The 54786-nt window shown below is 66.0% G+C and carries 54 protein-coding genes and 3 tRNA genes (2 of these 57 running past the window's edge); 36 read left to right on the top strand and 21 right to left on the bottom strand.

What is annotated here, in order from left to right:
• Positions 1–60 carry the 3' portion of an MFS transporter gene (locus tag ACQR1Y_RS02420; RefSeq protein WP_434875548.1) on the top strand. 1116 nt of this gene lie to the left of the window's left edge, so only the last 60 of its 1176 coding nucleotides appear in the window; its start codon lies beyond the left edge, outside the window; the stop codon is at positions 58–60.
• Between the two features lie 158 nt (positions 61–218).
• A complete protein-coding gene (locus ACQR1Y_RS02415) occupies positions 219–581 on the top strand; it encodes a hypothetical protein (protein ID WP_434858621.1) in 363 nt (120 codons plus the stop codon).
• A 27-nt stretch (positions 582–608) separates the two neighbouring features.
• On the opposite strand, the gene ACQR1Y_RS02410 is transcribed toward ACQR1Y_RS02415, so the two are convergent.
• Positions 609–1757, bottom strand: a complete 1149-nt coding sequence (locus ACQR1Y_RS02410) for an alpha/beta hydrolase (protein ID WP_434875549.1) — start codon at positions 1755–1757, stop codon at positions 609–611.
• A 427-nt stretch (positions 1758–2184) separates the two neighbouring features.
• Between ACQR1Y_RS02410 and ACQR1Y_RS02405 the strand changes: the two genes are divergently transcribed.
• On the top strand, positions 2185–3558 hold the full coding sequence (locus ACQR1Y_RS02405) for an APC family permease (RefSeq protein WP_434875550.1): 1374 nt from the start codon (positions 2185–2187) through the stop codon (positions 3556–3558).
• A 1-nt stretch (position 3559) separates the two neighbouring features.
• Positions 3560–4798 (top strand): hypothetical protein, encoded by a 1239-nt coding sequence (locus ACQR1Y_RS02400; RefSeq protein WP_434875551.1) that lies wholly within the window; start codon positions 3560–3562, stop codon positions 4796–4798.
• Positions 4799–4816: 18 nt separating this feature from the next.
• Here ACQR1Y_RS02400 and ACQR1Y_RS02395 read toward each other — a convergent pair whose 3' ends face one another.
• Together ACQR1Y_RS02395 and yidD are read right to left on the bottom strand one after the other, a co-directional pair.
• Positions 4817–5026, bottom strand: coding sequence for a hypothetical protein (locus tag ACQR1Y_RS02395; protein WP_434858625.1), 210 nt, complete (start codon positions 5024–5026; stop codon positions 4817–4819).
• A gap of 159 nt (positions 5027–5185) precedes the next feature.
• A complete protein-coding gene (yidD, locus tag ACQR1Y_RS02390) occupies positions 5186–5536 on the bottom strand; it encodes a membrane protein insertion efficiency factor YidD (RefSeq protein WP_434875552.1) in 351 nt (116 codons plus the stop codon).
• Between the two features lie 262 nt (positions 5537–5798).
• Here yidD and ACQR1Y_RS02385 point away from each other — a divergent pair, with 262 nt between their 5' ends.
• Positions 5799–6701: a hypothetical protein gene (locus tag ACQR1Y_RS02385; protein ID WP_434858627.1), complete on the top strand. Its 903-nt coding sequence runs from the start codon at positions 5799–5801 to the stop codon at positions 6699–6701.
• 120 nt (positions 6702–6821) lie between these two features.
• Here the strand turns inward: ACQR1Y_RS02385 and ACQR1Y_RS02380 are convergent, their stop codons facing one another.
• Positions 6822–7322 carry an iron-sulfur cluster assembly scaffold protein gene (locus ACQR1Y_RS02380; RefSeq protein WP_434858628.1) on the bottom strand — a complete coding sequence of 167 codons (501 nt, stop codon included), beginning with the start codon at positions 7320–7322 and terminating at the stop codon, positions 6822–6824.
• A gap of 227 nt (positions 7323–7549) precedes the next feature.
• Between ACQR1Y_RS02380 and folE the strand changes: the two genes are divergently transcribed.
• The 4 genes from folE (at position 7550) to ACQR1Y_RS02360 (ending at position 11375) form a co-directional block, all read left to right on the top strand.
• The gene (folE, locus tag ACQR1Y_RS02375; RefSeq protein ID WP_434875553.1) at positions 7550–8272 is read left to right on the top strand and encodes a GTP cyclohydrolase I FolE; all 723 of its coding nucleotides are present in this window, start codon (positions 7550–7552) and stop codon (positions 8270–8272) included.
• Positions 8273–8302: 30 nt separating this feature from the next.
• Positions 8303–8731 carry a phosphoribosyl-AMP cyclohydrolase gene (hisI, locus tag ACQR1Y_RS02370; protein WP_434858630.1) on the top strand — a complete coding sequence of 143 codons (429 nt, stop codon included), beginning with the start codon at positions 8303–8305 and terminating at the stop codon, positions 8729–8731.
• A gap of 149 nt (positions 8732–8880) precedes the next feature.
• Positions 8881–9900 carry a lytic transglycosylase domain-containing protein gene (locus tag ACQR1Y_RS02365; RefSeq protein ID WP_434875554.1) on the top strand — a complete coding sequence of 340 codons (1020 nt, stop codon included), beginning with the start codon at positions 8881–8883 and terminating at the stop codon, positions 9898–9900.
• Positions 9901–10199: 299 nt separating this feature from the next.
• Complete coding sequence (locus ACQR1Y_RS02360) at positions 10200–11375, top strand: DUF2336 domain-containing protein (RefSeq protein WP_434875555.1); 1176 nt, start codon at positions 10200–10202, stop codon at positions 11373–11375.
• Between the two features lie 243 nt (positions 11376–11618).
• Here ACQR1Y_RS02360 and ACQR1Y_RS02355 read toward each other — a convergent pair whose 3' ends face one another.
• The 5 genes from ACQR1Y_RS02355 to ACQR1Y_RS02335 all read right to left on the bottom strand — a co-directional run bounded on the left by ACQR1Y_RS02355 (position 11619) and on the right by ACQR1Y_RS02335 (position 16977).
• On the bottom strand, positions 11619–12203 hold the full coding sequence (locus tag ACQR1Y_RS02355) for an Hpt domain-containing protein (RefSeq protein ID WP_434858633.1): 585 nt from the start codon (positions 12201–12203) through the stop codon (positions 11619–11621).
• A 119-nt stretch (positions 12204–12322) separates the two neighbouring features.
• Entirely contained in the window at positions 12323–12868 is a 546-nt protein-coding gene (locus ACQR1Y_RS02350; protein ID WP_006612921.1) for a response regulator, read from the bottom strand.
• Positions 12869–13165: 297 nt separating this feature from the next.
• Positions 13166–13945, bottom strand: coding sequence for an NAD kinase (locus ACQR1Y_RS02345; protein ID WP_434858634.1), 780 nt, complete (start codon positions 13943–13945; stop codon positions 13166–13168).
• A 182-nt stretch (positions 13946–14127) separates the two neighbouring features.
• The gene (locus ACQR1Y_RS02340; RefSeq protein ID WP_434875556.1) at positions 14128–16275 is read right to left on the bottom strand and encodes a CHASE2 domain-containing protein; all 2148 of its coding nucleotides are present in this window, start codon (positions 16273–16275) and stop codon (positions 14128–14130) included.
• A gap of 18 nt (positions 16276–16293) precedes the next feature.
• Positions 16294–16977, bottom strand: a complete 684-nt coding sequence (locus tag ACQR1Y_RS02335) for a hypothetical protein (RefSeq protein WP_434858636.1) — start codon at positions 16975–16977, stop codon at positions 16294–16296.
• Between the two features lie 236 nt (positions 16978–17213).
• On the opposite strand from ACQR1Y_RS02335, the gene ACQR1Y_RS02330 reads away from it, so the two are divergent.
• Positions 17214–18800 carry a S10 family peptidase gene (locus ACQR1Y_RS02330; RefSeq protein ID WP_434875557.1) on the top strand — a complete coding sequence of 529 codons (1587 nt, stop codon included), beginning with the start codon at positions 17214–17216 and terminating at the stop codon, positions 18798–18800.
• 132 nt (positions 18801–18932) lie between these two features.
• On the opposite strand, the gene ACQR1Y_RS02325 is transcribed toward ACQR1Y_RS02330, so the two are convergent.
• Together ACQR1Y_RS02325 and ACQR1Y_RS02320 are read right to left on the bottom strand one after the other, a co-directional pair.
• Entirely contained in the window at positions 18933–20321 is a 1389-nt protein-coding gene (locus tag ACQR1Y_RS02325; protein WP_434875558.1) for a serine hydrolase domain-containing protein, read from the bottom strand.
• A gap of 246 nt (positions 20322–20567) precedes the next feature.
• Positions 20568–21113, bottom strand: a complete 546-nt coding sequence (locus tag ACQR1Y_RS02320) for a tetratricopeptide repeat protein (RefSeq protein ID WP_434858639.1) — start codon at positions 21111–21113, stop codon at positions 20568–20570.
• A gap of 290 nt (positions 21114–21403) precedes the next feature.
• On the opposite strand from ACQR1Y_RS02320, the gene ACQR1Y_RS02315 reads away from it, so the two are divergent.
• The 4 genes from ACQR1Y_RS02315 (at position 21404) to ACQR1Y_RS02300 (ending at position 23958) form a co-directional block, all read left to right on the top strand.
• Positions 21404–21838, top strand: a complete 435-nt coding sequence (locus ACQR1Y_RS02315) for a hypothetical protein (RefSeq protein ID WP_434858640.1) — start codon at positions 21404–21406, stop codon at positions 21836–21838.
• A gap of 216 nt (positions 21839–22054) precedes the next feature.
• Positions 22055–22501 (top strand): hypothetical protein, encoded by a 447-nt coding sequence (locus ACQR1Y_RS02310; protein WP_434875559.1) that lies wholly within the window; start codon positions 22055–22057, stop codon positions 22499–22501.
• Between the two features lie 298 nt (positions 22502–22799).
• Positions 22800–23513, top strand: coding sequence for an outer membrane protein (locus ACQR1Y_RS02305; protein ID WP_434858642.1), 714 nt, complete (start codon positions 22800–22802; stop codon positions 23511–23513).
• Positions 23514–23718: 205 nt separating this feature from the next.
• Positions 23719–23958, top strand: a complete 240-nt coding sequence (locus ACQR1Y_RS02300) for a hypothetical protein (RefSeq protein ID WP_434858643.1) — start codon at positions 23719–23721, stop codon at positions 23956–23958.
• A gap of 247 nt (positions 23959–24205) precedes the next feature.
• Here ACQR1Y_RS02300 and ACQR1Y_RS02295 read toward each other — a convergent pair whose 3' ends face one another.
• Positions 24206–24454 carry a hypothetical protein gene (locus ACQR1Y_RS02295; protein WP_434858644.1) on the bottom strand — a complete coding sequence of 83 codons (249 nt, stop codon included), beginning with the start codon at positions 24452–24454 and terminating at the stop codon, positions 24206–24208.
• Between the two features lie 181 nt (positions 24455–24635).
• Between ACQR1Y_RS02295 and ACQR1Y_RS02290 the strand changes: the two genes are divergently transcribed.
• Positions 24636–24743: a glucose transporter gene (locus tag ACQR1Y_RS02290; protein WP_434858645.1), complete on the top strand. Its 108-nt coding sequence runs from the start codon at positions 24636–24638 to the stop codon at positions 24741–24743.
• A gap of 58 nt (positions 24744–24801) precedes the next feature.
• On the opposite strand, the gene ACQR1Y_RS02285 is transcribed toward ACQR1Y_RS02290, so the two are convergent.
• The gene (locus ACQR1Y_RS02285) at positions 24802–25338 is read right to left on the bottom strand and encodes a hypothetical protein (protein ID WP_434875560.1); all 537 of its coding nucleotides are present in this window, start codon (positions 25336–25338) and stop codon (positions 24802–24804) included.
• Between the two features lie 342 nt (positions 25339–25680).
• Between ACQR1Y_RS02285 and ACQR1Y_RS02280 the strand changes: the two genes are divergently transcribed.
• From ACQR1Y_RS02280 to ACQR1Y_RS02270, 3 genes are all read left to right on the top strand, one after another.
• On the top strand, positions 25681–26280 hold the full coding sequence (locus tag ACQR1Y_RS02280) for a TetR/AcrR family transcriptional regulator (RefSeq protein ID WP_434875561.1): 600 nt from the start codon (positions 25681–25683) through the stop codon (positions 26278–26280).
• A 208-nt stretch (positions 26281–26488) separates the two neighbouring features.
• Positions 26489–27151 carry a DUF3313 domain-containing protein gene (locus tag ACQR1Y_RS02275; protein ID WP_434875562.1) on the top strand — a complete coding sequence of 221 codons (663 nt, stop codon included), beginning with the start codon at positions 26489–26491 and terminating at the stop codon, positions 27149–27151.
• 179 nt (positions 27152–27330) lie between these two features.
• The gene (locus tag ACQR1Y_RS02270) at positions 27331–27957 is read left to right on the top strand and encodes a DUF2147 domain-containing protein (protein ID WP_434875563.1); all 627 of its coding nucleotides are present in this window, start codon (positions 27331–27333) and stop codon (positions 27955–27957) included.
• A gap of 15 nt (positions 27958–27972) precedes the next feature.
• On the opposite strand, the gene ACQR1Y_RS02265 is transcribed toward ACQR1Y_RS02270, so the two are convergent.
• Together ACQR1Y_RS02265 and ACQR1Y_RS02260 are read right to left on the bottom strand one after the other, a co-directional pair.
• Positions 27973–28047, bottom strand: a tRNA-Thr gene (locus ACQR1Y_RS02265).
• A gap of 176 nt (positions 28048–28223) precedes the next feature.
• A complete protein-coding gene (locus ACQR1Y_RS02260) occupies positions 28224–28703 on the bottom strand; it encodes a hypothetical protein (protein WP_434875564.1) in 480 nt (159 codons plus the stop codon).
• Positions 28704–28982: 279 nt separating this feature from the next.
• Between ACQR1Y_RS02260 and ACQR1Y_RS02255 the strand changes: the two genes are divergently transcribed.
• Positions 28983–29438, top strand: a complete 456-nt coding sequence (locus ACQR1Y_RS02255) for a hypothetical protein (RefSeq protein ID WP_434875565.1) — start codon at positions 28983–28985, stop codon at positions 29436–29438.
• A gap of 55 nt (positions 29439–29493) precedes the next feature.
• The gene (locus ACQR1Y_RS02250; protein WP_434875566.1) at positions 29494–30024 is read left to right on the top strand and encodes a hypothetical protein; all 531 of its coding nucleotides are present in this window, start codon (positions 29494–29496) and stop codon (positions 30022–30024) included.
• Positions 30025–30077: 53 nt separating this feature from the next.
• On the opposite strand, the gene rlmB is transcribed toward ACQR1Y_RS02250, so the two are convergent.
• Positions 30078–30908, bottom strand: coding sequence for a 23S rRNA (guanosine(2251)-2'-O)-methyltransferase RlmB (gene rlmB, locus ACQR1Y_RS02245; protein WP_434875567.1), 831 nt, complete (start codon positions 30906–30908; stop codon positions 30078–30080).
• A gap of 213 nt (positions 30909–31121) precedes the next feature.
• Here rlmB and ACQR1Y_RS02240 point away from each other — a divergent pair.
• Together ACQR1Y_RS02240 and ACQR1Y_RS02235 are read left to right on the top strand one after the other, a co-directional pair.
• Positions 31122–31207, top strand: a tRNA-Tyr gene (locus tag ACQR1Y_RS02240).
• Between the two features lie 209 nt (positions 31208–31416).
• A complete protein-coding gene (locus ACQR1Y_RS02235; RefSeq protein WP_434875568.1) occupies positions 31417–33318 on the top strand; it encodes an acyltransferase family protein in 1902 nt (633 codons plus the stop codon).
• A gap of 12 nt (positions 33319–33330) precedes the next feature.
• Here the strand turns inward: ACQR1Y_RS02235 and ACQR1Y_RS02230 are convergent, their stop codons facing one another.
• On the bottom strand, positions 33331–35208 hold the full coding sequence (locus ACQR1Y_RS02230; RefSeq protein WP_434875569.1) for an acyltransferase family protein: 1878 nt from the start codon (positions 35206–35208) through the stop codon (positions 33331–33333).
• 243 nt (positions 35209–35451) lie between these two features.
• Here ACQR1Y_RS02230 and ACQR1Y_RS02225 point away from each other — a divergent pair, with 243 nt between their 5' ends.
• The 4 genes from ACQR1Y_RS02225 to ACQR1Y_RS02210 all read left to right on the top strand — a co-directional run bounded on the left by ACQR1Y_RS02225 (position 35452) and on the right by ACQR1Y_RS02210 (position 38914).
• Positions 35452–36399 carry a hypothetical protein gene (locus ACQR1Y_RS02225; RefSeq protein ID WP_434875570.1) on the top strand — a complete coding sequence of 316 codons (948 nt, stop codon included), beginning with the start codon at positions 35452–35454 and terminating at the stop codon, positions 36397–36399.
• A 145-nt stretch (positions 36400–36544) separates the two neighbouring features.
• Positions 36545–37147, top strand: a complete 603-nt coding sequence (locus ACQR1Y_RS02220) for a TMEM175 family protein (protein ID WP_434875571.1) — start codon at positions 36545–36547, stop codon at positions 37145–37147.
• Between the two features lie 407 nt (positions 37148–37554).
• Positions 37555–37628 (top strand) — tRNA-Gly (locus tag ACQR1Y_RS02215).
• 299 nt (positions 37629–37927) lie between these two features.
• Positions 37928–38914, top strand: coding sequence for a DUF4238 domain-containing protein (locus ACQR1Y_RS02210; RefSeq protein ID WP_434875572.1), 987 nt, complete (start codon positions 37928–37930; stop codon positions 38912–38914).
• 124 nt (positions 38915–39038) lie between these two features.
• Here the strand turns inward: ACQR1Y_RS02210 and ACQR1Y_RS02205 are convergent, their stop codons facing one another.
• Both ACQR1Y_RS02205 and ACQR1Y_RS02200 read right to left on the bottom strand, forming a co-directional pair.
• Positions 39039–39362: a hypothetical protein gene (locus tag ACQR1Y_RS02205; RefSeq protein WP_434875573.1), complete on the bottom strand. Its 324-nt coding sequence runs from the start codon at positions 39360–39362 to the stop codon at positions 39039–39041.
• A gap of 80 nt (positions 39363–39442) precedes the next feature.
• Positions 39443–40399 carry a LysR family transcriptional regulator gene (locus ACQR1Y_RS02200; RefSeq protein ID WP_434875574.1) on the bottom strand — a complete coding sequence of 319 codons (957 nt, stop codon included), beginning with the start codon at positions 40397–40399 and terminating at the stop codon, positions 39443–39445.
• A 108-nt stretch (positions 40400–40507) separates the two neighbouring features.
• Here ACQR1Y_RS02200 and ACQR1Y_RS02195 point away from each other — a divergent pair, with 108 nt between their 5' ends.
• The 10 genes from ACQR1Y_RS02195 (at position 40508) to ACQR1Y_RS02150 (ending at position 53004) form a co-directional block, all read left to right on the top strand.
• Positions 40508–41389, top strand: coding sequence for an NAD(P)-dependent oxidoreductase (locus tag ACQR1Y_RS02195; RefSeq protein WP_434875575.1), 882 nt, complete (start codon positions 40508–40510; stop codon positions 41387–41389).
• A gap of 8 nt (positions 41390–41397) precedes the next feature.
• Positions 41398–42927 (top strand): aldehyde dehydrogenase family protein, encoded by a 1530-nt coding sequence (locus tag ACQR1Y_RS02190; RefSeq protein ID WP_434875576.1) that lies wholly within the window; start codon positions 41398–41400, stop codon positions 42925–42927.
• A 74-nt stretch (positions 42928–43001) separates the two neighbouring features.
• Entirely contained in the window at positions 43002–43958 is a 957-nt protein-coding gene (locus ACQR1Y_RS02185; RefSeq protein WP_434875577.1) for an N-carbamoyl-D-amino-acid hydrolase, read from the top strand.
• A gap of 298 nt (positions 43959–44256) precedes the next feature.
• Complete coding sequence (locus ACQR1Y_RS02180) at positions 44257–45861, top strand: ABC transporter substrate-binding protein (RefSeq protein WP_434875578.1); 1605 nt, start codon at positions 44257–44259, stop codon at positions 45859–45861.
• Between the two features lie 14 nt (positions 45862–45875).
• A complete protein-coding gene (locus ACQR1Y_RS02175) occupies positions 45876–46817 on the top strand; it encodes an ABC transporter permease (protein ID WP_434875579.1) in 942 nt (313 codons plus the stop codon).
• Positions 46814–47731: an ABC transporter permease gene (locus tag ACQR1Y_RS02170; RefSeq protein WP_434875580.1), complete on the top strand. Its 918-nt coding sequence runs from the start codon at positions 46814–46816 to the stop codon at positions 47729–47731. The genes ACQR1Y_RS02175 and ACQR1Y_RS02170 overlap by 4 nt, the downstream gene beginning before the upstream one ends.
• Positions 47732–47991: 260 nt before the next feature.
• Positions 47992–48981, top strand: coding sequence for an ABC transporter ATP-binding protein (locus tag ACQR1Y_RS02165; RefSeq protein WP_434875581.1), 990 nt, complete (start codon positions 47992–47994; stop codon positions 48979–48981).
• Positions 48978–49952 carry an ABC transporter ATP-binding protein gene (locus tag ACQR1Y_RS02160; protein WP_434875582.1) on the top strand — a complete coding sequence of 325 codons (975 nt, stop codon included), beginning with the start codon at positions 48978–48980 and terminating at the stop codon, positions 49950–49952. The genes ACQR1Y_RS02165 and ACQR1Y_RS02160 overlap by 4 nt, the downstream gene beginning before the upstream one ends.
• A gap of 703 nt (positions 49953–50655) precedes the next feature.
• The gene (locus ACQR1Y_RS02155) at positions 50656–51027 is read left to right on the top strand and encodes a tRNA-binding protein (RefSeq protein ID WP_434875583.1); all 372 of its coding nucleotides are present in this window, start codon (positions 50656–50658) and stop codon (positions 51025–51027) included.
• Positions 51028–51042: 15 nt separating this feature from the next.
• Complete coding sequence (locus ACQR1Y_RS02150; protein WP_434875584.1) at positions 51043–53004, top strand: alpha amylase C-terminal domain-containing protein; 1962 nt, start codon at positions 51043–51045, stop codon at positions 53002–53004.
• A gap of 395 nt (positions 53005–53399) precedes the next feature.
• Here ACQR1Y_RS02150 and ACQR1Y_RS02145 read toward each other — a convergent pair whose 3' ends face one another.
• Positions 53400–54329: a sugar kinase gene (locus ACQR1Y_RS02145; RefSeq protein WP_434875585.1), complete on the bottom strand. Its 930-nt coding sequence runs from the start codon at positions 54327–54329 to the stop codon at positions 53400–53402.
• Positions 54316–54786, bottom strand: partial view of an SPFH domain-containing protein gene (locus ACQR1Y_RS02140; protein ID WP_434875586.1) — the 3' end only. The gene runs 567 nt beyond the window's last position; the window shows 471 of its 1038 coding nt (coding positions 568–1038); its start codon lies off the right edge, out of view; the stop codon is at positions 54316–54318. Before ACQR1Y_RS02140 ends, ACQR1Y_RS02145 begins: the two co-directional genes overlap by 14 nt.

Here is a 54786-nt window from a genome sequence, read left to right as displayed (position 1 = left end):
CTTGCCCTGCTGGTCATCCTGGCAACCCGCCCCCGCGAACGAATCGCAGTCCCCGCCTGAATAGCGCGTTCAAGCTTGGCAAAACCGGCCTGACCGGATTAAAGGCCGGTATTGTGGGGGGCTGCCGGACATGGATTCCGCCACAGCCGGCGAGTAGCATCGACGGCCCGTCCGCGCGTGCCCATGAGCAGATTGGGTCGGATGAAAGAGATATTGGCATGAAGAAAATGATGTTGAGCCTGGCCGCAGTGCTGCTTTGCACCTCTGCGCTGGCCCAGAGCAATCCGCCGATGGTCGGCGACCGCCCGCTGGTGCAGGTCAAGCCGAAGGGGACGAAGACGGCAGCGGCCGCGCCCGCCAAGCCGCAGTCCGCGGCCGCCAAGCTCCAGGCCTGCCTGGAGATCGACGACGGCACCAAGGAGCGGCTGGACTGCTACGATGCGGTCATTCCGCCGGCCGCCAAGCCGAAGGCGATGAAGGCGAAGGCTGTGGCCGACTGCAAGTTCACCAAGGAACAGGACGAGCGGCTGGCCTGCTTCAATGGCTTCGTCGAGAACATGCCGAAGCTGCCCAAGAGCTGACAGATGGCTGACTGCGAGCGGACGGCGTCAGCGGCTCGATGAGCCGGACACCCCGGCCGCAATCCGGATCGGCGGCTGCGCGGCCGCCATCTTGACCAGCACGTCCTTGATCGGATGGCGGGTCCAGGCCTGGGTCACGTAGTCCCGATGCGTGATGCCCTCATCGGTCTCGACGAACACGACGCTGCCCGGCCGCAGCGGCCGGTCCATGTCCTCCGACACCTCGATGCCGCGGTTGCGCAGCATCGTCATCAGCTCCTGATCATGCCGCGCGGTGTAGCGCGTGTAGGAGCTGATGAAGAAGCCCGAGCGGTTGCGCTCGATCCAGTTGGCGAACTTGTCGAGCTGGCCATAGACCGCATCGAGCAGCACGACGCCGCGCACGCGGTCGCTGATGCCGCCGACCTCAAGGCTCCAGGCGGTCGGCAGGAAGCCGCCGCTGTAGCCGACGATCACGATCGGCATGCCGGCGAACGTCTTGGCGGTGGCGGGATCGCCGGTCAGGCGAGCAAGGTTTAGCGCGGCCTCATCCATGAAGCGCTTGAACCCACCGGGCTGCCAGAACTTGCCGGCGCTCGAATCGGCCGCGTCCACCGCCATCTGCGGCGCGAGCAGCACCGCATTGACCCCCGACGCCGTGATCTGCTGCGGTACCAGCTGGCGGTCGCGCACGTCCCGCTCCAGCGTCGCGCCATTGCCGTGGAAGAACACCACGATCACGCCGGGCTTGCGCGCATCGAACTGCTCGGGAACGTGCACCAGCACGCGGCTGTCATTGTAGGTCTGGTCCTGCCAATAGACTCGGCCCGAGAAGCTGCGGTGGCCGCGGCGCTCGCCATTGCTGACGTTCAGGAACGGCGCGTCCGATGCCGGATTGTTGCCGAAATAGGGGAAGGCGGACGACTTCATGCTGACGAGCGTCGTCAGATTGTCCCGTGTCCGCTGCGCCGGGACCTGCGGCTCGAGCGACGCGACCTGATAGGGCGGCGGCTTGGGCGCGAAATCGTCCGGAGTGTGAAGCCGGAAGCTCTCTTGCGCCGAGGGAAAGCGCTCGCTGAACTCGGGCGCGGGAAAGCGTTCGTCGAAGGTCAGCCCATGAGCCGCGGAGGCATTGGCGGCCAGGGTTTCGGGCGCCGGTGCCTTGCCGCACTGCGCAAGGAGGACGCAGATCGCCATGGCGGCCGTGGTCCGCGCCAAGCCGAGCGCAGCCGCGGGCGCGCGTCGACCGCGCCAAACCGAGCGGCGCGTCGCTGGACGTCCTACGACTATCTGATCTCCCCTGATCATCCGTCCCCAAAAGACGAGCTGGAGCCGCAGCGCAGCCCTCCAACCATCGGATCTCGGTTCAACTTGCGCCACCCGCATTGAGGGCGCGTTAAGCATCGTGTCCGGTCGACTCCGGTCCAGCGGGACACACCATGCGATCGTGTCGCCAGTGTGGGACTCCTTGCGGCCCGAGGCAATCCCGCGGGCTCTCCCGAGCGGAATCGGTTTCAAAATACCGTTTCAGAAGGACATATTTAACGCGCGTTAACTATGTTTGAATGCTTCTGCGGGAACCTGGGCTGAGCAGAGGAGGGGGCGCCAAGCGTCCCTCGGCGTGATGGCTGCATCCGAGGCGGACGATCCCAGCCGGGCGGGCCGGTCAGGCGGCGCGGTGGCATCCGTGTCGCTGCCGGTCGCAACCGCGATCGTGATCGCCGACATGATCGGCGTCGGCGTGTTCACCAGCCTCGGTTTCCAGGTGAAGGACATCCCGTCCGGCTTCTCCATCCTGATGCTGTGGGCGGTCGGCGGCCTGGTCTCGGTTTGCGGGGCCCTTTCCTATGCCGAACTCGGCGCGATGTTTCCGCGCTCGAGCGGCGAATACAATTTTCTGACCCGGGCGTTCCATCCGGCGATCGGCTTCATGGCCGGCTGGGTTTCGGCAACCGTCGGCTTCGCGGCCCCGGTGGCGCTCGCGGCCATGGCGTTCGGCGAATATGGCCGCGCCGTTCTTCCCGATGCCCCGCCGATGCCGCTTGCGGCGGGCGCCGTCTGGCTGGTGACACTGGTGCAACTCGGCGGCATCCGGCAGTCGAGTCGCTTCCAGCTGTTGTCGACCGTGCTGAAGCTCGGACTGATCGTTGCCTTCCTGATCGCCGGCTACACCATCGCTGCTCCGCAGCCGGTACGGTTCATGCCCGCATCGGCCGATCTCGGCTACATGACAAGCGCGGCGTTCGCGACCGGCCTGGTGTTCGTCATGTATGCCTTCTCCGGCTGGAACGCGGCGACCTACATCATCGGCGAGCTGCGTGCGCCGGAGAAGACGCTGCCGCGCGCGCTGCTGTTGGGCACGGTGATGGTGCTGGTGCTCTACATCGCGCTCAATGCGGTGTTCCTGCGCGCTGCCCCGATGGACACGCTCGCGGGCCAGCTGCAGGTCGCAAGCATCGCGGGCGGTCACATCTTCGGCGAGACCGGCGGGCGGTTCGTGGCTGCGATGATCTGCATCGGGCTGGTGCCATCGATCGCGGCGATGATGTGGATCGGTCCGCGCGTGCTGATGACGATGGGCGAGGACATTCCGGCGCTCTCTGTGTTCGCGCGGCGGCTGCCGAATGGTGCGCCGGCCTATGCGGTGCTGTTCCAGCTCACCGTCGCCACCTTGATGCTGTTCACCGAGAGCTTCGAGGCCGTTCTGGACCTCGTGCAGTTCTCGCTCCTGTCGTGCTCGTTCCTGACCGTCCTCGGACTGTTCAAGCTGCGGATCGCGCAGCCGGACCTCGCGCGGCCCTACCGGGCCTGGGGCTATCCGGTCACGCCGTTGATCTTCCTCAGTGTGACGGCCTTCATGATGTACTACCTGATCACGACGCGGCCCCTGCAATCCGGGCTCGGCGCGGGCGCGATGGCGTCGGGATTGCTGATCTATTGGTTCGCTCACGCGCGGTCGCGCCGGATCGCCGCCACAGCCGTATCGGGTTCGGATTGACATGCTGCTGATCTCCAGAATCTGCTTCGCCCTCGCATGCCTGGTCCTTGCGACGAGCTCCGAGGCCTGGGCGCAGACCGTCACGCCGGACGATACGGCGCGCGTACTGGCCGGCTTGGCGCCGGCGCCGGCATCACCGCTTGCGCCTTTGGTGCAGGAGCCGGCGTGGCGACGTCATGCGGCGTTCTTCGACAACGCGTTCAACCAGCTCGAGCAGCGGCAATTGTCCAGGATCCGTGTCTGGGGAGATGCCAATCTGGCGGCGCCGCGGACGACGATGTTCTACTTCTTCTCGGGCCCCGACTTCCTGTACGCCGACGCCTTCTATCCGAAGGCGACGACCTATGTGCTGGCGGCGCTCGAGCCGACCGGCCCGATCCCTGATTTGACCAGACTGCCGCGCGGCGGCGTCGGCCCGGCGCTGTCGGATGTCGAGCGTTCGCTGCAGTCGATCCTCAGCTTCTCGTTCTTCATTACGAAGGACATGAAGTCGGATCTGCGCGAAGGCGAGTTCGAGGGAACCCTGCCGGTGCTGTACGTCTTCCTGGCGCGCACTGGCAAGACGATCCGGAGCGCCGGCCTGATCTGGCTCGACGAGAGCGGCGGTGTGCACGGGGCCAACGAGGCCCCGACGCGCAACGCCACCAAGGGAGCAAAGATCATTTTTGCCGGTACTGATGGCGTCGAGAAGACACTCTATTACTTCTCGACCGATCTTTCCGACTCCGGTGTCAGGGCGAGTGGCTTTCTGAAGTTCTGCGAGCCGCTCGCGCCCGGCAACAGCCTGTTGAAGAGCGCCTCCTATCTGCTGCATCAGGGCGGCTTCGGACAGGTGCGCAGCTGGCTGTTGAAGAACAGCGCGACCATCATCCAGGATGACTCGGGCATTCCGCTCGCGAGCTACGAAGCGAAGGCGTGGCGCTTCTTCCCGTTTGGGCGCTACCTTGGTCCGATCGACAAGTTTCCAGACATGTACCAGCGCAGCTATGCCAGATTGTTCGAGCGCGCGCAGCCGCTCGACTTCGGCATCGGCTATCGCTGGCGCACGCGCGAGTCCAATGTTCTTCTGTCCGTGAGATCGCCGTCAGCCGACGCAACCGTTTCAGCCGAGGCCAGTGCGCCCGCTGAGACGGACTATCAGCCTCCGCGCGTGAGGCGTACGCCGCGGCCGCCGGAGCCGGTCTATAACTATCCACCGCCGCCGCGTCGCGACGATTTCATCTTCTGGCCGCGGTGGTAGGGATCGAACCGTCGGCTCCTACCAATGCACGCTCTGGCTCGGCACGATGTAGGACGTCGTGGTCGGTGGCAGGGTTGTGCTGTCGGCAAGGTAGCGCCACGCACCGACGATGACGATCAGGAGCGCGATGATGCAGAGCAGGTCGATCTGCCGTACGTCGTGGCCGGGATGATCGGGGCCGATGGTCTTGCGTGATTGGCTCGTTCTCGGGCTGATTGTCCAGCGCATCGTTGTTTCCTCCCGAAGGAAGCGTCACATCAATGCAGGTCTTGGCGGCGAGGTTCCTTGTGAACGGCGCCGCTCATTGCATGAGACTAATCCTAATCAGAACCGGCGTCACGGCGATTTGCTGCAGATCAACGGATGCGGAGCCTGTTGCGCCGCACCCTAGGGCGCGCTGTTGACGCTCCGCCAGCGCGCGTAGCGCCAGGGCAGGTACCAGCGCGCCCGTGCCGGCGCGGCCCTGGGCACGTTGTCGATGCCGGATGTGCCCCAGGGCTGGCAGCGCAGCAGCCGCGCCAGCGTCATCCAGCCCCCGGCCCAAAGCCCAAATCGTTCGATGGCTTCGTCGGCGTAGACGGAGCAGGTCGGCAGATGCCGACAATTGTAGCCGACCAGCGGCGACAATGTGTGGCGATACAACCAGATCAGGGCGTGAGCGGCGCGCCGTGGCAGCCGCTGAATCTGCGACATCATCGGCATGGTGCGACAGGCGGGATCAGAACATGAGTGCTTCATGGGCGCAGTGCCGGACGGATGTGCGAGTTGTGAACGGTTTCGCGGCAAGGAACCCGGCTCGCGTTGCATGTGTGGTGACGTGATGCAACAATGACCGGATTTCAGCGGCGCCGCAGCACGCCGCAGCTGGACGGTAGGTGATTGCCCGGATACGTTTCCCGACAAGGATGTGACAGACTAATAACGGATTTGAGGCCAGCTTGTCAGGTCTTGCCGCGAGAAAACCGGGGAACTGCGTACCGAGCTTTACGAGGGGGACGGATTGCGCGTGAGATTGCTGCGGTCGCGTGAAATGCGCTGGATGCTTCTCGGTGTTGCAGCGCTTGGTATGGTGGTCGGAGGCGCGATCACCATCATGTCAAATACGGCGCGCGCCGGCGGCGCGCTCGAAGAGCGCAAGCTTCCCATGCGGTTCGGTTGGGTCGCCTGTGAGCCCAATTGCGGCTGGGTCAGCGCGGTCGGGATCGTGACCGCCGACACGCCGAAGGATTTCGAGGATTTCGCCAGGGATCGTGACCTCAACGGGGCCACGGTCGTGCTCGACTCCAGCGGCGGTTCCGTCAACGACGCCATCACGCTGGGCCGCCGGTTCCGTGGCCTGAAGATGCGCACGACAGTCGGGATGACGGTTCGCCCGAGCCGGGCCAGCGAGCGGCCGCGCGTTCTGCCGGAGGCCTATTGCGAGTCGATGTGCGTGTTCCTGCTGCTGGCGGGCACGACACGCTATGTTCCCGATACGGCGCATGTCCGCGTTCACCAGATCTGGATGGGCGATCGGGCTGACGACGCCAAGGCGGCGAGCTACACGGCGCAGGATCTGATGATCGTCGAGCGCGACATCGGCCGGCTCGCCAAATACACTTTCGACATGGGCGGAGCGGGGGACCTGCTGGCGCTGGCGCTGAATGTCCCGCCCTGGGAAGACCTACATGAGCTGTCGCGCGCCGAGCTGCGTCTGACCAACGTCATGACGACGGAGCTGGTGGCGGACGTGCTGCCATCGAGAGGCGCGGTGCCCGTCGCTCTCGCGCCGAAAGGGCAAGAGAAGGGCCAGGATCGCTTCACGGCGGCGTCCGCCGAGCAGGACAAGGTGCAACCGTCCCGATCGACCCGGACCGCGGAAGCGCTGCCGCCGAACACGGTCGCGGCCACGCCGCAGCAGTAGCTCAAGCTTCCGGCCCGTGCATGACACGGGCCGCTGGCGCGGTGACCGCAAAAGGGGCCGAAAACCGGGGGCAGACCCAAGGCCCTCGATCAGCCCTGATTGGATCAGCCCTTGGTTGAATTAGCCCTGAGCCGCGGCCGGTTGCTTCGGTGCCGGCGCAGCGGTGCCCCCGTCGGCAGCCTCAGCGCTCTTGGCGTTGGCCTCGATCTGGTTGATCGCATCGACCACGGCATCGAAGGTCAGCAGGGTCGATGCGTGGCGGGCCTTGTAATCCCGGACAGGCTCGAGCAGCGCGACATCGGCCCATTTTCCGTCCGGCGGCGCGCCGTTTTCCTTCAGCATCTTGCGGACGGTCTCGCGCAATGCGCGCAATTCGTCGGCGTTCGAGCCGACGACATGCCGGGCCATGATCGAGGACGAGGCTTGGCCGAGCGCACAGGCCTTCACGTCATGGGCGAAATCGGTCACCACGGGGCCGTCCATCTTCAGATCGACCTTCACAGTCGAGCCGCACAGCTTGGAATGGGCGGTGGCGGTGGCGTCCGGATGGTCCAGCCGTCCGAGCCGCGGAATGTTGCCGGCCAGCTCGATGATTCGCTTGTTGTAGATGTCGTTCAGCATGTGCGTGACGTCCCGGAATTACCGGCGGGTCGGCCTTGGCGGCCGGGTTTCATCGCCCTATATTGCGACTATATGGAAACGATTGGCAGGAATTCCAGCCACTTCCGCAGGCACCGGCGCCAAAAGCGCCAAACGTGCGGATCACACCTCTGCAGGTGACGCCGTCCAAGGTGACGCTCTGCCGGTGACACTCCGGTCGGTCCGCCGACCGGTCGAACGGAGACGAGATGGACACTTTGATCAAGACGCTGCGCGCGACCAAGCCCGACGCCAAGCCTTCCGATGCCAAGCCGTCCGATCCCAAACTGGCTGCTGAGCGCCCGGCAGGGCTCGATCCGGCCGAGTTTCTCGCCGCCGCCGTGGGGCCTGACCGTCCGCGGCCGTCGCGCGCCGAGGCCGAGGCGGCGGTCTATACGCTGCTGAATTACATCGGCGAGGACCCGACCCGCGAGGGGCTGATCGATACGCCGCGCCGCGTCGTCGAGGCCTATGACGAGCTGTTCCAGGGCTATCACCAGTGCCCGGCCGAGGTGCTCGACCGCACCTTCGGCGAGACCGCCGGCTATGACGACTTCGTGCTGATTCGCGACATCGAGTTCACGTCGCAATGCGAGCATCACATGATGCCCTTCTATGGCCGCGCGCATATCGCCTATACGCCGGTCGAGCGGGTCGTCGGCCTGTCCAAGCTCGCGCGCCTGACCGACATCTTCGCCCGCCGGCTGCAGACCCAGGAGCATCTCACCGCCCAGATCGCGGCGGCGATCGACGAGGTGCTGAAGCCGCGCGGCGTCGCCGTGATGATCGAGGCGGAGCATACCTGCATGTCGGTGCGCGGCGTCGCCAAGCACGGCGCGGTCACCTTCACCAGCCGCTTCACCGGCATGTTCCGCGACAATCCGACGGAGCAGTCGCGCTTCCTCTCCATGGTGCGCTCGCCGCAACGGTGAGCCCCGCCCGGATATCGAGCAGAGAGAGTCGTGTCTTCATCATCAGTTGAACGCGAGGAGGGCTCCGCCTTCCTGCCCAAATTTGACGCGGCCGGCCTGGTCACCTGCGTGACCACCGATGCCGCAAGCGGCGACGTTCTCATGGTCGCCCACATGAATGAAGAGGCGTTGCGCAAGACCGTTGCGACCGGCGAGGCCTGGTACTTCAGCCGCTCGCGCAACGCGCTGTGGCGCAAGGGCGAGAGTTCGGGGCAGACCCAGCGCGTCGTCGAGATGCGCACCGATTGCGACCAGGACGCGGTGTGGCTGCGGGTCGAGCAGCGAGGGGCCGCCTGCCATACCGGCCGGCATTCCTGCTTCTACCGCAAGGTCGAGCGCTCCGATGATCAAGGCGGCGCCAAGCTCGTCTTCGTGGATGCCGACCGGCTGTTCGATCCCGCCACGGTCTATCGCAAGTAGGTCAGAGACCTGCATCCCTGACATCCGCTGTCGTTCAATGGCCGTGTTGGCGGCGCGGAGTTAACGCGCCGTTAACCATACAGGTCGCATTTTGCCCGGCGTTTCCGGCGCGTTCGTTTGCCAGCGATTCTGCAAAAGGGCGGGTCATCATGTCGGTCGACGCATCCAATTCCTCGTCCCCAGGGCTGCTCGACGGCGTCCGGGCCAAGGTCGCCGGCGCGATCAAGCAGGCGGCCGACACGGTCGGCGCGAGCTTCGAATATCTGCTGTCGACCGCCAAGATGGAGTCGGACTTCAATCCGACGGCCGGCGCGTCGACGTCGTCGGCGCGCGGACTTTATCAATTCATCGACCAGACCTGGCTCGGCACGGTGAAGGAGGCCGGCCCCGATCTCGGCTACGGCCAGTATGCCGACGCGATCAGCCGCAACTCGTCCGGCGAATATACCGTCAGCGATCCCGGCATGCGGCAGGCGATCATGAAGCTGCGTGACGATCCGCAGGCGTCCTCGGCGATGGCCGCCGCGCTGACGCAGTCGAACAGTTTTCAGCTCACCGCCAAGCTCGGCCGGCGGCCGAGCGATGCCGAGCTCTATATGGCCCACTTCATGGGTGTCGGCGGCGCGGCCAAGCTGATCTCAGCCGCCCAGGACACGCCGAACGCCTCGGCCGCTCAGATCTTTCCAAATGCCGCGGCGGCCAACCGGTCGATCTTCTACGACCGCGACGGCCAGGCCCGCAGCGTCTCCCAGGTCTATTCGGTGCTGAACACCCGCTATGCCGGGGCCGCCAACTCTTCCACAACCCGAGGCGCGCTTGCGCTCTATGGCGGGGCGTCCTCGCCGGCCAACGTTGCCGGCGGCGGCGCGCTGCCGACCACCGACACGGCGACGTTCCTGTCGATGTTCCCCGATGCCCGCGGCTCCGCGCAAACCGCATCGGCGAGCGTCGCAGCCGTAAGCCGGCCGTCCGATCCGATGTTCCGCTCGCTGTTCCAGGTCGACGGCGGGGCCGCTCCGGCGGTGTCTCCTGACGTCCGCCACCTGTGGGGACGCGCCGCCGTCGCCAGCGCGACCTCGGCCGAGAGCAGCGGCAGCAACGGCAATAACAGTAGCGGTCAGCGCCGGCTCGACCTGTTCAGCGATCCCAACGGGACGTTCTCAGGCTGACGTTTTGCTCGCGCGGCGGGCTTCGGCCCGCTTGGCGCGTATCCTTTGCAAAGAAAAATCTTGCACACCTGGAGATCAGGAGGCGATGCGCCTGCCTGCGCGCGTCGCATCTTCTCAGTTAAACTACGGCAAAAACCCGCGATTTTAGGTGCTGGAGTAGTGTTTTTCCCGGGCGTCTTAACAAAACATCAATAAAACCAGCCACTTATGGTGAACGCTTTGTTAAGCGTCGTGGTTTATTTTCGGTGCTGTTGAGGCCCTCGTGGCCTTGTTTGCAAGTTGCGTAAGCCGGAAAGACCATGATCGTTCGGCAGTTTCTCAGTTGGGTCAGAACCGCGCCCGCCGGTGAGCGGGCAGAGGCCACCAGGGCTCTCGCGCGGGCGTGGTTGTTGTCGGATCTCTCGGATGAGGATCGCGGCGCCGCCGAAGGTGCGCTGCTCATGCTCCTCGATGATCCCTCGCCGCTGGTGCGGCAGGCCATGGCGGAGGTGTTCGCCCGCACGGACGAGGCGCCGGCCGCCATCGTCCAGGCGCTGGCCACCGACCAGCCCTCGGTCGCCGCCATCATCCTCGAACATTCGCCGCTGCTGATCGATGCCGACCTCGTCGACATCGTCGCGACCGGTAATTGCGAGACGCAATGCGCCATCGCCCGGCGCATCGGCCTGCCTGCGCCGGTCTGTGCGGCGATTGCCGAGGTCGGCAGCGCGGCGGCGGCACTCGAATTGATCGAGAACGCCTATGCCGAGCTCCCGCCATTTTCATGGGACCGCATCGTCGAGCGTCACGGCCATCTGGCCGCGATCCGCGAGGCCATGCTCGTGCTCGACGATCTGCCGGCGGCGACGCGCGCCGCGCTGGTCGACAAGCTCTCCGAAACACTCGCCCAGTTCGTCGTCGCCAGGAATTGGCTCAGCGCGGAGCGGGCAGGGCGCATCACCAGCGAGGCGCGTGACCGCTCGACCATCACCATCGCGTCGCGCTCGCGCGGCGAGGAGCTGCGCGGTCTGGTGCAGCACCTGCGTGTCACCTCGCAGCTGACGGCCGGCCTGATCTTGCGCGCGCTGCTCTCGGGCAATGTCGAGTTGTTCGAAACCGCACTGTCGGAGCTGTCCGATATGCCGCGGGCGCGGGTTGCGGCCCTTCTCAACGACCGCGGCCGCGCCAGCCTGCAAGGTTTGCTGCGCAAGGCGGGCATTCCGGACACGACCTTCGATGCGTTCCGCATCGCGCTCGAGGTCTGCCGCGAGAACGGCTTCGCCGACACGCTCAGCGGGGCGGCGATTCTCCGCCGCAAGATGGTGGAGCGCGTGCTCACCCATTGCGCCACCGACCGCGATGCCGCCGAGCCGCTGCTGATCCTGCTGCGCCGCTTCGCCACCGAATCTGCGCGCGACGAAGCCCGCGAGTTTTGCGATGAGGTGATGGCCGAGGATTTCGTCGCCGGGCTGGAGTTCGGACTGATGGCGGCGTAGTCCGCGCTTCCTCCAGCCGTCATTCCGGGGCGCGCGCAGCGCGAGCCCGGAATCCATAATCCCGAGTCGGGATGTGGCGAAGACAAGCGCCACAGCCATCGCGCCTCACATAGCGGCCTGTGGCTATGGATTCCGGGCTCGCGCTACGCGCGCCCCGGAATGACGAGGAGAGAGGGTTGCCCGAAGTCTTGCGTCGAATCCCGCAGGAAAGCGGTGCGCGGCGGCTCAGCGTCGCCTGTCCGATTAGGGCTGATCGCTCGGCACCAGGCTCGGCGCCAGGATCGCTTCGAGATGTTCGGGGCGATTGCGGTTGACCTGGATCAGATAGTCGTCGGCGACACGGCGCAGGCGGCGGCTTAGTTCGGCGGCCACCGTCGGGCTGTGATATTTGGTGTGATCGTGCACGATCGCCTGGATGGCGTTGACGTGATGCTCGAACAGCTCGGTCGGAACCTTCTCCAGATCCGGCGCATGCTCGATGATCCGGCACAGGCTGTCGGCCACTTCGGCCGCGGCGGGGTAGCCGAAGGTCGCGGCGTCGCCCTTGATGTCGTGGGCGGCGCGAAACATTTCCTCGCAGGCGTCGTCGTCGAAATGGGTCTTGAGCATCGCGGCGTAGCCCTTCGACAGGCGCTCCGCTTCGGTATCCATCCAGGATTTGAACTCGCCGGACAGTCCGGCCAGCGCGGCCTCGGCGCGCGCGATCGGATCGTCGAGATCCTTCTCGTCGGCCCGGCGCAGCACCTTCTTCAGCGGATTGGGCTGGGTGATGACGTGATGCGAGGCGTAGCTCTTGACCTGGATCGCCGGGGCCTTGTCCTTCGCCATCTCGATATCCTCAGGTGCTGCCGATCAACGCGAGCTGTTGATGTGAAGACTAGCCGAGCAACCGCATGTGCGATGCAGCGATTCCCGGACGGCGTTAACAGGGGCTCACTGCCGAGCCCCTAAACTGCGGAGCGCGCTTTATCCAGAAGTGACGGCTGCTGGAAGATCTCGGCCTCGCCGCCGACGCGGCGCTCCGGGCCGATGTAGGCGGTATTGGTGTTGCGGCGCCGGTCCGGGCCGAAATAGGTCTTGGTCTTGATGAAGGGCCGGGGATTGGCGACCACGTTGAGAATGCGCTGATACAGGCCCTTGGCCGAGATCGGCTTGGCGAGAAACTCGGTCACGCCGGCGTCGCGCGCCACGGTGACGCGACGCTTCTCGGAGTGGCCGGTCAGCATGATGATCGGCGCGTAGGGATTGCCCTTGGCCTCCGGCTGCCGGATCATCTGCGCGAGCTCGAGCCCGTCGAAGATCGGCATCGCCCAGTCGGTGATGACGATGTCGGGCGAGAAATGGGTGTACATTTCCAGCGCGGTCGCGCCGTCCTCGGCCTCGTTGACCTCGCGCGCGCCGAACGAATGCAGCAGCGTGCGCAGGATGCGGCGCATGTGCGGATTGTCGTCACAGACGAGAAAGCGAAGCTTGTTGAAGTCGATGCGGTACATCTGGCCGGCCTGAGGGCATCACCAATGAAGGTGGTCAACGCGCATTAACCATACGGAGCGCCGGGTTAACAAAGCGTTGCGGGCGGGCGTGTTTCGAGCAGAGGTGCCGCTGTCTCCGCACGTCATTCCGGGGCGCGCCGCGCAGCGGTGCGAGCCCGGAATCCATAACCCCGAGCGCAAGTGTGGCGAAGACGAGAGCGACCACTTTCTCGCGCCTCACACCATCCTGTGGCTATGGATTCCGGGCTCGCTCGCCGCCTTCGGCGGCGCGCGCCCCGGAATGACGAGGCAGGCGTTCTAATACCCGAACTGCTCGCTCAGGATCCGCTCTTCGAGGCTATGTCCCGCGTCGAACAGCATGCGCATCGAGATCGTCTTGTCCGACAGCACCTCGACGCGCTGGACGTTGCGGACCTCGTCGTGGTCGGCCACCGCGGCCACCGGGCGCTTGTCGCCTTCGAGCACCTCGATGATGACATAGGCGGTGTTCGGGAGGAGGGCGCCGCGCCAGCGCCGCGGCCGGAAGGCGCTGATCGGCGTCAGCGCCAGCAGCGCGGCGTTGATCGGCAGGATCGGGCCCTGCACCGAGAGATTATAGGCGGTGGAGCCTGCGGGCGTCGCCACCAGCACGCCGTCGGCGATCAGCTCCGGCATGCGCTCGCGCTCGTCGATCAGGATGCGCAGCCGCGCCGTCTGTGCGGTCTGGCGGAACAGATAGACCTCGTTGATCGCGTGGTGAATGTGAACGGTACCTTGTACATCGGTCGCCCGCATCAGCAGCGGGTGGATCACCGATTCCTGCGCAGCCGCGAGCCGTCCGTGCAGGTCGATGGTCGAGAACTCGTTCATCAGGAAGCCGACGGTGCCGCGATGCATGCCGTAGATCGGCTTGCCCGAGCGCATGTGGTCGTGCAGCGTCTGCAGCATCAACCCGTCGCCGCCGAGCGCGACCACGACGTCGGCCAGATCGGGATCCGAATTTCCATACAGCGAGGAAAGCTGCGTCAGCGCGGCCTGGGCCTCGGGACTTGGACTCGCGACGAAGGCGATCCGCTCATATCGCTTGGGCGTGGTCATGCGTCGCAAGGCTCGCTGGTCGTTGGCCGGTTGAAGGCGCCGTGTCGTCTACCCGACCTTGGCCGTGCTTGTCCATCGCGGCCGGTATTGCGGGGCAATGCGGCCGCGATGCGGGCTGATCTCGCCCGGAACTGGGCGCTCACCGCGGCAGCCTTGCGGGCTGTGACACCGTCATCCCGGCGTCATTTTTCCTGGAGCGTGCGCACGGGGTCCCAAGCCGCCGGGGTGCCCTCGCGCGCCGCGCTCACGCGTTCGGCGAACAGCGCGCTCGGCGCATCCACCGCCGCGGCGGATGCGAAGCATTCGGCCGCCTGCGACAGCTCGCCCGCGCGCCAGTGCGCGACACCGGCCGCATAGCCGTCGAGCACGGCGCGATCGTCCGGCGTCAGCTCGGCGGCGCGGCCATGGAGCTCGTAGATGGTCAGCGACTGCTCGCGGCCCTTGACGCGGATGGTGTCGAGCTCGCGCCAGGCGAACTCGGAGCCGGCGAGCGCGACGGTGCTCTCCGAGGCGATGATCGTGGTGCCGTAGAACTTGTTGGCGCCTTCGAGCCGCGACGCCACGTTCACGGCGTCGCTCATCACGGAATAGTTGAAGCGGCGCTGCGAGCCGAAATTGCCGACCAGCGCGGCGCCGCTGTTGATCCCGATGCGCTGCGCCACCTTGATGCCCTGGAAGGCGGTGGACGAGCTGTTCAGCTCCGCGAGCCTCGCCTTGCAGTCGAGGGCCGCGCGCGCGGCGCTGCGGGCATGGTCGGGATCGTCGAGCGGCGCGCCGAACACTGCGACGACGGAGTCGCCGATATATTTGTCGACATAGCCGTCATGGGCCTCGATCACGTCCGTGATCGCCGAGAGATACTCATTGGTCAGCGCCATCAGTTGCTCCGGCGACATCTGCTCGGCGATGCGCGAGAAGCCTGCGATATCGGAGAAGAACACCGTGACCTCGCGGGTCTCGCCGCCGAGCTGTGGCAGACGCCGCGAGGCGAGCATGCGATCGATCTCGCGCGGTGCGAGGTAGTAGGCGAAGCTCTTCTGCAGCAGGCGCCGGTCCTTGTCGGTGACCATGAAGCGATAGCCAGTGGTCGCCGCCAGCGCGAGCACGCCGGCGGCGAGCGGCTCTGCGAGAGGCAAGGCATAGGCATGGTTGAAGAGAGCCGTGGCGAGCGCCGTGTAGAGAACGGCCAGCACCGCCAGCAGCGCCGCGGCCGTGGCCGGTCTCAGCAGCCGCGCGAATGCCGCGGCGAGCAGGGCCATGGCGGCGGCGATCGTGAAGATCGCTGGTCCGCTCATTTCGATCGCGGCGTCCTGCCGGACGAGGTTGTTGACCGCCGTCGCATGAATATAGACGCCGGCGATCGTGCTGCGGGCAAATGTCTCGGCCACCCGGCGCTCGCCGAGCACGCAGCGCGGCCGCCGCGCGCCCTCGGCACGGGTGGCGAAGCGTTTCGAGGTCACCCGCCGGTCCTCGATGCCGACCGTACCGATCAGGACGACCTTGCCGGCGAACTCGCGGCGGAAGTAGTCCTTGTCGCCCTTGAGCGCGCAGGCGCGCAGGTCGGCAAAGGAGTAGGTCGGGATGTCCTGCGCGCCGCCGGCGAAGTTCAAGGTCATCGTCCCCGGCACGCTGCCGGGTACGCGATAGTCGCCCAGCATCACCGCGTCCGGCGCAATCACCGGCGGCGTGCCGCGGGCGCGGGCCGCCAGTTCGAGCGCCATGCTGGGCACGGCCTTGCCCTCCGCCGACAGCGTCAGCGGATGGCGGCGGACGACATCGTCGCTGTCGGTATAGGTGTTGAGCGGCCGCAGGTTCTGCTGCTGGCGCACCGCGATGCGCTGGCCGGGGGCGGGCAGGATCGGCGGCTCGCCGAAGATCTCCCCCAGCACCATCTTGCCGCCCACGGCCGCCGCGGCGAGCGCGCGCAGGAAATCACGGTCGAAGCCGCGGGTCTTCTCGCCGAGCGTGGAGTCGCCGAGGGGAATCTCGGACTGCTCGATCGAGGTCTGGAACACCATGTCGAGGCCGACCACCTTGGCGCCGCCATCGAGCACGGTCGACAGCACCCGGCCGATCTCGCCGGTCCAGGTGAGCAGCGGCGCTCCCTTGAACGGCGGCGCCTGATAGCTCTCCTCGTCGATGGCGATGACGACGGCCGGACTGGTCGCAGCGTCGTGGCGATTGCCGAAGGCTTCGAAGCGCAGCCAGGTCAATGCGTCGAGCGAGAGGCCGCGGAAGCGCTCGAACGCCGGCGATGCGAACACGCCGGCACACGCCAGCGCGATGGCGATCACGGCAAGCGCGTCACGCGTCCGGCGTCCGATCGCCACCGCCAGCCGCTTTCAATCTCAGTTGAGTCGGATCAGTCGCCCGACCACGGGCCCTGGACCCGCCTTGGCCTGCGCATCGATCTTGAAGACAATTCGCGCAGGGCCGAACATCGCGACATAGGTGCCGCCCGGCGTCAGCGGATGGCTGGTGCCGGCGAAATCGTAGAACCGTCCCTTGTACTGCCGGCCGGACAGCTCGACCTCCTGGCGCTCGCCGGGCTGGTCGATCCGTTCGACGATCAGGGTGCCGCGCCCCTTGGCTTCGAAGATCGGCGAGGCGCCGTAGATGATGGCCTGTGCCACCGGCGCGCTGTCCGGTCCGACGCTGCGCACGATGGTTGCCGCCACCTCGCTGGTTTCGCGGGAGGTCGCCTGGGCGTGGCTGGCATCGCAATTGACGATGTCGCTCTTGAGCGCCGCGCCGTCGACCTTGCTCTCGCCGGGACCGACGGTGACGCTGCCGGCGCCGCTGACGGTCTCGCGGCGGCAGGATTTGAGGTAGCTCATCACCACGGCGCCGTCGGAGCCGAGCTTGATCACCTGGCCGGGCGCGACATAGTCCATCAGCTCGGCACCGGCGACGTCGCCCTGGACGTCCTCGACCAGCGCCGCCGGCGGCCCGGCCCAGGCCACTGACGGCCCGAACAGGGCCGAGGCGGCGAGCCCGGTCAGGGCTGCGACGATGAGCCTCGATGATGTCATGATGAACTCCGTGATCGCGCCGTGAGCGCGCCTTCTGTCCCATGATTGGGACGTTCGACGGGATCGAGAGGTTCGAGCCCATAACATACCTTACGGAGGACGGGCACTGGCATGGATGTGACCTGGATCACGGAAGCTTGGGTTGAGGTTGGTCCCCGGCCACGTTTCATGCGTTTGCAATGAGAGAGCGAAAAGCTGCCGCGTTGCCCCAAGCTCATGGTCCAGGGAGTGAGTTGATGCCTGATTTGAGATCGCCCGCCGGTTGGCCCCGCTTGCTGGCCCTGGCCGTGACGGTCATGCTGGCCGGCCAGCCGGTGTGCGCGCAGGACACGCCGCCGGCGGCGGCGCCGACGCAGGACGCCGTTGCGCCCGGCGCGCATCGCTCCGGCTCCGCCGGCACCCGCGCCGCCAGCCCGCCGAGCTCGCCATCGACGGCGGATCAACACAAGCTTCCGGCGGATTCGACCACCACGCAGACGCTCGAATTGCCGGGTCGCACGCTGTCGTTCACGGCGACGGCGGGCTCGATCCGGCTGTTCGATGACAAGGGCGAACCTCAGGCCGATATCGCCTACACCTCCTACCAGCTCGACGGCGTCGACCGCGCCACCCGTCCGGTCACCTTCTTCTTCAACGGCGGTCCCGGCGCATCCTCCGCCTATCTGCAGCTCGGCAACGCCGGCCCGTGGCGGATCGGGATCGACGCGGCCAGCGTCACGCCGTCGTCGAAGCCGGAGCTGATGCCCAACGCCGACACCTGGCTCGACTTCACCGATCTGGTGTTCATCGATCCCGTGGGCACCGGCTACAGCCGCTTCGTCGCGACCGGCGACGAGGTCCGCAAGCGCTTCTTCTCGGTCGACGGCGATGTGCGCTCGCTGTCGCTGGTGGTACGCCGCTGGCTCGAGAAACACGACCGGCTGGCCTCGCCGAAATTCGTCACGGCCGAGAGCTATGGCGGCATTCGCGGGCCGAAGATCGTCAACAACCTGCAACAGGACCAGGGCATCGGCGTGAGCGGCCTGATCCTGGTGTCGCCGCTGATGGACTTCCGGGAGTATTCGGGCTCCAGCCTGCTGCAATATGTTGCGAGCCTGCCGAGCTTTGCCGCCGTCGCCAAGCAGATGAAGGGGCCGGTGACGCGCGCCGATCTCGCCGATGTCGAGCGTTACGCCAGCGGTGACTTCCTGCTCGATCTCGTACGCGGCGAGGCCGATACCGAGGCGACCAACCGGCTCGCGGACAAGGTCGCGAGCCTGACCGGTATCGACCAGGCGGTCAGCCGGCGGCTGTCGGGCCGCTTCGACGTCTCGGAGTTTCGCCGCGAGTTCGACCGCAAGAACGGCCGCATCACCGGCCGCTATGATGCCTCGGTGCTGGGCATCGATCCGTATCCGGATTCGAGCCACTCGCGCAGCTCCGATCCGTCCGGCGACGTGCTCACCGCGCCGCTGACCAGCGCCGCAGTCGAGCTGACGCGTAAGTTGAACTGGCGTCCCGACGGCTCCTACGAGCTTTTGAGCGGCGCGGTGAACCGGAGCTGGGATTTCGGCCGCGGCATCAGCCCGCCGGAATCGACCGGCGAGCTCAGGCAGATTCTCGCGCTCGATCCCAAGCTGAAGCTGCTCGTCGGTCACGGCCTGTTCGATCTGGCGACGCCGTATTACGGCTCGAAGATCCTGCTCGACCAGTTGCCCGCGTTCGCGCGGCCGCCCCGCGTCAAGCTCGTGGTCTATCCCGGCGGCCACATGTTCTATTCGCGCGACGATGCGCGCAAGGCGTTCCGCGGCGAAGCCGAGGCGATGATGAAGGAGGGCAGGTAGCTCGTTGTTTTGAGCCGCCACTCTGTCCACTCGTCATTGCGAGCGTAGCGGCGTAGCGAAGCAATCCAGAATCCTCGCGCCGTCCTGGATTGCTTCGCTGCGCTCGCAATGACGGCGTGGCAAGCACTCGGGCTAACTCTCCTTCTTCTGCCGACCCTTCGGGTACTTCTTCTCCATCTCCGCCTTCAGCACGCGCTCCGGCCGCAGCCGTGCGCCGCCGAGCCAGACTTCGCTGACACCGGACTTGGCGCGCACGCGCCGGACCGGCTCGCCATGGCTTGAATAGCCTGCGGCGTGCGCGATACGGCCCTGGTCGCGCCCCGTCACCTCGATGCGCGGCGCATCGATGAACGGGTTGATGAAGGACGGATTGGCCACCATCACCTGTTCGCCGAAGGGGACGAGGTCGAATGCGCTCCACAGCGTCCACCAGCGCCCGGTCCAGTCGCGTGTCTTGCGCGACGGCGCGCCATGGGTGGCAAAGGCCTGCAGGATGAACTTGACGCCGTTGGCCCAGGCCGGCGCCCAGCCATCGATCGCGTTGGTCAGCACGGTGATCGCGATCTCGCGCGAGGGGATGACGGAGGTGCGCGAGATGTAGCCCTGGAAGCCTCCGCCATGGCCGAACCAGTCGAAGCCGGCGGTGGTGCCGCTCATCAGCGCCAAGCCGTAATAGGCTTCCTCGATGTCCTGCGGCACGCGCCATTGCCGGCGCACCATCTCGCGGCGGCTCGCGACCGAGAGCAGGCTCTTCTTCGCGTTGGGGGCGAGCTGGGCGAAGAAGCGCGCGGTGTCGGCCGCGGTCGCGACGATGCCGGCGGCCGCCATGATGGCGTGGGTCGGATTGTCGCCGGGAATCACGGCGCGCCGTCCCAATGGCACGATGCGGGAATGGCCGCGCGCGAACGGCACGGTCTTGCCCAGCAGCGTCATGTCCGGCGCGCTCTCGCGCAAGCCCAGCGGCGCCATGATCTCGCGCTGCAGCCAGCTGGGGTAGGGCTCGCCGGTGATCTGTTCGATGACGAGGCCGAGCAGGCCGTAGCCATGGTTGGAGTATTTGAAGCGGCTGTTCGGCGCGATCGCCGGCGGCAGCTTCAGCTCGGCCAGCAGCTCGTTCCAGTCGAGATAGGGGCGGCCGTCGGTGAACTGGCTGGAATCCTTGCCGTCGCGAACGAGGCCAGCGGTATGCGAGAGCAATTGGCCGAGCGTGGCCGTGGCGACCTCGGGATGCAGGTCCTTGACGTAGTCGCCGACGGCATCGTCGAGCTTCAGCCGCTTCTGCTCGCGCAGCCGCATGATGCCGGCCGCCGTGAAAGCCTTGGTGTGAGAGGCGATCCGGAAGCGATGCCGCGGCGTCAGCTTCTCGCCACTGTCGAGATTGGCGTGCCCGAAGGCCGCTTCCAGCACGATCTCGCCGCGATGGGCGATCGCGATGATGCAGCCGGGCTGTCCGGAGAGTTCGACCTGATACGCCAGCCAATCCTTGATGTAACCGAGTGCCGCGCCAAGCCAGGGCTCCACGACCATGCCTCCTGTTCGAGCGCGCGAACCGTCGTGCGCCGGAAGCGGTATATTGATCGGAGGAACGGTGGGGGACAATGGGGGGCGCGTAGTCTGGATGAGCGTAAGCGACATCCGGGTCCAACACGACCGCCTGCGATGAACCCGGGTGTCGCTCCGCTTACCCGGGCTACAAGCTCCAAACGAAAATGGCGCAACCCTTTCGGGTTGCGCCACTGTCGAGATCGGATCAGGTCCGATCGCGTCTCAGTAGACGAGGCCGGTGCCCGGCTGCTTCTCGAGCGCGTCGGCCAGCGAGCGATATTCTGCGCTGTTGGTGCCGGCGAGCTGCGCGACCTTGTCGAGGTGGAACTTGGCCTGCTCGCGGTTGCCCTGTTCGAGCTGCCACAGGCCATAGTACTGCCAGGTGCGCACGTGGTTCGGATCATCCGCCAGGGCCTGCTCGTAGTACTGCTTGGAGGCCTGGTAGTTGCCGAGCTTGCGGTAGGAGTAGCCGATCAGGTTGGCGACGTCGGCGACGTCCTCACGGTTCAGCGCCTTGAGCTGCTCGATCGCGGTGGCGTAGTCGCCGCGGTCATAGATCGAGGTGTAGGCGGTACGGTAGGCCGCCAGGAACTTCGGATCTTCGATGCTCGAGCTCTTGTCCTTCTTCTTCTTGGACGAATCCGAGGCCGGCGGCGACGACGGGGTGTCGCTGCCCGCGGCATAGGCCTTCGACAGAAGCAGCGGCCCGGAGGCCACGGCCATGGAGAACAGCGCCAGCGTGGCGATCCTGATCGCAGACTTTTTCATTCGTATCTCCCGAGTTGTCGATCCAACAGGTGACTGCGCGAGCAGAAGAACTCCCGCAGCTGCGAAATATTCCCGGCCATTTGCGCGGATTTTGCGCCGCGATCGGTGCATTATACGGACGACAAGATGACAGGCCAGTCACTTCGATGACTATCCCTTCATGTGCATGAACTGAAAACCTCGCTTTACTTCAGGGTGGGTTCAGTGCCGGTTCCTTATCGTCGTCTCCATGATCGCGAGCCCATCCAGTCTGGATGGAGCCTCCAGATCGTCACATCACGGAGACGACCATGCTGAAGTCCATGTCTGTTGCGCTGCTCGCCGCGTCGATCCTGGCTGCGCCCGCGTTCGCCGCAGGTCCCGCGAAAACCGATACGTCCGCCAAGCCCAATCAGACCACCGGCGTGACCACGGGGGCCGCGAAGACGGAAGCCGGGAAGACCGACGCGTCCAAGACCGTCACCACGACCAAGTCCGATACCAAGGCCGATGCCAAGACCGACTCCAAGTCCGAGTCCAAGTCCGGCCCGACGCAGGCGGGCGACAAGACCAACGAGATGAAGCCGGCCGTCGACAAGAAGGGCAAGCCGCACGCCTCGCTGCTCCGTCACACCCATCGCCATACGGCGCACCTCCGCCATCACAACAAGGTGAAGGTCTCGCATGCGGTCAGCCACACGAAGGTGAGCCTGAAGCGCGTCACCCCGGCGACCCGCCGCGGCTGAGGTGTCGAAGCCTCGATCAGCCCCAGCCGACGCCCTCAGGGCGTCGGCGGTGGCAAGACGATGAGGCGCTTTCGGGCGATGCGCGCGGCAGCATCGGCGTGGCCGGCGTCAGGGCGGGGCACCTCGGCACTCCCGGTCGAATGCGCCGATTTCCTTCGCCACCCGCTTTCGGCTAGAAGCCGGTGACGCGGGTGGTGGCGAACGGATTGGTCGGCCGTGGGGAAGAGGATATCGGGCTGGTGGCCGGCAGCTGTGCTGGCCCTATTGCTGGCGGGCTGCGCGAGCGGTGGTCCTGCCGCCTTTGTCAGCGAGGACAATCGCGGCATCGCCTATACCGGGGATCGCGGCGTCGACAGCCAGCCCTTTCCGGCGAACTACCGCGGCGAGATCCTGGCCTATCTGAGGACCTACCTGAACAATCCCGCCGGGGTGCGCGAGGGCGTGATGGCCGAGCCCGTTCAGCGGACGGTCGGCGGCCGGCTGCGCTATGTCAGCTGCCTGCGCTATGCGGCGCGCGAGTCCGACGGCAGCTATCGTCCGGCGCGGGAGCGGGCGGCGATCTATGTCGACGGCCGGTTCGATCGCCTGGTCGAGGACGCCGGCGAGCTTTGCGCCGGATCGAGCTACGCGCCGTTTCCCGAACTGGCCAGCCTGACGCGCTAGGCTGCAGCATTTCGTCTGCGGCATTTTCGACGGTCTGCCACGACGTCGCAGCGCCTTGCCGAGCCGCCGTCACGATCACAAGTCAGAGACGAGTTCAAACGCTTTGCCGCCGCGCTGCGACCAAATATCGGGCGAGGCGTCAGCTTCACGAAATATTCGGGAAGCCTATGGAACAAAAGGCCTTTGTTGCCCCCTGGTGACACGCGGTGAGTATTCACAGCTGCGTCACCGCCATTGGGCAACCCAAATGCGGCCATGATGTTCGATAGATGTCGCAAACGAATAACGGGGACGTCCCATGAAACGCTTTTTCTTGAGTGCAGTGGCTTTGACCGCTTTGGCTGCCCCGGCGTTCGCCGCCGACATGCCCGCGCGCACCTACACCAAGGCCCCCGCCTATACGCCGCCTCAGGCGATCTACAACTGGACCGGCTTCTACCTCGGCGGCCATCTCGGCGGTGTCTTCGCGGGCAACAACAGCCTGGAAGGCAACAATGGGCGCTTCCTCGGTGGCGTGCAGGGCGGTTTCGATTACCAGTTCGCGCCCAACTGGGTGCTGGGCATCGAGGCCCAGTACAGCTGGATGGACCGCAACACCACCAATTTCGGTTTCCCGGGCGCGACCGTCGTGAGTTCGACCGGCGCCAACCAGCTCGGCTCGGTCACTGGCCGACTGGGTTACACCTGGGGTCCGGCGCTGCTCTACGCCAAGGGCGGCTACGCTTGGCGTGACGGCAACAATCTCGGCGTCACCGTCGCCGGCGTCCCGGCGGGCTTCACCACCTCGGGCAACAGCAAGGACGGCTACACCGTCGGCGCCGGCCTGGAATACATGTTCGCGCCGAACTGGTCGGCCAAGGCCGAGTACCAGTACTACAATTTCGGCAATACCACTTTCACGGGCGGCCCGGCGCCGGTCGTCGGCAGCCGCTTCAACAGCGACGAGCATACGGTCAAGGTCGGCGTGAACTATCGCTTCGGCTGGGGCGGTCCGGTCGCCAGCAAATACTAGCCTTGTGACCGTCGTCGCCTGACGGCGGTCAAAAGCAGGCTAAAATGTGAGGACGCCCGCCATCGTGCGGGCGTCTTGCTGTTCGAGGTTGGGCCACCACGAGCAGGAGGCGTGCTCACGCACTGCAAAAAAATTTTCAAACCTCCGTGAAACTTTCATCATCAGTTGTTATTATGAGTCCGCCGGTTTGATGGATCATTCCCACATGCGTATCTTGGTGTCCGTGCTGTTGCTCTCGGCGGCTGCTTTGCCGTGCTCCGCCCAGACTATCCTGAAGTCCGAACCGTTGATGCTGGCGCCCTACGAGGTCGCGCTGGTGCAGACCGCGTCTTGCCCGTCCGGCAAGGTGCTCAAGGTCACCGGTGCGATCCGCGGCCTCAGCCGCAAGCGGGCCTGCGTCGCGCTGCCGTCTGAAACGGCTTCGCTCGCCACGGCGACGCCCTGAGGCGGGCTTCACGGCCAACCGCAGCGGCCAGCTCCGGCTGTCCGCTGATCGCCTTTTCGTCTTTGACGGAATCCTCCCATTCTTGATCGGCCATCCTCGATCGCAGGGTTCGATCGAGGCCGCTTTGCCGATAAGGGTTTGAGCGTTGGATGCCTGCGCGCATCGCGCGGGACACGTCCTCGGCCGATCTGGCATCCGTGGGCCCGGAGCCGTTTCGATGGCACGATGCGGCGAGCCGGCCGCTTGCTCAGGATGCGAACGGGATGTTGAACTCCTGCTCGGCTTCGACCCGGTTCTGCCAGGGATCTTCCTCCGGCTCCGCGGCGCAGGGCCGGATCTCGTAGTCATTGTCGAGCTGCAGATGGGCGGCCGCCTGGCGCGCGTTCACGGTCACGTCCACCACCAGCCCGCTCTGCCGCGCCAGTCGCCAGACATCCCCTTCGGTCGGGTAGGACTTGCTCAACTTGGCGTCGTTGCAAAACAGGGCGTAGGGCATTCCAAGCGGCTCCAGAGACGCGAACGATGAACCGAGGATGAACATCGGTTGTAGCGAGAGGCGGGCACCTTCGCGGCCGCAAGGCGGCCATTTCGGCGCGGCCGAGTCGTAAACGAGTCCTAAATTTTTGAAAAAAGAATCCGTGGGACTCCGGGGCTAGAATCGCCAGATGGTTAAGTCCATGGGAACCGATCTCCACATCTTTTGCGGGCGGATCCAGCTGACGCTCACCTTTGGGCTGCTGCTCGCCTTCGTCGCCAATGTGGCGCTGCTGTGCGCCTGGCTGTGAGCCGGCGCGTCACGATGCGAGGGACTATCCGGCATTTGCCACGCCGAGCCGCGCGCGCTCAATCCTCGGGGAGCGGGGTGCCGTCAGCCGACGCTTTGAGGCGCGCGATCGTTTCGCTGAAATACGCTTGGCGCTCGCGGTTGAAGCGCTCCTGATGAGCGCGAAATCGCGCCACCCGGGCGCGGATCTCGGTCTGCATGTCACGCTGCAACTGGAGCTGCGACGCGATGCTGGTGAAGCGCTCGGGCGCGACCGTGGCTTGGCGGGTTGCGGCCGCGTCCTGGGCCGCAGCCTCTCGCGGACGTCCCGCCTGTAACGGGGAGGGCGCCGACCGCATGGTCATTGAAGCGGCATTTTCAGGATTGCTGCTGACGGGCTGTGACACCAGCGGCAAGCCGGTCGTGTGCGAGGCGAGAGGCTGAGATTCAAGCGGCGGAGAGACAAGCGGCGGAGATGCAAGTGGCTGCGAGACAATCGGGGCCGTCGCAGGAGCGGCTGCGTCGAACCGGGCGAAATCAGCCGGCTTGCCGGTGACCGACTGGACAAAGGCCATCGTCTGCGCGATCAGCGCATCACGCTCTTCCTTCCATGTCATGCCAGTCGTCCCCCAGAAGGTCGCAATTGCAACAAAATAACGTCGCGGAATCAAGCTGGAACACCAGTGACTTCTGGGGATAAGCGCAAGTCTTGCATGAGTTGTGGCAACATTGTTGCCGCAGTCTGTGCTTCTTCCGTCCCACCCGCAGAAGGCGATACCGCCAATGCGGTCACCTGCAGATGGTTCCTGTCGTCCAGATGGTTTCGATCGACCTTGGCAGGCGCGGCTTGACAGAAGAGGGTGGCTCTCGCCTATCACCGGTACGGGCATAGCGGCCATCCGCAGCTCTCCTTGGTCTGAAACCCATTTCAGCCTTTCCGACGAACCCGGCTTTTCTCGATGGACAACCCCTCGCGTTCAGAGCGCTCGCGCAAGGCCGCGCTGACCGCCGCCCTCACGATTATCGCCCGCGACGGTCCCGGACGGCTGACCCTTGATGCGATTGCGCGCGAGAGCGGCCTCAGCAAAGGCGGGCTCATGCACCAGTTTCCCAACAAGGAGGCTGTGCTCAAGGCGCTGCTCGAACAGCAGTTCAGGCATTTCGACGACTTCGCCAATGATTTCAGGGCCAAGGCCGGCGAAGCAGGGGGGCAGCCTGAACTCGCCACCCAGATTGCGATCTCCCGCGAGCTGATCGCGCAGCAATATTCGGTCGCTCAGGCCATGCTCGGTGCGCTGGCCCAGGAGCCCAGCCTGCTGGCCGACGCCCGCGCCAAGGATGCGGAGCGCCTCGCCGAGATTCGTGGCGAAGCGCACGACCCCGATCTCGCCGTGTTGCGTTGGGCCGCGGCGAGGGGACTTGCGCTCATGGCACTGCTGCGCGTGTCCCCACTCGAGGCGAGCGAGCTCGACCGCCTGTTCGAGCGGCTGCGCGACAACCGCCAATGGCCCGGTGTCACAGCGGATAGTCGTCCAAGCCCTGAACCGCCCAAGCCCTGAACCGCCCAAGCCCTGAACCGGCCAAGTACTCACCGCTCAAGTCCTGACGCGTTCAAGTCCTGATCGTCAGGTCCTGACGGCGGTCTCCTCCCTGTCGGCCGCGGGTCACGATTAACCAGAACTTCAGCAAATCTATTTACAAACCGACTAGTCGGTTTATAAAGGTTTGGCCGATTTTGCATCGCAGCAGTGACAAGAGGGTTAAGGCATGAGCGGTTGGTCTCGAACGGCCGGTGTCGTCGCGGTGGCGGCAACCGGCTTCTGCGCCGGGTGCAACACCGTGGCGCCGGTGGCCTATTCCGAAGTAGCATCGTCGCGATATTTGGCTCCCAATCCTTCTGATGCGTCGGGGCGGATCCCTTATCGTTACGCGGCCGCCACCGATTGGCGCGGCTATGACAAGGCGATCCTCGAGCCGGTCGTGATCTATCGTGGCCGCGATCATCAGTTCGGCGACATGTCCGAGCAGGACAAGGCGAAGCTCGCCACCTATATGCACACGCGTTTTCAGGAAAGCCTCGCGACGCGCTTCCAACTCGTCGGTCAGCGCGGCCCAAACACGCTGCGCTTACGGCTGACCTTGACCGGAGCTGTGACCACGACGCCGGTCCTCGGCACCGCCTCGCGCTTCGATCTTGCCGGTGCTGTCTACAACGGGGTGCAGAGCGCGCGCGACGGCGAGGGGCTGCTGACCGGCTCGGTGTTCTACGCGGCAGAGATCTTCGATTCCGCAAACGGCAGGCTGCTGAACGCCTTTGTCAGCACGCAGTATCCGGCGCCCTATGACATTCCGGCCAGCGTCGGTGCGCTCGCGGCCGCACAGGCAGGGATCGACAAGGGCGCCGATGCGCTGGTCGCCCAGCTCCGATGAGTGGCCAAAGGGCTCCGGAGGCACGAGACGACCGATCAGCTGATGGCCGGATGTGCTCGCTCGGAAACAGCGTGCGCGGACAGCTCGATCCGACGTCGCGTGCATCCCCCCGACATGGACCATCCGCATCACCGCTCTCTCAACAGCCCGCCCGCCGCGTCAGCGCGTGGATCGAGGCGATGGAAACAACGAGGTTCTTCGACATGAAACTAAGATTTCTTGTTCGCGTCAGCTTGCGCATCGTGGTCAGCCTGATGGTGTCGATGGCAGAAGGTCGCGGCAACGCCGCACCGGTGAGCGATCCGATCGGTACTTGGCTGACAGAGGACGGCCGCGCCCGCATCCGCATCGAGCGCTGCGGCGCGGCGTTGGATCGCATCTGCGGCTATGTCGTGTGGATGAACGAGACTGCCGATGCTAAGGGGCAGCCGTTCCGGGATCGCCTCAATCCCGATCCGGCCAAGCGCGGCCGCCTGCTGCTCGGCCACCAGATGCTGCTCGGTCTGAAACTGAATGCCGACGGCCGCTACACCGGCGACGTCTACAATGCCGAGGATGGTAAGACCTATAACGTCTCGATCTGGTTGGAGAGACCGAGAATTCTGGCCGTGAAGGGCTGCCTCCTGGGCCTGTTCTGCGCGACTCAGGGCTGGGCGCAGGTGACCGATCTGGTGCCGGGTCAGCTCTTAGCCGCAACAGGGGACGGCGGCGGGCCGGTCCCAGATCTGGATTGGGCCCCGACGAGACCTGCCCAGCCGGCGGCGAAAGCCTCTGCTTCGGCCAAGATCAAGACAGGGGGGAATTGAGCGATATCTGGCAAATGGTGCCGGCTGAGGGGATTGAACCCCCGACCTTCGGTTTACAAAACCGCTGCTCTACCGCTGAGCTAAGCCGGCAAGCGCCTCGACGAGAGGTCTCGTCCGGTCGCGTGACGAGGCCCTCCAGCGCGCGGTGTTCCTACCAGAGATGATCCGGTCCGGCTACTGCCTTGCGCCGGACGCAGGGATGGATCCCTGCACGCAGAAGGGGCGGCCGTGAGGCCGCCCCCAACGAGACGAACGGGGCCTCGTTCTTACTGGCAGATGTGCATCGCGCCGTCGGCGCCCTTGAACATGGTGCCGGGGCGGCAGACCAGGCCGTTGCGGGTCGCGTAGCTGTTCCAGTCGCCGTAATAGCCGAGCTGGCCGCGGTCATAGCTCGGCTGCGAATAGCGGTACGGGCCGGGATCGTAGGCATAGGCGTCGGCCGTGCGGAACGGCGCCGTGGCGATTGCGCCGGCTGTGCCGATCGCCGCGCCCGCGACGCCGGCGGCAGCGCCGACCGCGCCCGCTGCCACGTCGGCCGGCCAGAAGCCGGTGCCGCGGCGATTCCAGTCGTTGTTCCAGCCGTTGTTGTTCCAGCCATTGTTGGACCAGCCCGCGTCCGAACGCTGCTGCATCATCGCGCCGTCCTGGCGGGCCATGTGGTGCCGGTGGTGCATGTCGCGCGCCATGGCTGGGCCTGCCAGCGCCGTCGCGAGAACAGCAGCCCCGAGAAGTGCGGATCGAATCATGGGTAACTCCGTCGTTGCGCCCCATCTCCTAAGTTCATCCCGCCGCTGCCGTTCCGCGCCGCCTGGATGTTTTTGACGGCGCCCCGATCGAGCCACGCCCCGATGCTCCGCAGGCGAACGCTGAACATCCGCCATTAACCCTCGCGCCTGAACGGGTCCCGGGCCTTAACTCCGAAAGAATGGCTCGCGCGTTAGGCTTACCGGCAGATTGACCCGCGCGCTTAACCCATCGAGGCGCGCGTTGCGGTATTGGTAGGGTGGCAACCGGGGCGTGAGTTCATGCGTTTTGCAACGGGTCTTCTGATTTTCATCGGGACGGCGTCGGCCGCAGCGGCCAGCGAAGGATTCGAAATCGTGATCCCGCAGCGGCCCGGCGTGCCCGTCGTCATCAACGGCATCGACGCGTCCTATGCGGTGGTCGAAGGCCAGTACGGTCTCGGCCGCGGCAATTACATGCAGCCGACGATCTATGGCGGCCGGCCGGTCGAGCCCGAACCCTATGTCGGCCACTATTACCCGACCCTCGGTGCGAAGCCGGGCTATGGCCGGATGGAGATCGAGCCGCCGGCCGATCGCAAGCTGCCCAAGCCTGCCGAGAGCTATTCCCGTTCGTGGGGCGCTCAGTCTCAGATGCAGCCGGCCCAACCCGAGCCGCCGATGTATCCACCGGCCGTCATCCTCGCCCCACGAGAGGGCGGCCCGTTTTACGATTCACCGCCAGCCTACCGGCGTTAGCCCGACAACACCCTCGATCATCAAATCAAGCAAGAAACATCAACAGGAGCGAGTTATGCGTACAGCAATTTCAGGACTTGTGGCCATTGCGGGCCTTGCCGTCGCCGGCAGCGCGCCGGCTTCGGCGTGCGGTATCTCCGGCTGCTCGCCGTGCGGCTATGCCAGCCCGTGCGCGCCGCAGGTGAGCTATCAGCCGCAGGTCTCTTACCAGCCGAGGGTCACCTATCAGCCGACCGTGACCTACCAGCCCACGGTGACCTATCAGCCGCAATACGTCTATCAGCCCGGCTACACCTATGGCTCCGGCTGCGGCAGCTGCGGCGCCAGCTATGAGCGGCTGCCCGAGCCGACGCGGCAGTACTACTACGTCAACCAGGGCCCGACCTACAGCGGTCCCGGCGCCTTCGCGCCGTATCCGGCCTATGAAGAGCAGGCGCTCCCGGTCTACCGCTATCACCACCGTCGTCACGCCTATGAGGCGACCCGGGTCGCGCCGGAAGTGGTGTACGCCCAGCCGCGTCATTCCTATCGCTGGGGCGCCTCGCCTTATTATCACGGCCAGCGCGTGCTGCGCCGCTACTACTGATCTGACGCCCGACGTCAGGCGCGAACGCCCGCAACGAGGTTGCGGGCGTTTTGCTATGCGCGCATCAGTCCGAGCCGGCTGGCGCCGACATAGAGCGCGAGCACGGCGGCGTTGGAGACGTTGAGGCTCTTGATCGCGCCGGGCATGTCGAGCCGCGCCACCACGCTGCAGGTCTCCCGCGTCAGCTGCCGCAAGCCCTTGCCTTCGGCGCCGAGCACGAGCGCAAGCGGCGCGCGCAAGGCGACGGCGGCGATGTCCTGCTCGCCGGCGCTGTCGAGCCCCACCGTCTGGAAGCCGCGCTCGTTGAGCCGCGTCAGCGCGCGGGCGAGGTTCTGCACCGTGATGATCGGCACCAGCTCCAGCGCGCCGGAGGCGGACTTGGCGAGCACGCCGGTGGCTTCGGGGCTGTGCCGCGCGGTGGTCACGATCGCCTTGACGTCGAACGCGGCGGCCGAGCGCAGGATGGCACCGACATTGTGTGGATCGGTGATCTGATCGAGCACCAGAATCAGCCCCTCGGCGTCCAGCGTGTCGATGTCGGGCGAGGGCAGGGGATCGGCCTCGGCGAGCAGGCCCTGATGCACGGCATCCGGGCCGAGCCGCCGATCGATATCGCCGGGACGGACGATCTCGGGCGTGACCCGCGTTTCGATTTGCTCGTCGGCCAGCCGCCGCGCGGCATTTTCGGTGAGGTAGAGCTTGCGAATTTTCCGTTTGGGGTTGGCCAGCGCCAGGCTCACGGTGTGCCAGCCATAGAGAATGACGGGACCGTCCGCGCCGGATTCACGCTCCCGCCAGGGCTGCGGACGCTCGAATCCGCGCGGTTTGCCGGAGAATTTGCCGCCCTGGCGGCGAAACGGGGGCTTTCGGTCGCGATCGCTCATGGCATGAGCTTCTGTCACGGCGAGCGGATTCTGGCAATTTGGCACCGCCGCCTTGGGAAAATTCGTCGTCGCTTGGTTGACTTTGAGGCCCCGGTTCGATCATAAGGGCCCCGGCCGCGCGCGCCCTTACCGGGCCCCGCGGTCTTACCGTCTCCATGGCGCTGATGGTCCGATGCCGCTGTTCCGCGGCCGGGGCCGGATTGCCATCGATGCGGGGGAGTGTCCCGAGTGGCAAAGGGAGCTGACTGTAAATCAGCCGCCTCATGGCTTCGCAGGTTCGAGTCCTGCCTCCCCCACCATCCATGAGCACCGCCAACACCGACCGCCAAGACCGACGCTGGCTGACACGCGACCGCCGCGCCGTCGCGCGCTGATCGCGCGAATTCCGCCATGCAGCCGCCCGCGCGGCGTCATCGGATGGGTCCGATGACGTCATGAGTGTTTCCCGCTGTTGCCATCCGCGTCTGTCCCTCTCGTCCGCCCATCAGACAGCGCGGAGCGGACGACAGTGGAACGCAGTCATCGGGCTGACATCGATGGCCTCCGGGCGATCGCCGTCATCATGGTCATTCTCTTCCACCTCAAGATCTCCGGCTTCGAGGCGGGCTTTGCCGGCGTCGACATCTTCTTCGTCATCTCCGGCTATCTCATCACCGGGCAGATCCTGCGCGATCTCGCCGCGCGGCGTTTCTCACTGCCGGACTTCTATCTGCGCCGGGCGCGGCGCATCCTGCCGGCGCTTGTGGCGACCATCGCGGCGACCTTCGCGGTCGGCTGGCTGTACCTGTCGCCCGAAGCGATGCGGCAGTTGGCGAAGGAGGCGACCCATGGCCTGCTCTCGATCTCCAACGTCCAGTATTGGCGCGAGGCCAACGACTATTTCAATCCCGGCGCCGACCGTCTGCCGTTGCTGCACATGTGGTCGTTGTCGCTGGAGGTGCAGTTCTATGCGGTGGCCCCGCTGCTTCTGATGGCCTGGGCGGCCGCCGGGCGGCCGGTCTTCCGCGCCATCGCGGCGATCGGGCTGGTGTCGTTCGTACTCGCCGCGGTCTGGCTCGCGCGCGATCCCGAGGCGGTGTTCTTCCTGACGCCGTTCCGGGTGTTCGAATTTGCGATCGGTGCGCTCGCGATTCCGCTCGAGGCGCGGCTGGCCGCGTCGCCGCGCGCCCGCGTCGCTGTCGCCGCCTGCGGCGACATCGTGCTGCTCTTGAGTCTGGCGGTGATCGGCCGCATGCAGGCCCAGGCCGGCATCGTCGCCTTGGTGCCGTGCCTCGCCACGGCCGTGATCATCGCCGCCAATGCGCCGATATCGCTGATGATGGCAGGGCCGGTCCGCGCCATCGGCCGCGCGTCATACTCGCTCTACCTCGTCCACTGGCCGGTGATCTTCTTCGTCCGCTTCATCTTCGGCGACGACGCGCAGACGCCGGCCGGACTCGCGGTCCAGCTCGGGATGACGGCCACGCTGGGGGCGCTGCTGTTCGCCGCCGTCGAACAGCCGATGCGACGGCTGGCCTGGCCGCGCTGGACGCAGGTCGCGGGCTTTGCCACCGCGCTCGTCGTCTGTGCCGCGCTGACGCACGCGACCTTCCGCGCCAATGGCGTGGTCTCGCGGCTGCCGGAGGATCAGCTCGCGCTGTTCAAGCTGCAGGGCTTCGGCCTCAACAAATGCAGCCGCACCGTCGACCGCATGTGCACCTTCGGCGATCCCGGCGGCACGCGCGGCGTCGAGCTGCTCGGCGACTCCTACGTCCAGCAATATGTCGCGGCGCTCGACACGACGCTGAAGGCGCGCGGCATGATCGGGCACGTCTCGACCATGAGCGGCTGCCCGACCCTGGCAGGCCTGACCGCCGAGGGGCCGCGAGCCGGTGTTTGCGCGGAGCTGCGCGACCGCGAGCTGCCGCGGATCAAGCAGTCGCAGGCCGATTTCGTCGTGATCGGGCAGGCCTGGCAGCATTATCTCGATCTCGGCGACGGACCCGGAGCCGAGGCGCGCAACGCTGACGTCGCCGCCAAGCTCGCCGACACGATCCGTCTGCTCGATCGGCCCGGCCGCCACTTCCTCGTCATCGGCGGACAGGTGCGGCCGGTGAATTGCGGCTTCGATCAGCTGCGCATGCTGCCCGGGCCGCTCTGGCACGCGCCGCCGAAGCCCTGCGCGCCAATGCCGCGGGCCGAGGCCCTCGCGGCCAATCACACCATCGACACCGTGCTGGCGCAGGCGATCCGGCCGTTGGCGAAGGTCGCACTGCTGCGGCCGACCGAGGTGTATTGCGACCAGCATTGCCCGGTCGTCGAGAACGGCCTGTGGCTGTTCCAGGACGCCGGACATTTCACGGTGGCGGGGGCGCAGCGCATGGGCGAGCGCGCGGCGCCGATCTTCGCGACCTTCCTGGCGGACGATTGAACCGCGGCGGGGCTACTCGCGGGCGCGTGAGCCGGCGAGCGTCGGTGACGCCGCGGCGATGCGCGTGGCGGCCAGCTCCGATCCCTGCGCAGTGAAGTGTCCGTCGTCCCACGCGATCGGGGTGCCGTCGGCGGCCTGGAGCACGCAATCGGCGCCGGGACAGAGCAGGGACAGCAGCGATACATATTCGGTGTTCGCCACATCCTGCAGCAGCTTGCGCAGGAAGACGTCGATGTCGTTGAACAGCTCGCGCATGTGCCCGTCGGGCGTGATGCCGAAGCGTAACGCCGCGATCAGGATGTCGGGCAGCGGCCGATCGAACTGCACGCTCGGCCCGATCACCACGACGCGGCTGCCCGCCGCCGTGATCGATGCGATGGTGGTGAGCAGGCTCGCGCGCGCGGCGGGCGCCATCACGGTACGCGTCCAATTGCCGGAGAGGATCACGATGTCGGGCGCGAGGTCGCGCATGAGGCCCGCGAGCCGCCCACGGAAGTCGGCGCAATCGGGCGTCTGTCCGGGCTCGTCATAGGGCGCGCATTGCGCCAGCGTCGCGCGCAGCAGCGTCGCCTGGGGCAGGGCGCGTTTCAGCCCGTGGACCAGATGCGCGGCATGGCTGTCGCCCCAGACCAGAATGTTCGGGCGAGGGCCCTTGGCAAGACAGGCCGGCTGAATCGCGGCGAAGCTCTGGCCCGGGGTCAGGAAGCAGGTGCCTTCCTCATAGAGATCCTTGTGATCGTAGCGGTTGAAGCTCGCCAGCGCCTGCTGCTCGGGCGAGAAGCGGGTAGGGAAACCGGCAGCCCCGATCACCACGAGGCTTGCGGCGAGAACCACCGTGCCCGACACGGCGAGAGCACGCGCGGTCACCGTCCACGCGGCGTGCCGCGCCGGCTGCTCGATCAGATAGTAGCTCGCCAGCGCCAGCGTGGTGCAGGCGCCGAGCAGCGCGAGCTTGTCCATGGCCGAACTGGGCGGTCCCCAGATCGCGCTGGTCAGCGAGACGACGGGCCAGTGCCACAGATACAGCGAGTAGGACCACAGCCCGACCACGACCATCGGCCGCGTGATCGCGAGCGCCGTCCTGCTCAGCGCCGGCTGGCCCCAGATCACGGCGGCAGTACCGAGGCAGGGCAGCAGCGCGGCAACGCCGGGATACGGCGTGCGCGGCGAGAAGATGTTGGTCGAGGCGCCGAGCGCGATCCAGCCCATGGCCGTTACGCCAATTCTCACCGGCTGCCTGTTGGGCGACGGCACGGCGTCGACGGCGAGCAGCGCGCCGAGCGCGAGCTGCCAGGCCCGCGCCGGCAGCAGATAGAAGGCGGCCGCCGGCTGCATCCGCGTCTGGATCACGCAGAGCAGGAACGACAGCGCGCAGATCGCGGCCAGGATGGCGAGCATGCGTGAGCGCCGCAGGCCAAAGACAGCCAGCGCCAGCGCGGGAAACAGCAGATAGTACTGCTCCTCGACACCGAGCGACCAGGTGTGCAGCAGCGGCTTGGTGATGGCGGCGGCGTCGAAATAGCCCTGCTGCCACCAGAACAGGAAATTGGAGCAGAAGGCGAGGACGGAGATCGCCTGCTGTCCGGCCGACACAACGGCCGATGGCGACAGGATCACGCTCGCGCCCAGCAGGGTGGCGCAGACCATCGCCAGGGCCGCCGGCAGGATGCGGCGGGCGCGACGCCGATAGAACGCCGCGAACGAAAACGTGCCTGTGCGTATCTCGGCGTGGATGATCCGCGTGATCAGGAAACCCGAGATGACGAAGAAGACGTCCACGCCCACATAGCCGCTGCGGAACGGCGGAATGTCGTAGTGGAACGCGATCACCGACAAGACCGCGAAGGCGCGCAGGCAATCGATGTCGGGACGATAGTCGGTCGAACTCAAGATGGCTGTCCGGAAGGCTTGCTGGCGGCGGCTAAGTTGATTTTTGATCGCCGCGTGCGGCGCGACCCTGGCACGTACCGGTTGAGACCGCAATGCGGAGGACGAAGGGAGCCGCTGACCTGTGCAGATAGGACACAACGCCATCGAATTGACATCCGCTCGCGGCTTTGCAGCCCGCGCTTCACAGACTTGCCTCAATGGCGTGGTCGCCTGACGGCAGTGGGTGCGTTGAGCGAGCGTGTCATGCGTATATCGGGGCGGAAGGCCGGCCAGGCCGGTTTGCTGTGCGGCGTTGTTCTATTTCAGGTTGCTTTCGGCTTTCCGCTTGCGCAAGGCGCGGAGTCCGGTGGCGCGGCATCATCGGGTGAACTGGCCAAGGAGGCCGGCAAGAACAGCGGACCCTTCGGCGGCTGCGAGCCGATCGGACTGACGGCGTCAGGCGAGTTGGTGTTCCCGCTCGATTGCAAGAAGCTGATCAAGAAACCAGCCGACGCGCCCGTGGCCGAGGACAAGCCGGCCGCGGATGACAAGACCGCGTCGACCAACGCCGCCTCGACGATGTCGCAGCCGGCCGGCACCGAGGCGAAGCCTGTCACGGCCGAGGCCGCTGCACCGCCATCCGCGGCGCCCGCAGAGACCACACCGGCCGCAGAGGCCGACAAGCCGGAGCCCGGCCACAAGACGGCTGCTGCGGAGCCGGCCGCCGCTGCGCCGGCACCGATCAAATCCGCGCCGAAATCAGCGGCTGCGGGCAAGCCGGCCAAGCTCTCGGCCGCAAGCCCATCGGTGGCAGCCCCTGCCGCCAAATCGTCGGGCAAGGCCGTGCCGAGCTCGGCTGTGACGATCGCCGCCAAGGAGTCTGGGGGCAAGGAGCCCGCGATCAGGACTCCGGCAGTCAAGGATGCGGCCGCGGCGAAGCCCTCAGCTGCCAAGCCGGCCGCAAAGACCGGGCAGGCCGACGCCTCCAAGACCGAAGGCACCGACTCGGGCAAGGCGGCGCGGACGGCTGGCAGCCGTCCGATGATCGTGCTGGCGCGGCCTGCCGCGACCACCGTGGCCGCCAGGCTGCAGGCGGAGGACAAGCCCCGTTTGCGCACCGCGGGGCTGCCGGCCTGCGTGCAGTTTCGCAGCTACAACCCGACGACCCGCAGCTATCGCGGCTTCGATGGTCGTCTCTATGCCTGCCGCTGAAGACGGATGTTGAGGCCAAGCGGGGAGGGAGTGTGACGCCGCGCCGTCCGCGTGCGGCGTCGATAGCGGGCAGCGCGGCGCGAGACCTGCTATAGAGCGCGTCAGCCGCTCATTCTGGTCCCTTCTGCCGCTGCCTCCGTGTGATATGACCGAACCTCAATCTGACCTGTTCGAGATGCGCCGACTGGAGTCGCTCTCCAACACCATCTTCGGCGTGGCGATGACCTTGCTCGCCTATGACCTTCCGAAGCCGAATTTCGCGCAGATGCCCAACTGGGGCGACTTGGCCCACATCTATTCGGGCCGTCTGGCCGGGCTCGTGCTCAGCTTCATCATCGCCGGCGTGTTCTGGATCAGCCATCACCGGCGGCTGGCGCGGCAGCCGTTCGGCAGCCGCTTCGTCGTCATCCTCAATCTGTTCTTCCTGCTGTCGATCGTGCTCCTGCCGGTCACCAACGGGCTCTACAGCAGCTACCGGCTGTCCAGCGCGGTCGCCGTGCTCTACGGCCTGCATCTGACCATCATCGCCGCGTTGAACGCCGCGCTCTGGTGGCTGGCCCTGGCAGGGGGCCGCCATGCCGAGATCGCCGGGGCCGTCTTTCCGGTCGTCGTGTTCGTGCCGGGGATCGTGCTCGCGGCCTACGCGCCCGAATATGTGCAGTATTTCTGGATGCTCGGCTTTGGCGGGTTCCTGGCGCGACGGTTCGTCGGCAGCAAGCCGGAGAAACCCGCCGGCGAGAGCGGCTGACGCCATACAACTGGGCCATAAAAAACGCGGCGGGCCGCAAGACCCGCCGCGCTTCCGATCTTGAACTCGCTGGTCCAGGGCCGAGACCGCCCCGTTGCCGAGCTGCGATGGCGCGAGAGCGCTGACGAGCCGTACGCACATCGACCGTTGCTCACGAAGAGCTGCTCAGCGGGCGATCCCAGCGAGGTGACAGCGCTTGGTAAAAGACACTGGATCACCTCCTTTCGTTGTTGATGGTTCGATCAATATAGGACGCCCCGGGCCGGGCGGATAGGGGGGCCGATTACGGAACCCGCCCGGTCTGATGCGGTGCACGCGCCGTCAGGCGAACCCCCTTGGAACACCCGAAAATCGGCGCCGCAGGGAGGTTGAGACCCGCGACGGACCATGTTAGGGAACGCCCCGATGCGGGTGTAGCTCAATGGTAGAGCAGCAGCCTTCCAAGCTGAATACGAGGGTTCGATTCCCTTCACCCGCTCCAGCGCCACTGACGACCAAAAACGACCGAGCCGCAACAGTTTACGTTGCACGCTAGCTGCGCTCTAAGGCTATCGGTTGTTCGCTCAAGACACTTTGGGCGCAAGACCGTCCGACCCGGATGTCTTGAGAATCCTGGTGCCTAGGTAAAGGAAACCCCGCCCCCTTGAACCCGAAGGCAAGGCGAGTCCGACACGAGATGGCGAGGAGCGAATCGTGCGATTAACGGGACGTTCTGCTTGAGGGGTGGTTTCTGCCATCTTTCCTAGGCTGCGTTGAGTAGCCAGTCCTGCTGAGGCGCCGATGAATGACAAGAAGCGTCATCACTTTGTTCCCGTGAGTTATTTGAAGGGTTTTTGCGACGAGAGTGGAAAGATCAGAGCGTTCTTCAAAGGATCGCCGCCCAACGGCAAAATCCATCTCAAGCCGGACGAGATTGGTTTTGAGAACTACTACTACTCTCAGCCGTTACCGGAGGGTGGCCAAAATAACAATGCGATGGAAGATGCTTTCGGAAAATTCGAGACCGGCTGGCCGGAATTGGTTCAGCGGCTGTCGATTGGCTCTGTCGCGCAGGAAGATCTCCTACAGCTTCTGACGTTCGTTCTGATGCTGCGTGTTCGAGTGCCTGCAGCCCGTGATATGGTTGAGCTTTCGCTGGCCGAGTGCGTCAAAGCGACAGTCCGTGCTTTAGATCGCGCCGGTCGATTGCCTCCGCCACCGAGAGAATTTCCCAATTTATTGCACGAATTGGAGGTATCTATCGATCCTCACCGTTCAATGTTGGCGATGGTAGACTTGGCAAAAGGCGTCGCCCAGGTGCTTGATGCGCTGAGCTACCAAATTTTGCACAATGGCACTGATGACCAGTTCTTAACGTCGGATTGTCCTGTATGCTACTTCGATCCACTGGTTCCAGAAAGTCATGCTCGGCCCTTCACAGTGTCGCCGCCTGATGGCGCAATTGAGCTAATCTTTCCAATCAGCTCCAAGTTGATGCTGCGAGGATTTACGTCGTTTGGCTCGCGTGATTTTCACCATCTCGATGTTTGCCGGTCGGATGATGTGCTTCGTCTCAACAAGGTTGTTGCGAAGTTTGGATATCGCATGGTGCTGTCAAGCGCCCTTTCGCATTTGAATATTGCCTCTGCGTATTCGGAAATCTCGCCGATCCTAAAAACATCAGTCCATAGAAGCCCCCGCGGGGAAGGACTTCTATTTGAGCATGTGTTCGGCAGACGATCCGGCAAGCCGAAATGGCGAGGTGCGAAAGAGCAATCGATTGACTAATGAACAAATCACTATGTTTGAACATTTGGTCGCAATGTCTTTGAACGAGGGTCGGATTCCCTTCACCAGCTCTAGTTGTCCCAAGACATGAAATACACCGTCGGTCCGGCCGCGTTGCAGGCCCCTAATCGCAATGGATTCGATTGCCGATCCGCCGGCAGGTCCTGCCATCGCTGAAATAGGTCGTGTTGCCGATCGTTTGCGATGACGAGCCGTCACTGGAGGTGGTGCGGTTGCCGAGCTGCTGTGAGCTCGTGCCGTCGCTATTGTAGGTGAAGCGGCCGACCTGCTGCGACGTCGAGCCGTCATTCCAATAGGTGGTGTTGCCGATCCGCTGGCCGGAGGTGCCGTCGTCGCAAAAGACGTGGTGGCCGATGAGCTGGCAGGTCTCGGCCTGCGCGGCGGTTGCCGCCGCGAGGCTCACTGCGATCGCGATGAGTCTGCGCATGATGGTCTCGTGATGCTGCCGCATCCAACCGCAAGCGGAAGCCTTGCGCAACGCCAGATCCCTCGCGGAGGTCCCCAAGGTCAGCGGGCGCTCGCCTGTGCCTTGGGGCCACGTTGCGCCGCGGCCGCCCGGAACGCCCGCATCTGGCCGCTGAGGAAGCGCAGCAGGTGGCTTGCGGCTGGCGGCAGTTCGCGGCCGCGTCGTGTGATCACGCAGGCCTCGCTCGATGACAGCAGGCGATTCTCGATCGTGATGGCAGCGAGCGAGCCGTCGGCGAGATCGGCGGCGATGGAGAAGGCCGGGAGGAGCGTCAGGCCGAGGCCGCTCTTGACGAAATGGCGGAGCACGTTGATCGAGCTCGTCGTCAGCTTCGGCGCGAGCGCGATGTGCTCGGCGGCCTCCGCCATCGCCAGGATCTGTCGCGTGCCGTAGCTCGGATGCATCAGCCCGAGCGGATGGTCGGCGAGCTCGCGCAGCCTCAACGGGCGGCCGAGCCGCGCCAGCGCATGATCCGGCGGCACGATCGCGCAGAGCGGCTGGCGGCTCGCGGTGGCGACGCGGATGCGTGGATCGGCCGACGGGTTGAACACCAGGCCGATGTGACAGCGGTCCTCGGCCACGGCGTTGACGACCTCATTGGTGCCGGCGAGATCGAACGACATCGTCAGGTCCGGATGGCGCTGCCAGAAGCGGCCGAGCGGGCCGGACATGAGGTCGCTGACGAAGCCTTCGCCGAGCACGATGTCGACATGGCCGCGCTTGAGCCCCTGCAGCTCGCGCAGCTTGGCCACGGTGTCGGCCTGGTCGGCCTGCCATTGCCGGAAGCGCTCGGCCAGCAGCGCGCCGGCCGCGGTGGCGCGGATGCCGCGGCTGAGGCGCTCGACCAGCGTGAGCCCGAGCTCCTTTTCCAGTAGCGCGATCTGCCGGCTGATCACGGAGGCGTTGATGTCGAGGGCCTCGGCCGCCGCGCGGACCGAGCCGAGCCGGATCGCCTCGTGGAGATAATGGAGCCGGTGGTGGTCGAGCAGGGCGGACATGGGCTTCGGACTAGTGTTGACCAGAGGTCAACACTAGCGCGGGGCCTCGCTGATGTCTGCCCTGAAATCAGGCGGCTAGATTTTCTGGGCAGGATCTCAGGAGGCATCGTGACCGCCGTCGGCATCATCGGACTTGGCAACATGGGGCGCGGCATGGCGCTGACGCTGAAGGGCGCGGGCTTTGCCGTCACCGGCTATGACGCATCCGAGGCAACCCGCGCGGCGCTGGCCGCCGCGGGCCTTGCCGTCGCGGAGAGCATTGGCGCGGTGGTCGCCGCCGCCGACACCATCATCCTGTCGCTGCCGACGGCCGAGATCGTTGCGCGCGTGGTGGAAGGCGCCGACGGCATCCTCGCGCATGCGCGCCCCGGCGTCGTCATCGTCGACACCTCCACCTCGCATCCCGAAACCTCGCGCCGGCTCGCTGCTCTGCTCGCGGCGCGCGGCATGGGCTTCGTCGATGCGCCGGTCAGCGGCGGGCCGAAGGGCGCGGCGACGGGCACCATGACCATGGTGATCGGTGCCGACGACGATGATCTCGCGCGCGTGCTGCCGGTGCTGGAGAAGATGAGCGCCAAGCGCGTGCATGTCGGCGGCGTCGGCGCCGGCAACGTCGCCAAGATCGTCAACAATCTGCTCTGCGCCGCGCATCTGCTCACCGCCGCCGAAGCGCTGCGCATTGCCGATGCCGCGGGCGTCGATGCCGTGAGGCTGCTCGACGGCCTCAATGCCGGCTCCGGCCGCTCCGGCGTCACCCAGGTCAACGTGCCCAACTGGATCCTCAACGGCGCCTTCGATTCCGGCTTCACGATGCAGCTGATGCGCAAGGATGTGAGACTCGCGGCGCAATTCATCGGCGAACTCGGGCTCGCGCTGCCGATGGCGGCCGACACCGCGCGCATCTGGGCGGAGAGTGCAGGCAGCATCGCCGATCCCGAAGATTTCAACCGTATCGTCGAGCTGCAGCTCGGCCCGATCTCGAAGACATGAGTGCCGCCATGACACACTTCATCGACCCGCGTCTGCGCGAGGCCGTCAGGCTGTTCTGGCCCGAGTTCGCGAGCATCGGCTCGCATGTCGGCGGCCAGCGCGTCATCGGCGATGGCGCGACCGTCTCGGTGAACGATCCCGCGACCGGGCAATTGCTGTTCAGCTATGCGGATGCGGGTGCCGACGTCGCGGCGCGTGCTGCAAAGGCGGCCGTCGCGGGGCAGGCGGAATGGGCGCGCGTGACGGCCGCGGGCCGCGGCCGCGTGATGCAGGCGGTCGCGCGCGCGATCCTGGCTTCAGCCGAACAGCTGGCCCAATTGGAATCGCTCTCCGCTGGCAAGCCGATCCGCGACACGAGAGGCGAAGTCGCCAAGGTCGCGGAGATGTTCGAGTACTACGCCGGCTGGGCGGACAAATTCCACGGCGACGTCATTCCGGTGCCGACGAGCCATCTCAACTACACGCGCCGCGAGCCGATGGGCGTGGTGCTGCAGATTACGCCGTGGAACGCGCCGGTCTTCACCGCCGGCTGGCAGATCGCGCCGGCGATCAGCATGGGCAATGCCGTGATCCTCAAGCCGTCCGAGCTGACGCCGCTGACCTCGCTAGCCCTCGCGGTGATCGCGGAATCCGCGGGCCTGCCTAAGGGCGTCGTCAACGTGCTCGCGGGCTTCGGCCACACCACGGGGCAGGCGGCGCTCGCGCAGCCCGCGGTGAAGAAGGTCGTGTTCGTCGGCTCGGTGCCGACGGGGCGGCTGATCGGCGAGGCCGCGGCGCGGCGGCTCGTTCCCTCCGTGCTCGAGCTCGGCGGCAAGTCCGCCAACATCGTATTCGCTGATGCCGATCTCGAACGCGCAGCGATCGGCGCGCAGGCCGCGATCTTTGGCGGTGCGGGACAGAGCTGCGTCGCGGGCTCGCGGCTGCTGGTGCAGAGCGCGGTGTATGACCGATTCGTCGATCTCGTGGCGCAGGGCGCGGCCAAGATCAGATGCGGTGATCCGCTGTCGGCGGACACCGAGATCGGCCCGATCAACAACGCCAAGCAATATGATCATGTGTTGTCGCTGATCCGCGAGGGCGCGGCGGAGGGCGCAGAGATCATCACCGGCAGCCACGGTGAGAACGCCTCGGCTGGCTACTACGTCAAGCCGACCGTGCTCAAGAACGTCACCAACACCATGGGCATCGCGCGCAAGGAAGTGTTCGGCCCCGTCGTCGCCGCGATCCGCTTCGAGACCGAGGAGGAGGCAATCGCGATCGCCAATGACAGCGAGTTCGGTCTTGCCGGCGCGGTGTGGACCCGTGACGTCGCGCGCGCGCATCGCGTCGCAGCAAGCGTGAAGGCCGGCACGTTCTGGATCAACTCCTACAAGACGATCAACGTCGCCTCGCCCTTCGGTGGTTTCAACAACAGCGGTCACGGCCGCTCCTCCGGCGTCGAGGCGCTCTACGAATACACCCAGGTGAAGAGCGTGTGGGTCGAGACCGCCGCCGAGCCGGCGATCGCCTTCGGCTACGCACCCGGCTTGCGCGATTGAAGGCGCATGGCATGATGAGTGCAGGAGCAGCGCACCCCGCGAACTCAATAGTTCCGGAATAAGGAACAGGAAACATGCCGCGCTTCGTCAACGTCGCCATCGGCCAGCTCGGCCCCATCGCCAAGAGCGAGCCGCGCAGCGCGGTCGTCGCGCGGCTCAGCGCCTTGATGCGGCAGGCGCACGCCAATGGCTGCGATCTCATCGTCTATCCCGAGCTCGCGCTCACGACCTTCTTCCCGCGCTGGTACATGGCCGATCAGGCCGAGATCGATACGTATTTCGAGCGCGAGATGCCGGGGCCGGAGACGCAGCCGCTGTTCGCGCTTGCGAAGGAGCTGCGCGTCGGCTTTTGCCTGGGTTATGCCGAGCTCGCGAGCGAGGACGGCGTCATTCACCGCTACAACACCGCCATTCTCGTCGACAAGGAAGGCCGCATCGTCTCGAAATACCGCAAGGTGCATCTGCCGGGGCATGCCGAGCACGAGCCGTGGCGCGAGTTCCAGCATCTGGAAAAGCGTTACTTCGAGCCGGGCAAGAATTTCGGCGTGACCGATGCATTCGGCGGCGTCATCGGCATGGCGATCTGCAACGACCGCCGCTGGCCCGAGACCTATCGCGTGATGGGCCTGCAGGGCGTCGAGATGGTGCTGATCGGCTACAACACGCCGGTGCACAATCCGCCCGCGCCGGAGCACAACGATCTCTCGCTGTTCCACAACCGCCTCGTGATGCAGTCCGGTGCCTATCAGAACGGCACCTGGGTGATCGGAGTGGCGAAGGGCGGCATCGAGGAGGGCGTCGACCACATCGCCGGCAGCTGCATCATCGCGCCGTCGGGTGAGATCGTCGCGGCCTGCGCCACCAAGGGCGACGAGATCGCGCTGGCGCGCTGCGACCTCGATCTGTGCAAGTCCTACAAGCAGACGATCTTCAATTTCGACGTCCATCGCCAGCCCGGGGCGTACGGCATGATCGTCGAGCGCAAGGGCGAGCGGCTGATGGCCGATGGATCGCCGGTGCGCAAGCAGTGATGCGAGCCTCATCTCTCTCAACACGTCATTCCGGGGCATCGCGTAGCGATGAGCCCGGAATCCATAACCACAGCCGGACGTGCGAGGGCGAGATGTCACTCCTTGCGTGCCCAACACGGCATCCCTTGGCTATGGATTCCGGGCTCGCGCTGCGCGCGCCCCGGAATGACGGGTGGAGAGAGACGGGCTTGCGCTCCATGCCTCATTTGCGTTCAAATGAATGCACTCCACGCTCATGGCATGGGCCTTGCTTACAAATTCGGCAATTGATCTCAGGCACGTTGCATCAGGAGAGAACATGGATCGCAGAACGGTATTGAAGGGATTGGCGGGCGCGGGTGGTCTGGCGCTGACGGGCGGCTTCGCGGCGCCGGCGATTGCCCAAGGCGCTTCGGCGCGCACCCTGCGTTTTGTGCCGCAAGCCAATCTCGCCAATTTCGATCCGATCTGGGGCACGCAATATGTCGTGCGCAACGCGGCGGCGATGGTGTGGGACACGCTGTACGGCATCGACGACAAGTTCGTGCCGCAGCGCCAGATGGTGGAGTCCGAAGAGGTTTCCTCCGACGGCCTGACCTGGACCTTCAAGCTGCGTTCGGGCCTGAAATTCCATGACGGCGAGCCGGTGCTCGCCAAGGACGTCGTCGCCAGCCTGACGCGCTGGTCGGCGCGCGATCCGATGGGCCTGATGCTCAAGGCGATCCAGAACGAGCTCACCGCGGTCGACGACAAGACCTTCAAATGGGTGCTGAAGCAGCCTTATCCGAAGATGCTGTTCGCGCTCGGCAAGGGCAATGCGCCCTGCGCCTTCATCATGCCCGAGCGCATCGCGCAGACCGACCCGTTCAAGCAGATGTCCGAATATGTCGGCTCCGGCCCGTTCAAATTCGCCAAGGGCGAATGGGTGCCGGGCGCCAAGGCCGTGTTCGAGAGGTTCGCCGACTATGTGCCGCGCCAGGAAAAGCCGGTGTGGCTCGCCGGCGGCAAGCAGGTGCTGGTCGATCGCGTCGAGTGGGTGATCATGCCGGACCCCGCGACGGCCGCCGCCGCGCTGCAGAACGGCGAGGTCGACTGGTGGGAGAACCCGATCACCGATCTCGTGCCGGTCTTGAAGGGCAACAAGAACATCGGCGTCGACATCGGCGATCCCCTCGGCAATGTCGGCGCGTTCCGCATCAACCATCTGCATGCGCCGTTCAACAATCCGAAGGCACGCCAGGCGATCCTGATGGCGATGAGCCAGGAGGACTACATGCGCGCGCTGGTCGGCGACGACAACGCGCTGTGGAAGCCGCTGCCGGGCTTCTTCACCCCGGGCACGCCGCTCTACACCGAGGAAGGCGGCGACATCCTCAAGGGCAAGCGCGATTTCACCGCTGCCAAGAAGCTGCTCGAGGAAGCCGGCTACAAGGGCGAGCCGATCACCTGCGTGGTGGCGCAGGACCAGCCGATCACCAAGGCGTTCGGTGACGTCACCGCCGATCTGCTCAAGAAGCTCGGCATGAACGTCGACTTCGTCGCCACCGATTGGGGCACGGTCGGCGCCCGCCGCGCGCAGAAGACGCCGCCGTCGCAGGGCGGCTGGCACATGTTCCACACCTGGCATGCCGGCGCCGACTGTATCAACCCGGCGGCCTACAATGCGCTGCGCGCCAATGGCGACAAGGCGTGGTTCGGCTGGCCGAGCAGCGAGAAGGTGGAGACGGAGATCACCAACTGGTTCAACGCCAAGTCGCTCGACGAGGAGAAGGCGGTTGCCGGGCGCATCAACAAGGCGGCGATCGACGACGTGGTGTTCGCGCCGACCGGCTTCTTCCTCGGCTACACCGCCTGGCGCAAGAACGTGTCCGGCGTGACCAAGGGGCCGATCCCGCTGTTCTGGGGCGTGTCGAAGACCGCGTGAGGCACTGACCAAACATGCTCGCTTATGCGCTTCGACGCGTGCTGTCGACCCTGCCGGTGATGGCGATCGTCGCGCTGTTCGTCTTCAGCCTGCTGTACATCGCGCCGGGCGATCCGGCCGTTGTCATCGCCGGCGACCAGGCGAGCCCGGCGGACGTCGAGCGCATCCGCGCCAATCTCGGACTGGACCAGCCCTTCCTGGTCCAGTTCGGCAGCTGGGTGTGGCGTCTGCTGCACTTTGATCTCGGCACATCGATCTTCACCAATCTTCCGGTGTCGGCGATGATCGCCCAGCGCATCGAGCCGACCCTGTCGCTGATGATGGTGACCTTGTTCCTCACCATCCTCATCGCGGTGCCGCTCGGCGTGATCGCGGCGTGGAAGGCCGGCACGTGGATCGATCGCGTGATCATGGCCTTCGCCGTGTTCGGCTTCTCGGTGCCGGTGTTCGTCGTCGGCTACATCCTCGCTTATGTGTTCGCGCTGAAGTTCGACCTCTTGCCGGTGCAGGGCTACACGCCGCTGTCGCAAGGCTTCTGGCCGTGGCTGCAGAACCTGATCCTGCCGGCGGTGGCGCTCGGCTGCGTCTATATCGCGCTGATCGCGCGCATCACCCGCGCCGCGATGCTCGAGGTGCTGCAGCAGGACTACATCCGCACCGCGCGCGCCAAGGGCCTCGGGCAGGGCGGCATCCTGTTCATCCATGCGCTGAAGAACGCGGCGGTGCCGATCGTCACCGTGGTCGGCATCGGCATCGCGCTGCTGATCGGCGGCGCCGTGGTCACCGAGAGCGTGTTCGCCATTCCCGGCCTCGGCCGCCTCACCATCGATGCCATCCTGCGCCGTGACTATCCCGTCATCCAGGGCATCGTGCTGCTGTTCAGCTTCGTCTATGTGCTCGTCAATCTCCTGATCGACATCACCTACACCCTGGTCGACCCGAGGATCCGCTATTGACCGCCACGACCACAACCTCTCCGCCGCCGGGCCTCATCGTCGCGCCTCGCCTGCCGGACCTGATGGCGGCGCCAAAGATCCGGCGCGGCGCCATCGGCTTTCTGCGCAACCATCCGACGGTCGCGATCGGCGGCGCGTTGCTGCTGGTGCTCGTCATCATCGGCGTATTCGCGCCGTTCCTGTTCACCGTCGATCCCACCGCGATCGCGCCGGCCAAGCGCACGCGGCTGCCGTCGGCGGATTTCTGGTTCGGCACCGACGCGCTGGGACGCGACATCTATTCGCGCGTGCTCTACGGCACCCGCGTCTCGCTGACGGTCGGCTTGTCGGTCGCGCTCGCCGCGTCGCTGATCGGGCTCGCGATCGGCCTCGTCGCCGGCTTCCTGCGCTGGGCCGATGGCGTGCTGATGCGCTGCATGGACGGGTTGATGTCGATCCCGCCGATCCTGCTCGCCGTCGCGCTGATGGCGCTGACGCGCGGCAGCGTCGGCAACGTCATCCTCGCCATCACCATCGCCGAGATCCCGCGCGTCGCGCGCCTCATCCGCGGCGTCGTGCTCAGCTTGCGCGAGCAGCCCTATGTCGACGGCGCCGTCGCCTCGGGCACGCGCACGCCGATGGTGATCCTGCGCCACATCCTGCCCAACACCATGGCGCCTATGCTGGTGCAGGCGACCTACATCTGCGCCAGCTCCATGATCACCGAGGCGATCCTGTCCTTCATCGGCGCCGGCACGCCGCCGACCATCCCGTCCTGGGGCAACATCATGGCCGAGGGCCGCGCGCTGTGGCAGGTCAAGCCCTACATCGTGTTCTTCCCGGCGGCGTTCCTGTCGGTGACCGTGCTGGCGGTGAATCTCGTCGGCGACGGATTGCGCGACGCGCTCGATCCGCGCATGGCGAAATCACCATGAGCGGTCTTATGTCAAAACTTGACGGCCGAGTCGGGGCCTCGCCCTTCGAGACGCTCGCCTCCGGCGAGCTCCTCAGGGTGAGGGTTGAGAGTGCTGCACGTGGCGGCGCTGCTTATCGCCGATGTGCCGCTCCTGATGCAAACCCAAACCCTCATGGTGAGGAGCGCCGCGCGCCGCGGCTGGTCGAAGGGTGGCTAATGTTGAGCGCGCGGCGCGTCTCGAACCATGAGGCCCCGATCTCTCGCCAGGAGCACCTATAAATGCCGCTGCTCGAGGTCGAGAATCTCCAGGTCCATTTCCGCACGCCGACCGGCATCAACCGCGCCGTCGACGGCGTGTCGTTCCACGTCAACCCCGGCGAGACGCTGGCCATCGTCGGCGAGTCCGGCTGCGGCAAGTCGGTCACCTCGATGTCGATGATGCGCCTGATCCCGGAGCCGCCGGGCAAGATCGCGGGGTCGATCAAGCTCGAGGGCAGGGACATCCTGACGCTCAGCGATCGCGAGATGCGCGCGCTGCGCGGCAACGACATCTCGATGATCTTCCAGGAGCCGATGACCAGCCTCAACCCCGTGCTGACCGTCGGCCGCCAGATCGGCGAGACGCTGCGGCTGCACCAGGGACTCGACCAGGCGCAGGCCGAGGCGCGCGCCGTCGAGATGCTGACCCTGGTCGGCATCCCCGAGCCCGCGCGCCGCGTGCGCGAATATCCGCACCAGCTGTCGGGCGGCATGCGCCAGCGCGTGATGATCGCGATGGCGCTGGCCTGCAATCCAAAACTCCTGATCGCGGACGAGCCGACCACCGCGCTCGACGTCACCATCCAGGCGCAGATCCTCAAGCTGATGCTGGAGCTGAAGCAGCGCGTCGGTGCCGCGATCATCCTGATCACGCACGATCTCGGCGTCGTCGCCGAGGTCGCCGAGCGCGTGATGGTGATGTATGCTGGACGCAAGGTCGAGGAAGCTCCGGTGAAGGAGCTCTTCCGCTCGCCGCGCCATCCCTATACGCAGGGCCTGCTCGGCGCGCTGCCCAAGCTCGGCTCGTCGCTGTCGGGCGAGACCAAGCGGCTGGCGGAAATTCCCGGCCAGGTGCCGGACCTCAAGCAGCGCATCGAGGGCTGCGTGTTCGCCGGCCGCTGCGCGCTGGCCACGGATCTCTGCCGCCAATACGCGCCGGGCCTGGAGCAGAAAGCTGCGCATCATATCGCCGCCTGTCATTTCGCTGCCAAGGAGCAGGCCGCCGCATGACCATGCCGCTGCTCCAGGTCAACGACCTCAAGAAACATTTCCCGATCTCGGGCGGCCTGTTCGGCCGCACCAAGAGCAAGGTGCACGCCGTCGACGGCGTGTCGTTCGAGATCGCGCGGGGCGAGACCTTGTCGCTGGTCGGCGAATCCGGCTGCGGCAAGTCGACCGTCGGCCGCGCCATCCTGCGCCTGTTCGACATCACCGGCGGCCAGATCGTGCTCGACGGTCTGCGCATCGACGATCTCGGCCCGCACCGGCTGCGCGAGATGCGCCGCCGCGTGCAGGTCGTGTTCCAGGATCCGTTCTCCAGCCTCAATCCGCGCATGCGGATTCGCGACATCCTCGCCGAGCCGATCAACAATTTCGGTCTCGCCAAGGACAAGGCCGAGCTCGACGCGCGCATTGCCGAATTGATGGAGATCGTCCGCCTGCCGCGCGACGCCGTGAATCGCCGCCCGCACGAATTCTCCGGCGGCCAGCGCCAGCGCATCGGCATTGCGCGTGCGCTCGCTGCCAAGCCCGAGCTGATCGTCTGCGACGAGGCGGTGTCCGCGCTCGACGTCTCCGTCAAGGCGCAGATCGTCAATTTGCTGCAGGATTTGCAGCGCGAGTTCGGCCTCGCGCTCTTGTTCATCAGCCACGACCTCGCCATCGTCGAGCACATGACGCACCGCGTCGCCGTGATGTATCTCGGCAAGATCGTCGAGATCGCGCCCCGACGGCAGATCTTTGCGTCGCCCGGCCATCCCTACACGAAGGCGCTGCTGTCAGCCGTGCCCGTCCCGGAGCCCGGCGCCGAGCGCTCGCCCATCATCCTCAAGGGCGACGTCCCGAGCCCGGTCAACCCGCCGAAAGGCTGCCGCTTCCACACGCGTTGCCCGCTGGCGTTCGACCGCTGCCGCAGCGAAGTGCCGGAGCTGCGGCTGAAGGGCGAGGACCAGTGGGTGGCGTGTCATCTGGAGAATGTGTGATCGGGACTGTAGCCCGGATGAGCGCAGCGACATCCGGGTTCACATGACCAGCGCGGTTGACCCCGGATATCGCTACGCTGATCGGGGCTACTCGGTGACACTCTACGTGGTGACCTACGCTCTCACCGCGTGTCATTGCGAGCGTAGCGAAGCAATCCAGAGTCCCGCACACCATCCTGGATTGCTTCGCTGCGCTCGCAATGACGGAGGAAAGACGATGCGTTCGTCTCGACGACCGTGTTGAGGCGACAGGTCATCGCAGACACCGTTATGCAACTCCGATCCTCCGCTCTCACGCCGGCCTCTACCGTCGTCCCGGGCAAGCCCTGGCGACGCGAAGCGGCGGCGGGGCGCTGACCCGGGACCCATACTCCGTGCAGGTGGTTGCTTGCGCAAGCATGGCTGTCTCGTGTCACGACGACGGCCGGTGGTGATGGGTCCCGGCGTTCGCCGGGACGACGGCGGAGGGTGGGGAAGCGGCGGGGCTCTTCTCCAAGCGGGCGCGGGGAGGATGCGGGGCCTCCTGCTGCTCATCGGCCACACCGACCTTCCCAATCGTCCCTGCGCACGCGCCATCCCCAGGCCCGTGCATTGTCACCGCCCGACCCGGCGACTAGAAATTGATTCGGTTGAGGAATCTCAAGTCCACCGCCGCGCCGGAACTCCGTCCGGTGCAGCATGTCCCGCGTTCGAGGAGGCCGCCATGCATCTCGCCCATGATCCGACAGCACCGGCGGCAGCGCAGATCAGCTTCGACCAGTTTCTCGCCGTCGACATCCGAATCGGCACCATCGTGGCCGCCGAGCCGTATCCGGAGGCGCGCAAGCCGTCGCTGAAGCTGACGGTCGATTTCGGCCCCGCCATCGGCACCAAGCGCTCCAGCGCGCAGATCGCCTCGCTCTACGATCCGGCCACGCTCGTCGGCCGCCAGGTCGCGGCCGTGGTCAACTTCCCGCCGCGGCAGATCGGCAAGTTCATGTCGGAGGTGCTGACGCTCGGCTTCCCGGACGAGGCCGGCAACGTCGTGCTGTTCCAGCCGGACAAGACCGTCCCGAACGGCGCGCGGCTGTTCTGAGCGGGAGCCGCTGACATGGATATGCTGCTGGAACCTGTTACGCTGCCGCCATTTCCCGAAGGCTTGAGGATTTCGCTGCGGCAGATGCATCTTCTCCAGGCTCCCATGGGCGGCACGCTCGTGACGGGCGGCGCCACCTTCCGCGTGTTCGCGCCGCATGCCAAGGCGGTCTACGTGTCCGGCCCGTTCAACGACTGGGCGCAGGATGCGAGCTGCCGCCTCGCGCCGATCGGCAATGGCCATTGGGCGATCTTCATCCCCGGCCTGAAGGACGGCGACGCCTACATGTATTTCGTCGAGGGCGAGGGCAATTCGGGCTACAAGCGCGATCCGCACGCGCGGCTGCTCACCGTCGATCCGCCATTCCCGCAGGCGCATTCGGTGCTGCGCAACCCGCAAGCCTTTCCCTGGCATGATACCGACTTCACGCCGCCGCCCAGCAACGAGCTGGTGATCTATCAGCTTCATGTCGGCACCTTCGACATGAAGGCCGGCAATCCCGACGGCTGCTTCTTCGACGTGATCGAGCGCGTGCCGCATCTGAAGAAGCTCGGTATCAACGCCATCGAGCTGCTGCCGGTGCAGGAATTCCCGTCGATGTTCAGCATGGGCTACAACGGCACCGACCTGTTCAGCCCGGAGACTGACTATGGCGAGCACGAGGAGGCGCATCTCGCGGCCTACTTCGCGCGCACCAACGAGATCCTGACGGCCGCGGGTGCTGCGCCTTACGCCGATATCGGCGTCATCAGGCATTGCGACGATCAGCTGCGCGCGCTGATCGACGTCTGCCATGTCCATGGCATCGCCGTGTTGTTCGACGTCGTCTACAATCACGCCGGCGGCGGTTTTGACGAGGCCAGCATCTGGTTCTTCGACCGCCAGCCTTACGGCGATTCCAACCGCAGCCTGTACTTCACCGACCAGGGCTGGGCCGGCGGCCAGGTGTTTGCCTATTGGAACGCCGACGTGCGGCAGTACCTCGTTGACAATGCCATCATGTTCTATCGCGAGTATCACGCCGACGGCCTGCGCTTCGACGAGGTCAGCGTGATGGACCGCTTCGGCGGCTGGGCGACCTGCCAGCAGCTCACCGAGGCGCTGCGCGCCGAGAAACCGGACGCGATCCAGATCGCGGAGTTCTGGCCGGTCAATCCGTGGGTGGTGAAGGACATCGCGCAAGGCGGCGCCGGCTTCGATGCGACCTGGAGCGACGGCCTGCGGCTCGCCGTGCGCGGCGCGATTGCGAGTGCCGCTGGAGGCGCGGGTGCGCAGGTTGCCATGCAGCCGATCGCCGCCGCGATCGCCGATCTCGGCCTGAGCAATCGCTGGCGCGCGGTCAACTCGATCGAGAACCACGACATCGTCTATGCCGGCCGCGAGCCGCGCATCTCGCGTCTCGCCGATCCTATCGACAGCCGCTGCTGGTACGCGCGCAGCCGCTGCCGCGTCGCCACCGGCCTGCTGCTGACCGCGCCGGGCATCCCGATGCTGTTCATGGGCCAGGAGCTGTTCGAGGACCGGCCCTGGAGCGACACGCCGAACCCGGACACCACGATCCAATGGGCGCTGCTCGACGGCGAGGACAAGATCACCGCGGATGCGATGCGCTTCACATCCGAGCTGATCGCCATCCGCCGCACCCATCCGGCGCTGACGAGCGAAGGCTGCGCCATCGTCCACGTCCACGACGCCAACCGCGTCCTCGCCTTTCACCGCTGGGACGGCAAGGGCGACGACGTCATGGTGATCGTCAGCCTGAGCGAAACGCCGTGGCGCGACTACGCCATCGGCTTTCCCGCTGCCGGCACCTGGCACGAGGTGTTCAACAGCGACGTCTACGACAATTGGGTCAATCCCGGCGTCGTCGGCAACAACGGCGCGGTGACCGCCAGCGGCCCGGCGCTGCACGGCCAGCCGAATTCGGCTGACGTGACGATTCCCGCCAATGGCGTGCTGGTGTTTTCGCGGAGCTGATGCGCCGTCCGCGCTCTCTCCGTCATTCCGGGGCGCGTCGCGCAGCGGCGCGAGCCCGGAATCCATAGCCACAGGCTGGCGTGTGACGCGAGATGATCGTTGAGCCAATCTTCGACAAGCAAACGGTCGTGGTTATGGATTCCGGGCTCATCCGCGCTGCCTCAAAATGGCTTCGCCATTTTGCGCGCGAATGCCCCGGAATGACGGCGTGGAGAGAGCGTGCAACCCCCGGCGCAGAGCGATATGCGCGAGGAGACCCGGGCTATTGCCGCCGTCATTGCGAGCGCAGCGAAGCAATCCAGGGTGGTGGGCGGGATTCTGGATTGCTTCGCTGCGCTCGCAATGACGCGGTGAGAGCGGGGCGCGCCATCGGCAGAGCAACCTGCAGAGGCAGACTATACAATCAGCCGCCCCTGGCGTTCCGCAATCCCGATCACTGCCTCGGTCCCCGCATTGAAATCGAGATGATCCGCCTCGATGCCATCCGAGAAGATCACGCCGTTCTCCGGCATCAGCGAGCGCAGCCGCAAGGTCTCGCCGCCATCGAGGCCGCCGCACACCAGCGAGGTCTGGGAGGTCTTGCTCGGGAACGGCTCGCGCACGGCAAAGCGAAGCGCGCGGGCGTCCCAGGGCAGGGCGGTGTAGTCGCGATCGCCGTGGCTGCCATAGCTGCCGGCAATCGCCAGCGCGCCGGTGACGATGCTCTTGAACCAGGCGGTCGAGCCGAGCCCGGTCGCCACGATCAGCCCGCTGGAGGACTGCCGCTCCTGCGCCTGGCGTGTCGCGATTTCGTAGCGCGCCGACACATGCGTACGGGCGCCGATGAAGAGGTCATTCACCGCGTAGAGCACTTGGCCGTCGGCAAGGCTCGCGCGCGCCATGGTTACCGCCTTGGCCGCGCGCTTGTCGGCGGCCACCTCCGGCAAGAGGCTCGCGAGATCATCCGGCGCGAACGGCAGCAGCACGCCGTCATGGCGCTGCGAGTCCGGGTTGAGGCCGAGCAGCGGCTGGCCGTCGAGATATTTCATGGTGTTGGCGACCAGCCCGTCGGGGCCGAGGGCCGCGACGATATCGGCGGGGCCGAAGATGAAGTTCGGCAGGAAGCCGCGGTCGACGATCTGGTAGCGGCCCCAGCGCTCCAGGGTCTGCGTCGCCGTGGCGCGCGCGGCCTGGTAGGCCGCGTGCTCGCGTTCGTAGTCGGAGAAGTCGGCGCCGAGATGCTCGACATAGAAGCGGGCCTGGTCCGCGGTGAGGAACTTTGCGATCAGCTCCTCCAGCCGCGTTCTCCTGGTGACCAGCACCACCTTGCGGTCATTGCCGGACACGGGGGGCCTCCGCGGGTTTCTGCATCAGGCTGTTCAGCAGCTCCGGCGAGACGTTGAGCTGGCCGATCTTCTCGGCCTTTTCGGCCAACCCAGAGAACGCCTGCGCGATCAGCTGGCCCGGCTGCATGCCGGTCGCTGCCAGCGCCTGGATCACGCGGGTGTCGACGCCCTCGAAGATCTTCATCAGCGCCCCAACGCGGTAGGCTTCGGCGTCCGCCAGCGTGCGGGTGTTGGCCGCGTTCAGCGAGACAAAGTCCTTGCGCTTGGCCTCCAGGGCGATGTCGGCGACCATGCCGGCCTCGCGCAGCTCGTTCTTCTTCGCGGACACGCTGGCCTCCGCATCCATCTGCGTCTCGCGGATCGAGCGCTTCTTCTGTTCGACCGCGATCTCGGTGTCGAGCTCGCTCTCGCGGATGGCGCGCTCGCGTTCGACGGCAAAATTGCGCCGCGCGAAGAT

This window comes from Bradyrhizobium sp. HKCCYLRH3099 (assembly GCF_051167855.1).
In the GTDB taxonomy this organism is placed as follows: Bacteria; Pseudomonadota; Alphaproteobacteria; order Rhizobiales; family Xanthobacteraceae; genus Bradyrhizobium.
The sequence above is the reverse complement of the archived record's forward strand: the minus strand, read 5'-3'. Positions and strand labels throughout refer to the sequence as shown.

What these genes read in the sequence shown, in the direction of transcription:
- ACQR1Y_RS02280 (WP_434875561.1), top strand. Translation starts at nt 25,681, where the DNA reads ATGGACAACCCCTCGCGTTCAGAGCGCTCGCGCAAGGCCGCGCTGACC.
- ACQR1Y_RS02225 (WP_434875570.1), top strand. Translation starts at nt 35,452, where the DNA reads ATGCGTATATCGGGGCGGAAGGCCGGCCAGGCCGGTTTGCTGTGCGGC.
- ACQR1Y_RS02160 (WP_434875582.1), top strand. Translation starts at nt 48,978, where the DNA reads ATGACCATGCCGCTGCTCCAGGTCAACGACCTCAAGAAACATTTCCCG.
- ACQR1Y_RS02395 (WP_434858625.1), bottom strand. Translation starts at nt 5,026, where the DNA reads ATGCGCTGGACAATCAGCCCGAGAACGAGCCAATCACGCAAGACCATC.
- ACQR1Y_RS02415 (WP_434858621.1), top strand. Translation starts at nt 219, where the DNA reads ATGAAGAAAATGATGTTGAGCCTGGCCGCAGTGCTGCTTTGCACCTCT.
- yidD (WP_434875552.1), bottom strand. Translation starts at nt 5,536, where the DNA reads ATGAAGCACTCATGTTCTGATCCCGCCTGTCGCACCATGCCGATGATG.
- ACQR1Y_RS02365 (WP_434875554.1), top strand. Translation starts at nt 8,881, where the DNA reads ATGTCGGTCGACGCATCCAATTCCTCGTCCCCAGGGCTGCTCGACGGC.
- rlmB (WP_434875567.1), bottom strand. Translation starts at nt 30,908, where the DNA reads ATGAGCGATCGCGACCGAAAGCCCCCGTTTCGCCGCCAGGGCGGCAAA.
- ACQR1Y_RS02165 (WP_434875581.1), top strand. Translation starts at nt 47,992, where the DNA reads ATGCCGCTGCTCGAGGTCGAGAATCTCCAGGTCCATTTCCGCACGCCG.
- ACQR1Y_RS02380 (WP_434858628.1), bottom strand. Translation starts at nt 7,322, where the DNA reads ATGCTGAACGACATCTACAACAAGCGAATCATCGAGCTGGCCGGCAAC.
- ACQR1Y_RS02210 (WP_434875572.1), top strand. Translation starts at nt 37,928, where the DNA reads ATGAATGACAAGAAGCGTCATCACTTTGTTCCCGTGAGTTATTTGAAG.
- ACQR1Y_RS02410 (WP_434875549.1), bottom strand. Translation starts at nt 1,757, where the DNA reads ATGGCGATCTGCGTCCTCCTTGCGCAGTGCGGCAAGGCACCGGCGCCC.
- ACQR1Y_RS02330 (WP_434875557.1), top strand. Translation starts at nt 17,214, where the DNA reads ATGCCTGATTTGAGATCGCCCGCCGGTTGGCCCCGCTTGCTGGCCCTG.
- ACQR1Y_RS02220 (WP_434875571.1), top strand. Translation starts at nt 36,545, where the DNA reads ATGACCGAACCTCAATCTGACCTGTTCGAGATGCGCCGACTGGAGTCG.
- ACQR1Y_RS02305 (WP_434858642.1), top strand. Translation starts at nt 22,800, where the DNA reads ATGAAACGCTTTTTCTTGAGTGCAGTGGCTTTGACCGCTTTGGCTGCC.
- ACQR1Y_RS02190 (WP_434875576.1), top strand. Translation starts at nt 41,398, where the DNA reads ATGACACACTTCATCGACCCGCGTCTGCGCGAGGCCGTCAGGCTGTTC.
- ACQR1Y_RS02295 (WP_434858644.1), bottom strand. Translation starts at nt 24,454, where the DNA reads ATGCCCTACGCCCTGTTTTGCAACGACGCCAAGTTGAGCAAGTCCTAC.
- ACQR1Y_RS02345 (WP_434858634.1), bottom strand. Translation starts at nt 13,945, where the DNA reads ATGACCACGCCCAAGCGATATGAGCGGATCGCCTTCGTCGCGAGTCCA.
- ACQR1Y_RS02400 (WP_434875551.1), top strand. Translation starts at nt 3,560, where the DNA reads ATGCTGCTGATCTCCAGAATCTGCTTCGCCCTCGCATGCCTGGTCCTT.
- ACQR1Y_RS02255 (WP_434875565.1), top strand. Translation starts at nt 28,983, where the DNA reads ATGCGTTTTGCAACGGGTCTTCTGATTTTCATCGGGACGGCGTCGGCC.
- ACQR1Y_RS02290 (WP_434858645.1), top strand. Translation starts at nt 24,636, where the DNA reads ATGGGAACCGATCTCCACATCTTTTGCGGGCGGATCCAGCTGACGCTC.
- ACQR1Y_RS02155 (WP_434875583.1), top strand. Translation starts at nt 50,656, where the DNA reads ATGCATCTCGCCCATGATCCGACAGCACCGGCGGCAGCGCAGATCAGC.
- ACQR1Y_RS02300 (WP_434858643.1), top strand. Translation starts at nt 23,719, where the DNA reads ATGCGTATCTTGGTGTCCGTGCTGTTGCTCTCGGCGGCTGCTTTGCCG.
- ACQR1Y_RS02315 (WP_434858640.1), top strand. Translation starts at nt 21,404, where the DNA reads ATGCTGAAGTCCATGTCTGTTGCGCTGCTCGCCGCGTCGATCCTGGCT.
- ACQR1Y_RS02185 (WP_434875577.1), top strand. Translation starts at nt 43,002, where the DNA reads ATGCCGCGCTTCGTCAACGTCGCCATCGGCCAGCTCGGCCCCATCGCC.
- ACQR1Y_RS02405 (WP_434875550.1), top strand. Translation starts at nt 2,185, where the DNA reads ATGGCTGCATCCGAGGCGGACGATCCCAGCCGGGCGGGCCGGTCAGGC.
- ACQR1Y_RS02150 (WP_434875584.1), top strand. Translation starts at nt 51,043, where the DNA reads ATGGATATGCTGCTGGAACCTGTTACGCTGCCGCCATTTCCCGAAGGC.
- folE (WP_434875553.1), top strand. Translation starts at nt 7,550, where the DNA reads ATGGACACTTTGATCAAGACGCTGCGCGCGACCAAGCCCGACGCCAAG.
- ACQR1Y_RS02260 (WP_434875564.1), bottom strand. Translation starts at nt 28,703, where the DNA reads ATGATTCGATCCGCACTTCTCGGGGCTGCTGTTCTCGCGACGGCGCTG.
- ACQR1Y_RS02360 (WP_434875555.1), top strand. Translation starts at nt 10,200, where the DNA reads ATGATCGTTCGGCAGTTTCTCAGTTGGGTCAGAACCGCGCCCGCCGGT.
- ACQR1Y_RS02200 (WP_434875574.1), bottom strand. Translation starts at nt 40,399, where the DNA reads ATGTCCGCCCTGCTCGACCACCACCGGCTCCATTATCTCCACGAGGCG.
- ACQR1Y_RS02285 (WP_434875560.1), bottom strand. Translation starts at nt 25,338, where the DNA reads ATGACATGGAAGGAAGAGCGTGATGCGCTGATCGCGCAGACGATGGCC.
- ACQR1Y_RS02355 (WP_434858633.1), bottom strand. Translation starts at nt 12,203, where the DNA reads ATGGCGAAGGACAAGGCCCCGGCGATCCAGGTCAAGAGCTACGCCTCG.
- ACQR1Y_RS02350 (WP_006612921.1), bottom strand. Translation starts at nt 12,868, where the DNA reads ATGTACCGCATCGACTTCAACAAGCTTCGCTTTCTCGTCTGTGACGAC.
- ACQR1Y_RS02250 (WP_434875566.1), top strand. Translation starts at nt 29,494, where the DNA reads ATGCGTACAGCAATTTCAGGACTTGTGGCCATTGCGGGCCTTGCCGTC.
- ACQR1Y_RS02320 (WP_434858639.1), bottom strand. Translation starts at nt 21,113, where the DNA reads ATGAAAAAGTCTGCGATCAGGATCGCCACGCTGGCGCTGTTCTCCATG.
- ACQR1Y_RS02205 (WP_434875573.1), bottom strand. Translation starts at nt 39,362, where the DNA reads ATGCGCAGACTCATCGCGATCGCAGTGAGCCTCGCGGCGGCAACCGCC.
- ACQR1Y_RS02180 (WP_434875578.1), top strand. Translation starts at nt 44,257, where the DNA reads ATGGATCGCAGAACGGTATTGAAGGGATTGGCGGGCGCGGGTGGTCTG.
- ACQR1Y_RS02175 (WP_434875579.1), top strand. Translation starts at nt 45,876, where the DNA reads ATGCTCGCTTATGCGCTTCGACGCGTGCTGTCGACCCTGCCGGTGATG.
- ACQR1Y_RS02335 (WP_434858636.1), bottom strand. Translation starts at nt 16,977, where the DNA reads ATGACATCATCGAGGCTCATCGTCGCAGCCCTGACCGGGCTCGCCGCC.
- ACQR1Y_RS02275 (WP_434875562.1), top strand. Translation starts at nt 26,489, where the DNA reads ATGAGCGGTTGGTCTCGAACGGCCGGTGTCGTCGCGGTGGCGGCAACC.
- ACQR1Y_RS02270 (WP_434875563.1), top strand. Translation starts at nt 27,331, where the DNA reads ATGGAAACAACGAGGTTCTTCGACATGAAACTAAGATTTCTTGTTCGC.